Origin of the sequence: Psychrobacter sp. 1Y1 (assembly GCF_051847395.2) — a bacterium.
GTDB lineage: Bacteria > Pseudomonadota > Gammaproteobacteria > Pseudomonadales > Moraxellaceae > Psychrobacter.
The window spans coordinates 1,730,144-1,787,814 of the sequence record NZ_JBPYDF020000001.1; the positions used below are offsets into that span (position 1 = coordinate 1,730,144).

Consider the following 57,671-nt stretch of genomic DNA (forward strand, 5'->3'; position numbering starts at 1 on the left):
GAAGACTATTTGAAATACCACTTTATATAATAAAGACAAAAAAAGCAGACATCCTAGAATATCTGCTTTTTTTATTTCTATATTATGCTTCAAACAATTATTAAGGGTAATCCCCCCAATAAATAAGAACACTTAGAAATAGAGATTAACTGCTAAAATACACCAGCAGGAGAATCCTATGAAAAAGACACGCTTTACTGATAATCAAATCGTTAATATCCTTAAACAAGCAGAACAAGGCGTACCTATCGCTGATTTATGCCGTGAGTATAATGTCGGCCAAAGCACGTTCTATAACTGGCGCTCTAAATATGGTGGCATGGATGCTGCGCTTATCACTCGTCTCAAAGAGCTTGAAGTTGAGAATGCTCGCTTAAAAAAGATGTATGCCGATGAATGTCTCAAATCCGACATATTACAGGATGCCATGTCAAAAAAGTGGTAGCGCCACTCAGGCGCAAAGAGATGGCTTGTCACTACATTAAAGAGCATGGCATCAGTATCCGCAGAGCTTGCTTGATCTTTAACATTAGCGTCACCTGTTATTATCACAAGTCGGTAGCAACGGATGAGAATAAGCAGATAGCGGACTTGCTCATAGATCTGACCGAGCAGAACAAGAACTGGGGCTTTGGATTGTGTTTTTTAAGCCTGCGTAACGTGCTGGGACTGCCATACAATCATAAACGGGTGTATCGCATCTACTGTGAGCTTGAGTTGAACCTTAGAATCAAACCTCGCCGCCGCATGAAGCGCGCCAAACCTGTGCCACTTGCTGTACCTGATAAGATAAACCAAAGCTGGAGCATGGACTTCATGCATGATGCTTTAACTGATGGACGAGGGTTTAGACTGTTTAACGTCATTGATGATTATAACCGTGAAGCCTTAACCGTTGAGATTGACTTCTCATTACCCGCTCAAAGAGTCATACGCAGTTTAAATCAGCTGATTGAATGTCGAGGTAAACCGGTCCAGGTAAGATGTGATAATGGACCTGAGTACATCAGCAACGCGCTCAAAGACTGGGCTTTAGATCAAGGTATTACGATAAGCTATATTGAGCCTGGCAATCCACAGCAGAATGCTTATGTTGAGCGCTATAATAGAACAATGCGTTATGATTGGTTAAATCAGGAATTATTTACAGATTTAGACCAAGTCCGTCAGCAAGCTGAGGCTTGGTTATATCACTACAACCACGAGCGCCCGAATATGGGCAATGGCGGTTTTACGCCAATGCAGAAACTAAACCACGCAGCTTAATTCTATTTGATAAGTGTCTTATGGTTGGGATGATTACCTAAAGGCCAGAAGCTATGGAGTCTATGTCGAAAAATGGAAGCTGTTTTTCAGCTTCATCTTCTACAGCAGTTGGGTTTCGAAGAGTCGGATATTCAAAGGTTACTGAGTAATAACTACAAGCTAAAACAGAAGTTTGATGAAATTTAATAAGTCATTAACTACGCGCCTTCGGCGCCAAATGCAGAAAAACTGTGCCTATCATTGAGGTGTGACTGATATCAACTACTAGCACTAAGCTGATCGTCAATACTTAAGCTATATTAATTTTTTACTTCTCTTTTGATAGTGCTTGTTAACGGCTCTATTCATAACGGCAACGCTCCATTGGTTTTAACCAATGGAGCCAGTATTACCTATACGGTTATTCTAGTGGAAATGATTGATCGTGTGAGCTTGAGTGCAGATATTGTTGAGAATATTTTAGGCGACTGACAGTAAGGAGCTATGCCGACATGTCTGATATAGCGAAAGTAGTTTTTATTGACCTTGCCCAAGATCCTCTAAGATAGCGCACTCTGCATTATCGTCGCCCGCGCAATGATCAAAAGAATTCTGTAGCGAGTTGACCATCTCTTGCAATTGGGCAATTTTTTGGTTTAGCGTTTCGATATGCTCTTGTGTCAGTTGCTTAACATCTGCACTCTGACGGTTGGCATTTTTGCGCAAATACAGTAACTCTTTCATTTGCTTAGATGAGAATCCTAAGTCACGAGAATGTCTTAAAAAGCATAAGTCGTCTATATCGTCTTTAGAATACAAGCGATAACCTGAATTTGAGCGATTTACGGTTTCTAGCAAGCCAATCTGCTCATAGTAACGAATCATTTTGGTAGAGATACCTGATTGCTTTGATGCTTGACCAATATTCATATTTTTCCTCCTAACCTAGAAAGGGCTTAAGCATTAATGTTTAAACCCTATATGGATATCCTTTACGATTCTATATTCACTCTGTAATGACAGTTGCTTTGAAATACTTTAGGCGTAACGCATTACCCAATACGAAAACAGAAGACAGTGCCATTGCGCCTGCCGCAAAAATGGGTGAGAGCAGGATACCAAAGGCGGGATACAAGACACCTGCGGCGATCGGGATTAAAGCAACATTGTAAATAAATGCCCAAGCCAGATTTTGTCTGATATTACTGATGGTGGCTTTACTCAAGGCAATCGCGGTAGGCACGCCTTGCAGACTACCTGACATTAGCACCACTTCAGCCGCCTCAATCGCCACATCTGTGCCTGTACCTATGGCCAATCCAACATCGGATTGAGCCAATGCAGGGGCATCATTGATACCATCGCCAACAAATGCCACTCGGCCATATTGTTCTTGCAACTGACGTACTGCATCCACTTTGCCTTCGGGTAATACTTCTGCCACTACCTGATCGATATTTAATTTTGCGGCAATCGCTTGGGCGGTATGGCGATTATCGCCTGTAATCATGGCTACTTTTAAGCCCAACTGATGTAGTGCGGCGATGGCGGCATGAGTCGTCTCTTTGATAGGATCTGCAACGGCAATGATAGCGGCCAACTGCTGGTCAATCGATACATAGAGTGGGGTTTTACCTTCTTGCCCCAAACGTAGCGCATCTTGTTCAAAAGGCGCAACATCAAGCCCTAATTGCTGCATATAACGATCTGCGCCAATGTCAATCACTTGGCCCGCCACGTTTGCTTGAATACCCAAACCTGTCATCGCCTCAAAGTCAGTGATAGGTAGCAGTTGAATATTCTGTTGTTCTGCTGCTTGTACAATGGCTAAGGCAATGGGATGCTCAGACTTTGCTTCAACCGATGCCACCACACGTAAGACTTGTTCTTTCTCAAACCCTTGTTGGACTTGGAAATCTGTTAAGGTAGGTTTGCCTTCAGTCAATGTGCCTGTTTTATCAACGGCAACCACGCTCACATCCTGAAGCATTTGTAGCGCTTCGCCTTTACGGAATAGCACACCCAATTCTGCACCACGACCCGTACCGACCATAATAGAGGTGGGAGTGGCCAATCCCATTGCACAAGGGCAGGCTACAATGAGCACGGCAACTGCATTGATTAAACCAAAGGTTAAAGCAGGGTCAGGGCCAAAAATCAACCAAACTATAAAGGTTAATGCTGATAAAAACATCACCGCTGGTACAAACCACATGGTGACTTTATCCACCAATGCTTGAATCGGTAATTTAGAGCCTTGGGCTTGTTCTACCATACGAATGATTTGCGCTAATACAGAATCTTCACCAATGGCCGTTGCTCGAATATTCACGGTACCGTTTTGATTGATAGTACCGCCGACCACTTGATCGCCGGCTTGTTTTTTCATAGGGACAGGTTCACCAGTGATCATAGATTCATCAATATAACTGTGACCGTCAACGACTTCGCCATCGATAGGCACACGCTCGCCTGGACGAATCTCAACGATCATTTGTGCGGTGACGTCCTCTACAGGGACTTCAATGACTTTATTATCTTGGTGTATACGGGCCGTCTTTGCCTGCATGCCTACTAAATGCTGAATGGCCCCAGAAGTACGACCTTTAGCCTTTGCTTCAAAATAACGACCTAGTAATATCAAGCTCACAATCATAGCAGCGGCTTCGTAATAGACGTGCACCGTGCCTTCAGGTAACGCTTGCGGGATAAAAGTCGCTATCAGAGAAAAGCCATACGCTGCGATAGTACCAATCGCCACTAGCGAATTCATATCTGGCGCAAAACGTAATAAGGCTGGCACGCCTTTTTGATAAAAGCGTCGGCCTGGAAAGAGTAGTACCAATGTGGTCAAAACAAACTGTATCAGCCAACTTTGCTGAGTGCCGAGGTTATTCACTACCCACATATGAAAGGCGGGAATCATATGCGAACCCATTGCTAAAATGAATACGGGCAGTGACAACAGCGCAGAAAATCCCAAATCTCGTTTAAGCTGATTTTGCTCCGTGGCTTTCTTATCTTGTCGATCACTTTGGTCTTGTTCTACCAGTTTGGCCTCGTAGCCCACTTTTTTAACGGCCTCAATCAATTCACTCGTTTTTATTTGAGCGTCGGCTTTAATCCAAGCGCGTTCAGTCGCAAGGTTTACTGTGGCTTGTTGCACGCCAGCGACTTTGGCTAAGGATTTTTCTACTCGTCCAACGCAAGAGGCACAGCTCATGCCTTCTATGGATAGCTCGATAGGCTTGGTTTCAGTCACTTTATAGCCTGCACGCTCTACCGCTTTGTTTAACTGGGCAACATCTACAGGCTGCGATGAATAAACAGTCGCCTTTTCAGTTGCAAGATTTACCTCGGCGTTTTCAACATGTTCAATATTTTTTAACTGCTTTTCGATACGTCCGACACACGAGGCGCAACTCATGCCTTCAATGCTCAGTACTTCATGATAAGTAGGGGCTTTAGTATTTTTTGTTTTCATAACAACCTCTGTCGTTTTTAACTATATTTTTAATCTTATTTTCAAATCTATAGCGACAGCATATAGGTTGACATCATGGTAAGGTCAAGCAGATTTCTTTGAATACTTTTAAGCTCATTTATAATAGCGTCTTATATTTGGCGTTGAATACAAAATAGCTCAATTATGGTTTATTGTTGAAGGTGTGGCGGCATTAATTCTAAAATAGGGCAGGATAAATGACTAAGAATAAGATAAACTGCCCAGCGAGCGCTGATAGGGTTCGATAACTCTCGATCAATTCACTGTATTTGGCTGCTAGCGAATAAAACACCAATAATAAACACGGCTAGCAATGACAGAGTACACCGTCAACAGCAGGTGATCTCAGCACCGTTAACACAAAATATTTATACAAGACCATTGATATTAAGGCACATCACTATGGAAGAAGTACCAAATACGATAGAACAAAGACCCGTATTCATGCCCAAAGTCAATAGTGACAATTTGGTAAAAACGGATATGGTTATGTTTGAGCGACATGTGGGATTTGCGACCAGACAAAAGAAAAAATCCATCAATGACTTACAGCAAGTCATTCGTAAAAAGTATGGATTTAAGCAAGTATTAGAGCTGTCCAGCAAATCTGGTAATAAGCTGAGTTTTCCGCTAAGTCCGTTTAGCTTAAAGATTACTGATGAGCATGATGGCAATCCATATAGTGTCGAAAATGCTTTTCAAGCCAGTATGGTTTTTGAAGATGGTGGTCCTTATACAGATTTGTTAACAGTAGCGCCAAGACAAGCCAGAAAGGATGAGCGATTGATGACCTCGGGCGAGCTCATTGGCTATAATTACTTTGGTATGGAGTGGGGCGTAGAGCCGTTAACGACGTTTTATGACTGGCTGTACGTGAATGCTCTCAAGCAAAACCCTCAGCTGCATGAGGAAGTGATTCAATATCAGGGATTTACTGATATTACCTTTAATCCTAAAAAATCTATCCATAGTGCAGCGTATGCGTTAGCGTTATTTGTGGCACTGCATAAAAGAGAATTGCTCGATAATGTTGAAGACCCAATGGCATTCTATGACTTATGCAATAATGTTAAAATCAGCAATACTGAGCACCTGTTAGAAGAAGGTTGGATCTGATTATTAAATCAGCGCTTGCTTAAGTTTGCTTGAACCGAAAGCTACGATACATGATGTATCGTAGTTTTTTTATGTCTCTATGTTTAGAGCTATATATTCTCATCCCAGTACGGCGGCGTGCCATAGTAGTTGTTCATAAAATCGATAAAGCATCTGACTTTGTGAGGTAGTAGTTTTCTATGGGCATAGACCGCATACAAGCCTAAAGGGCTAGGTTCATATTCTGGCAACACTACCACCAACTTGCCAGTACTTAACGCTTCGCTAGCAATGAAAGTCGGCTGTAATATCAATCCTCCGCCTGCAATAGCTGCTTCAACGAGTACATCACCATTATTACTATGAAAAACGCTACGTTCTTTGAATTGTTTGATCTTTAGGTATTTGTAGATTTGACCCTTAGTTTCGACATTCATATAGCTATAATGCAAATAGCGATGCGATTCTAAATCCTCAAGTTGCTTAGGTGTGCCATGAGCTTTGAGGTACTTAGGCGAGGCGCATAACACCACGCGAATCGGAGCAATCTGCTTGGCGATAAGCGACGAGCTTTGGAGCTGTCCGATACGCAGGGCAATATCAAACCCTTCTTCAACGATATCTACTTTTCGATCACTCAGCTGCAAATCAACGGTAACTGATGGATAGCGCTCCTGAAAATCAGTGATGAGTTTTGCCATATGCTTTAGGGCAAAGGAGACGGGCGCACTGATTCGCAGGACGCCTTTGGGATGCTGCTGTAAGCCGCCTAACTGCGATGCCATCTCATCAATACTCAATAAAATCTGCTGCGTATGCGTAAAGTATTGACTGCCAGCTTCAGTCAGGCTGACTTTGCGTGTAGTACGGTTGAGCAGGCGAGTATGTAGTTCCTCCTCTAGCTTTGCCACATACTTGCTTACTAGCTGCGGCGAGAGCTGCATCGTAATTGCCGCTTTACTAAAACTGCCTTCTGTTACTACCGCGACAAAAGCGCGCATGGCATCGATTCTATCCATATCTGTCCTTATAATTCTCTCAATATCAAATCCATTATAAACAGTATGTTGATAATTATTCAATATAACTGAGCTTACTCTTTTATAGCGTTGATAGTAAAGTGTGCCTATATCATTTTCGACACTATTTATTCTAATCATACGTTATGGAGTGAGCATCAATGAAATCATCACTATTAAATACTATTTTGACATCAAAAGCTGGAGCAGCGGCCTTAGTTCTTCGTGTACCCGTTGGCTTAATTTTAGCAGCCCATGGCGCCCAAAAATTATTTGGTTGGTTCGGTGGTAACGGACTGGCAGGTACGGCTCAATGGTTAAGCAGTATGGGTATGGAGCCTGGCTACCTGATGGCAATACTCGCAGGCGGTGCTGAGTTCTTCGGTGGTCTGGCTATGGTATTAGGTTTGCTAACCAGACCGGCCGCTTTAGCCGCAGCTTTTACCATGTTGGTGGCTATTTTTTCTGTCCATATCAGTAATGGGCTGTTCGCTGATAATGGTGGTTATGAATACGCGCTAACATTGATGGTGGCTTCGCTTGCTCTAGCTATTCAAGGTGGCGGCTCCCTCAGTATGGATAAGGTATTGTCAGAAAAATTAGGATAGGTTTTATAGTTGTAAATAGCTTTATTCAATTTTCGTGAATAAAGCTGTTTGAAAATAGCCATTTAAGACAAGCAACAAGGAGAAAGCCATGACAACACTTTTATCTAATGAGTCAGTTAGCCAGCCTGTATTGTTTATACCGCATGGTGCAGGGCCGTGCTTTTTCATGGATTGGCAACCAGCGGATACGTGGTATGAGATGGCAACGTTTTTAAAGAGCATTTCTGCTCGTTTGCCTGAGCGACCAAAGGCTATCTTAATCATTAGTGCGCATTGGCAGACAGCTGAATTTAGTATCACCGCTAGTAAGCAACCTGACCTCATTTATGATTATTATGGCTTTCCTGAACATACTTACAGTTTGACTTATCCAGCCTCAGGCGCACCAGCATTGGCGGAGAAAGTCAGTAGTCTACTGACAGAGGCAGAGGTAGGTAATCAACAAGATGCGGAGCGCGGGTTTGATCATGGCGTATTTATACCGCTTAAGCTAATGTTCCCTGAGGCAGATATTCCAGTGGTGCAGCTATCTTTGCGTCATGATTTAGACCCGAAGGCGCATTTAGCTGCTGGTCAAGCACTGGCATCACTGCGTACAGAGGGTGTGCTAATCGTCGGTAGCGGCATGAGCTTTCATAATATGCGTGGTTATGGTGATACTAGTTTTACTGAACCATCAGAGCGTTTTGATGAATGGCTAACGAATACTGTAGAATCAGCAGATTCGAATAAACGACTCACGGCCTTGGCTAATTGGAAAAATGCGCCTCATGCGCTTGACTCACATCCGTTAGGGGCAGAAGAGCATTTGTTACCGCTTATGATAGCGGTGGGTGCAGCAGGACGTGACAAAGGGCACAAGATTTACTCCCAGCAAGTGCTAAAAACGCAGTTGTCTGCCTTTCAGTTTGGGTAAGTATTTTGAAAAGCATAGATCACGGTGTTTCAGCGTAATTGTCAAAAATAAAACAACCTTTGAATCTCAGAATCAAAGGTTGTTTTATGTTAATAGAGCAGTTATTAACAATATATCAAATAAGAGATGTTATCTCTTATTTGATATATTTTGCCACTACATTATTTCCGTCAAGCTCAAATTTAAAAATGTTCGATGTCGTTTCAAGGTTGGCTATAGCTAAGTCAATTATTATATATTTCGTAATTGCTCGATTAACCAACGATGTATGCCACTGTCAGCAGTACGTGGATGCCATGCTGCTATGACCTTAAAAGTAGGCGGCAATGCTTCAACCTTAAGCTCTTTGACCTTACTGCTCGGCAATAATCGCGAAGGATAAAACGCAATCATGTCAGTCGTGTGCAAAATATCTGGTACAGCCGAAAAGCTAGGAACCGACATCACAATATTTCGTTTTAGACCTTTTTCTGCAAACCATTGATCATGAGAGCCGCGTAAATTAGCACGCGAAGGTGACACGACGAGCTGCGCGTGTGCAGCCACTTGCGCCAGCGTTAATGGCTCTGTGGCAAAGGTATTTTCACAACCCTTCACGCATAAATGTTGTTCTTCAAATAAAGTCACATACGATAAGTTATCAGGGATAAATTCAGGGAAGGTAATCAACAAATCAAGCTCGCCTGCTGCAATCAGCTGATTGATATTGTCTGAGGCAAAATCACGTACGATTAACTTCAAATCTGGTGCGTCGCGTCGCGTAATATTAAACAATTTCGGCAATAATGCCTGCGTCGCATAGTCAGTCGCACTAATCGTAAATATGCCTTTGTATGTGTGCGGCATAAAAATCTCTGGCTCTAACAAATCTTCCAACTGCTTTAATATATGGTCAATAGGTTGCTGCATCGATAGCGCTTTTGGTGTTGCTACCATGCTATTGCCTTGACGAATAAACAAACGATCATCAAACACCTCACGTAACTTGCGTAACTGCTCACTAATGGCTTGTTGGGTCAGCCCCATTTTGCGTGCGACTTGCGATAAGTTTTTTAGATCAAGCAGTGCTTGTAATACTCTAAGCTGCTTAATATCGAGCCGATTCATTCCATTCATAATGAGTACCATTAATAGTTGTATCTTAAACAATAATTGGTTGTTTCTAATTGTACCCTCAAAACGCTATGCTGACCAACATTGCTTAAGTAGCCACTAAATGAGCTATTAAGCATTAAAACAGGCTCAATACATTCAATAATAAGCCATCAGCTGCTTTAAAAGAGATACTTATGACACAAACTATTCCAGATACAAAGACATTATTTTCCTCTGTAGCACTTGGGCCTTATACGCTCAACAACCGTATCGTAATGCCGCCATTGACACGCTCTCGTAGCACGCAACCTGACAATATCCCTAATGACTTAATGGCCAGCTATTATGCACAGCGTGCGTCAGCAGGCTTTATGGTGACGGAAGGTACGCAGATTGAGCCAAGAGGTCAAGGTTATGCTTGGACGCCAGGTATCCATTCATCAGCCCAAGTTGAAGGTTGGAAAAAAGTCACGCAAGCAGTACATGACAAAGGCGGTATTATTTTTGCTCAGCTTTGGCATGTAGGCCGTGTGTCGCACACCAGCTTGCAGCCTAATGGTGCTCAGCCGGTAGGGCCGTCTGATATTACCGCTGATAACGTCAAAGTATTTATTGAAACAGGTCCAGGTGCAGGTGCATTGGCTGATCCAAGTGAGCCACGCGCTCTCAGTACCGATGAAGTTGGTGAGTTGGTAACGATGTATGCGGCCGCTGCGCGCAATGCATTGGAAGCGGGTTTTGATGGGGTAGAGTTGCATTGTGCTAACGGTTATTTGGTCAATCAGTTTATCTCTGAGCACACCAATCACCGTGATGATCAATATGGTGGGTCGTTGACCAATCGTTTGCGCTTCTTAAAAGAAATCGTCGCTGCTGTCAGTGATGTGGTGGGTGCTGATCGTTTAGGCGTACGCTTTGCGCCATTATTTGCGAGTACGGATGAGACGCGCGTGTATTTAGGCTTGGTAGAGTCAGATCCCCATCATACCTATGTCGAAGCAGTCAAATTGCTTGAGCAAGCGGGTATTGCTTATTTGTCCATTGCAGAAGCTGATTGGGATAATGCGCCTGATTTACCAGACACTTTTTATCAAGCAGTCAGAGAAGAGTTTTCAGGCCGTATTATTTATGCTGGCAAGTACACGGTACAAAAAGCTGTGAACATTTTAGAAAAAGGCTACGGTGATTTATTCGCGTTTGGTCGTCCTTTTATCGCCAATCCTGATCTGCCAGAGCGTATTGCCAATAACTGGCCATTGAATGAAGTAGATCCTACCACGATGTATGGTGGTACTGATGTGGGCTACAGTGATTATCCTTACTATCAAGAATAGCAAAGTATATAAACAGTGACTGAGATAAGGCCATTAATACTAATGGCCTTATTTTCATTTATAAATTTGTGACTTGCTGGATATTCACAGACAGTCAATCTTTAAGCGACAATTATTGTTTTTGTCGCTTAAAGGTTTTTCTTTTATCGTTTTATCAATAGGTAGTAGGCAATGAATCAGAATTCCAAAGACAGACTTATACGCATATTGATAGGATATGTCGGACTTTATCCAACGCTCCTAATCGTATTGACGTTATTGAAGCCTGTGACCCAAGGATTAAGCCTGCCAGTGGTGGTATTAATTGAAACCATCATACTCGTTCCATTGACACAGCTAGTTTCCTTCCCACTAGCAGGCTGGGTCATTGAGCGTCTGAGCAGAAAAAAGTAATCGCTTTTCGCAGCGTTCACTGGTACACCATTCTCTTATTCAAGCTCATCAATCAACTGTTTCATTTCATCAATTTCACGTTTTTGAGCTTTTATAATATCATCAGCAAGCTGTTGCACACGCGGATCTTCAATATCAGCGCGACTACTGGTGAGAATGGCAATCGAGTGATGCGGTATCATCGCCTGCATCCAATCGACTTGATCGACCGTTGCTTGAGATCTAACGCCCCAGATACCAACTACAAACATCAATACACTTAGACCATAGATCATCAAATTGACCTTGGTCTTCTTATACATATTGGTCATAAATGCCAACATGACGACTGCCATACCGGCACCCATGTATAGCGCCATATAAGCTCGGGTTTCACTAAAGTAAATGTGATCCCACTGGTAGGTATTGAAGTACATCATGATATACATGATGACAGTCGATGTCAGAATCATTAAGGTAAATTTTACATAAGGGTTCATATTTTTTTGCTTAGCAGCTTCCATGATATGACCTCCATTGTTTTGTTAAATTAAAATGGGTAGACAGTTAAAACCAGAATTTAACCCCCGCAGTCAAACTACTGCTATCAACTGATTCATTTTCTTGACGTCGTTGGCCACGAGCCTTGCCAAGCGCTGTCTCATAACTAACACCTACATAAGGAGCTAGCTGGCGACTGAATGTCTCGTAAGTCAGCCTGACCTCAGTTTCCATCTCATTAAAGCCTTTGGTAATACCATTATCATGGTCATCTTTACTAAAGGCAGTCAGTCCAACCTCCGGTATGACTACCCAATGCTGATCCAAACGCCATTCGTACTCTGCGCCCAGATCAAGACGAAGTTGACCATCGGTATATAAGTAGGCTCTCGCATCCGTTTCTATAAAATAAGGCGCGGTACCGACAATACCTGCCATTACGGCAGCGTTGTCGTTTTCAGTATCGTAAGCGACACCAGCTTCACCATTCCAAAAAATACTTAGTGGTTTCCAATAGGCAAGGGAGCTTAAGCTATCGATTTCTTTATCATCTTTAGTCTGAGCACTACCTTCCGTGCGTAGTCTTATACGATTGCTATCAGTACCATACCAACCCGTCGCCTCAAAGTTGATTTGGTCTTCATCAAACTGATAGCCCAAGTCGTCTACTGACACTCCCCATAATGGCATGCTGCCCATCATCATTGGCTTACCATACTGTCCGTAGGGAACCCCATTTGAATAGTCTGGACTGCGAGCATCAGCTGGTGGCTGCCCACCTTGCATGCCAGGCATATCGCCCGACATATCCATGCCGCTATGATCCATACCAGACATATCGCCCGACATATCCATGCCACTATGATCCATATTGGACATATCACCTGACATGTCCATGCCACTATGATCCATATTGGACATATCACCTGACATATCCATGCCACTATGATCCATATTCGACATCTCAGCAGCTGTTGCAAAAGAGGATGTGAGCAAGACTAGCGATGACAAACCAATGAATGACAGATTTTTCTTAGATATTTTCATAATAAGCCTCATATTCGAAGGTTTGTTAAACGACGGCAACTTCTCTGAACATGCCGGCTTCCATGTGATAAAGCAGATGGCAATGCCACGCCCATCGTCCAACTTCTCCCGTCACATCAAAGCTAATCTTTTGCGCTGGCTGCACCACAATCGTATGTTTACGTACCTGAAAGTCTCCAGATGGCGTGCGCAAGTCACTCCACATACCATGCAGGTGCATCGGATGGTTCATCATGGTGTCATTGACTAAGGTAATACGTACGCGTTCGTTCGGCTTAATATTGACAGGCGTTGCATCCTTAAACATGACACCATCTAAGGCCCAAATATAGCGCTCCATGTTACCCGTTAAATGTAGCTCGATCTCTCGGGTAGGATTACGCTGCTCCGCAAATATAGCCTCATCCACGGAACGTAATTGGTCATAAGTCAAAACCTTTCTATCAATATCACGCAGGTTAATACCGGGATCATCGAGGTTCATACGTGGACTGTCGACACGCATATCAGATTTAAAGTCATACTCGGTCTTAGCATGCTTTGCTTTGTAGCCTTTATCACCCATCGCACCCATCATATCGGCCATGGTTAGCCATTCGATCTTGTCCATAGCCGGTATGGCAGCTCGCGCGCCTTTTTTAGTTGCAAGCGTGGTCGCGACATAGCCTGAACGATCGATGTTTTGGGCAAATATCGTATGTGCGTCTTGAGTAGGCGTGACGATGACATCATAGGTCTCAGCCACGCCAATGCGGAAATCATCAATCGCAACGGGTGCGACGTCAATACCATCTGTTGCCACCACCGTCATTTTGAGACCCGGTATACGCACATCAAATATCGTCTGTGCTGAAGCATTGATAAAGCGTAGTTTGACGGGCTGTCCCGCTTTCACTAGCTGTGTCCAATTGGCGGCTGTGGTCTTACCATTCATTAGATAGGTAAAGGTCTTTTCGCCAGATAAATCAGTAAAATCCGTCGGCATCATGCGCATCTGATTCCACATTTTGCGCTTATCATAAACGGCTGCTAAATCTGTTGCGGCAATATCAGACAATAGTTTTTTGAAGTCTGGCAGATGATAATTATCAAAGTCAGCGCGCTGTTTGAGCAGCTTCAGTAGATTGTGCGGATCGCGATGCGTCCAATCACTCAGCACAATAACGTGGTCTTCCTCGATTGGATGACGCTCACGGCCTTTTGGCTCAATCACAATGGCACCCAGCATACCGGTTTGTTCTTGGAATCCACTGTGTGAGTGATACCAATAGGTGCCTGATTGTTTAAGTTTGAATTTATAGGTAAAGGTGCTGTTCGCAGGAATACCGTCAAAGCTAATACCCGGTACCCCATCCATTTCAAATGGGACGAGCAGACCATGCCAATGGATAGAGGTTGATTCATCCATCTGATTATGGACACGGATGATGACTGTATCGCCTTCACGCATCTTTAGCGTTGGTGCTGGCAATGAGTCATTGATGAGGGTTGCCATACTCGACTTGCCATTGACAGTGACAGGCTTCTTGCTGACATACAGGTCAAACTCATTACCGGTTAGGATAGGTACGATATGGTCAGATTTATCACTGTTGACGGCTACATTCTGCTGGCCTTTACCGAGCGCACTATTGGCAATAGACGGTAGGATGGACAGCATGGATGCCCCTAACAAGGTAGAAGATCCTGTCAAAAAACGCCTGCGGTTAAGCATAGTTTTGTTCATAATGATTCACCTGATTTATATCCATAAAGTGAGAGTTGAGTCTATATGTTTATCAGCCAAGCCTATGTCTTTGGCCGCTTATTAACAGAGCTGAATAAGCTATTTAAACGACAACCAAGCTAGATTTGCTGCTGCGGTGTGTCAATAATTGCATAAATAGCTGTTGAGCCATCTTTGTTAAGCTGCATCACTTTATACGGCATAAATTTATCTTGGTATTCCATGCCAGGGCTACCGACTGGCATGCTCGGTACAGCAAGTCCGATCGCATCACTTGGTGGGTTTTTTAGGAACTGCGCCATATACTTAGCAGGGACATGACCTTCAAATACGTAGCCATCAGTAGTGACGGTGGTATGGCAAGAGCGCATTTGCTGCGGTACGCTGTATCGCTCTTTAAACAAGGACACGTCTTCGACATTCTGTGCAGTTGCGTTTAAACCATGACCTTCGGCATAACCGACCCATTCTTTGCAACAGCCACAATTGGCATCTTTATAGACGGTGGCTGAGATATTTCTTAGGATAGTTGATTGGTTATCTGAATGAGCGCTGACGGGTGTCGTTTCAGCTGTTGGTTGCTCTGTGTGCGTAGTTTGCACGTTTTGCGTAGCAATAGTTGGCTCATTTACTGGTGTTGGGTCAGCAGCAGCGGAATTAGGTTGACTACAAGCGGCAATCGTTAACGATAACGGCAATACCACGATCGCCGAGAGCACACGGCCAGATATCAGATTATGTTCATTAATAAATCTATTAGTATAGCGTCTCATAAAACTACTCCCGAGCGTCTGTGTGACGATTAAATATTATAAAAATTAGAGCCACATCACTGGACAAAATAGTGCTAGCAAAGCTTAAAACTCAAATCGCAAAAAGCAGCACTATTGAGCACTGCATTTTGTACAAAAAATCAATGTTGCATTTCGGATCCATCACCTGACATATCCATCTCACCATCAAATGACATATCCAACATACTATCGTCTAACCGAGTCGTTAGCATGGTGTACTGGTTTTCATTTAGGTTAGGTAGCGATCTAATAAAAGCGACCATCGCCCATATCCTGTCATCATCGTGAGTAGCGCCCCAAGCGGGCATGCCAGATGCCATAATGCCATGTTTAATCGCCCAAAAGCTTTGTCTGGCACCGGCTTCGTTTTGATAGCGCTTAACGATATCCGCCTCGGTAAAATTAGGAGGCTTTGGGTACATACCGCTATTTAAATCTGTGCTGTTGACGCCAGGAGATAAATGACAGCCTGCACACATATCTTTGTAATCTGCACCGCCCGAGCTGATCATTTCCGCCTTTTTTAAATTGGGAACCAAAATATTCTTACTGGCATGTTCAATTGAGCGTGTGCGGGCAGTTTCTAAAAAATCGTAAACCAGCGGACTATGAGCTCGATCAGCACCGATATTTATCATGCCACTAGTCACCGTAATAAAAATACCCGTAATAGCGACAAAGACAGTAAAAAGTATTCCTAACAAGAACTTCATAGGTTTGTCCTAAAAATCCATTTTCTTTAATATCCCATTACTGCTTGATCAGCTTCTCTGACAATATAGTCAAGTCTATATAAATCCGCTATAGCGTCATCCTCGCTAAGCATACTAATGTATAACTTGCACTCGGTTTCCTTGTATCGAAATTATATTGAACTGACTATAGTATTGAACTTATAAATTGATATTTACGAATCGCTATCGCTGCTCACACAGTGCTTTTGGTACATCGCTTTCATTTTGCTCATGTTAGTCATCATGGCTTTCATAGCAGGATCATTCATATCCATTTTGCTATGATCCATTTTTTGCATCATCTGCATATGCTTTTGCATTTTCTCACAGTTCATTTGGTCTTTTTCAGCATGCATTTTTGGGTCGTGCGCCAAAGCAGAGGTTGAAACAACTAACGCTATAGCAGTTGCTACGATTGATTTAGACAGTGGCATTGATTTGAATAGTGACATGGTAAATCCTTATTTAAATTGGTATGTAGTCGAAAAGACTTTAAGATATTAAGTTACTTTAAAGCATACTTTAGTGATTCTGACAGAGAGATGACGGTAAGATTACAATTCTGTCATCTTAATATTTATGGTTTTTAATGTTGTCAGTAATCCTTTAGTATGACATCAGAGCTGATATCACTTATCGCTACCATATTTGTTGATGAAGTATTTTTCAGACTGTAGATGTTGATCTTTGTGTTCAATCTCACAAGCCACTCTCGCATCGATATAGCTTTTCATTTGTGAATTTGAGAGCTGAGCATCGTTATGATCCAAGTTTTTTGCAAACTCAGTCACAGCGTCGCAGTTGTTGATGATTGAAGTGCTTAGATCAGTCGTATGCGCATTGGCAGTGGTAGTACCGATAAGTATAGATACCGACAGCAGTGTTAATTTTTTTAATGAACCGTGAATTTTCATATAAAACCTCTTTTGTAAGTTGTTTACATTGATTACCGATAAAAATAATTCATCGTAGCTAAGTATTGAAACGAGCAGCTATTTATCGTTTATGTAGGTTGGCAAAATAAAAATGACAGTCTGATTACGAGCACATGACATCTTTGTCAGCTACCAGTCAATGTTGTCACCTGTGCTGGTTAGAACGTTAAACAATCATGACCGTATTGAGGAATTACAATGAAAGTACTGCTGGTAGAAGATGAATTGAAGCTTGGCGAGTATATAAAAAAGGGCTTAACCGAAGCTGGGTTTATCGTGGATCATCAGCTAACAGGACTAGATGGCTACCATGCATTGATGACGGAAGAATTTAGCGTGATATTGATGGATGTGATGCTGCCTGATGTTAGTGGCTTTGAGCTGGTGCGTAATTACCGAGCGGCAGGCAAGCATACGCCTGTGCTATTTCTAACCGCAAAAGATGACTTAAGTGACAAGATAAAAGGGATTGAGATTGGTGGCGATGATTATTTGACCAAACCTTTTGCCTTTGCAGAATTGATCGTCAGGATGAAAAGCTTATTACGACGTGCCAATCAAGCCGACTATCAAAGTACGATTATGCAAATAGCGGATCTCAAGATGGACATTGGCAAGCGCACGGTGCATAGAGGAGATACGCCTATTAAGCTCACGGCAAAAGAGTTTTCCTTACTACAGTTTTTATTAGAGCGCCGCGGTGAAGTGCTTCCACGCTCAATCATCGCTTCCCAAGTATGGGATATGAACTTTGAAAATGATACCAATGTGATTGATGTGGCGATAAGGCGTCTTCGTATAAAAATAGACGATGATCATGACGCAAAGCTGATTCATACGGTGCGCGGGATGGGCTATCGGTTAGAGGCTGTCGATACAGCGCTTGATAGCAAACCATCTCACGAAGCTGGCAATGTCTAATATGAAATATAGGTTTGATAATCGGCGCTTGCCACTATTATGGCGTACTGTGCTATTGCTCACAATATTTGTTGTTATATCACAGGTTATCATTTATATATGGATACAGCGTTCTGTTAAAGGCCATTTCGAGCAAATGGACGCTGAAATTATGACTCATGCGGCTTTTAATCTACGTAAACGAGTGATAGAACCTAGTAGCCCTATAACTTCCCAAACCCTACCAAGCTCTCAAAATCTATTGAATAATCAACAGTCGCTAAGAGCGGCACCTGACGTAATGCCTGATGGAGATACTTCTACCGCAGTGATATCAGATGAAGTTGATCATCAGCATTCTTCTTGGCTAGATTACGATCTAAAAACCATTATCGCTAATAAAGAAGGGCAGATACTGTCTAGTACCCCCAATAACTTTGCTCAAGAGCTAGGAGAGGGGTTTAATCTGTCATCACTGAAACAAGATAATGATAAGCAACAGTTTGTGATGAATATCAATAGCCGATACTATCGAGCAATGGTCATTGAAGACGACAAAATGCTCGCGCTTATCGCATTGCCTATAGATGTGCATCATCAGTATTTATTACAGTTCAATCGTCAGCTTAGTATGATTTTGTTCGCGATTACCTTGTTGCTCGTATCAGTAGCGGCATTGGGCGTGTACTGGGGTTTTGCACCTTTGGCGACCATCGTCCAAAAAATGAAAACAATGAATCCTGACAGATTGGATGACAGAGTCACGGTCAGTGATATGCCGTTAGAGCTGCGACCACTAGCAGAATCTTACAACTCAATGATGGCCAAGCTTGAAAGTAATTTTGAGTCTTTGTCTCGGTTTTCAGACAATATCGCCCATGAGCTGCGCACTCCAATAGCGACACTCAGCACGCAAACGCAAGTCATGTTAAAGAAACCAAGAGCGGGCGATGAATACATTGAGCAGCTACACCATCAACATGACACGTTAGAGCAGCTGTCGGCCATGATAAATAATATGTTGCTGCTGGCAAAAACCCAAAAAGGATTGAGTGACTCGCAAATCAGTCATGTGGATACGGACAATTTAATCACCAAGCTCATTGATTACTACGAAATGATTGCAGAAGACAGAGGTATCGCTATTGAGACCAAAGGTGAGTTTAGCGCTGTCTTAGGGGATAAAAGTTTATTACAAAGGCTCTTTGCTAACCTGATATCAAATGCGATTTATTATGCTGCTCAAGATAGCGTTATAACCATTAGTGCAGATAGAGTAAACTCAGATGAGATGGTGGGTACAACAATAAGCAGTCTTCAACAATCAAAACAAGCTATTTTACGAATGACCATCACTAACCAATTAGATGAGCCATTGACACAAAGTGAGGCAGATAAGTTGTTTGAGCGCTTCTATCGACATCATAAAACAATAGATCGCCACACAGGAACAGGTTTGGGTCTATCTATCGTACAGTCTATCGTTGGGGCGCATAACGGTAACGTCAGTATTACTATAAAAGACGATGATTACTTTCAAGTAAGTGTCGAGTTATTAGCAGAGGTTTAATCTTTTAGTAGTCAACGCTAAATATTCAACCTGAACAGATAGATTTGATAGGTTATTGCCTTGAAAACGAGCTGATAATGACCAAGTAAATGTATGTCTAGTGCCCAATATAAAGCTAGAGATTATTACAAGGCAATAGGTAGAACAGTAAGTCGATAACGAACATAATACTTAAAACACAATCATAAAAATCAATTAGGGAATGACTATGCATATCACAGCTAATTTTGATGCAGGCAACATTGACATTATTAATGCAGACAACAAAAAAGACATTCAATTAGCGATTCGTCCAGATGTTGGCGGCGAGTTTTTTCAGTGGTTTAACTTTCGTTTGTCAGGTCAAATAGGGGAGCAGTATGTTCTCAATATTCTGAATGCAGGAGAGGCGTCTTATCTAGAAGGGTGGGAGAACTACCAAGCGGTGGCTTCTTATGATCGTCAGCATTGGTTCCGTCTGCCAACCTCTTACAAAGATGGCAAATTGACCATCGTGGCAGAGTTAGAATGCGAAACCATTCAAATTGCTTATTTTGCGCCTTATAGCTATGAGCGTCATCAAGATTTATTGGCCGCTGTGCAAGTGCATCCGCTAGTGACGTTAGAGCATCTAGGCGAAACGCTTGATAAACGTGACTTGACCCTAGTTAAAATAGGTGACGGTGCTGCTCACAAGCGCAATATATGGATTACTGCTCGTCAGCATCCAGGTGAGACGATGGCTGAATGGCTCATTGAGGGTTTGTTGTATAGCTTGTTAGATAGCGATAATGCGACTGGCAAACAGTTATTGGACAAGGCAAACTTTTATATTGTCCCTAACATGAACCCTGATGGCAGTGTACGTGGACACTTGCGTACTAACGCTGTCGGAACCAATTTAAACCGTGAATGGCAAAGTCCAAGCTTAGACAAAAGCCCTGAAGTGTTTCATGTGATTAATAAAATGGAAGCGACGGGCGTGGATCTATTTTACGATGTGCATGGCGATGAAGCATTGCCGTACGTATTCCTTGCTGGGTCACAAGGGACGCCAAGCTACAGTGACCGTCTTGCTGGACTACGTGATAGATTTTCAGAGGTATTAAAGTTAGCCAGTGCTGATTTTCAGTCTGAGATTGGCTATGAGATTGATGCACCAGGTGCTGCCAATATGACCGTTGCCACCAATTGGGTAGCAGAGCGTTTTGATTGTCTTGCTAATACGTTAGAGATGCCATTCAAAGACAATGATAATCTACCCGATGAGGAGATGGGTTGGTCACCCGAGCGTTCTATCAAATTAGGCGAAGCATCACTGATAGCAATGTTAGCTGTCGTGAATGATTTACGATAACTATATAAAAAATCTGCAGAAAATAAAAAGCTGCTAATGATGGCCAAGTGTTTTAGTGGTCATCGTTAGCAGCTTTTTTTCATTTTCACATTTGCCAATAACAGGCCTGATAAGATCAACATCATGGCCAGCATTTTCCACCAAGTCACTACTTCTCCTGTGAGTAGTACTGAAGTCACCATACCGAATACGGGCACCAATAGCGCAAACGGCATAACCTTGGACGCGGTATTTTGACTGAGTAAGTGTGCCCACAGGCCAAAGCCAATTAAGGTTGAGATATAGACGATAAACCCAAGTGAGAGCCAAGACTTGAGCGATGCTTCAGTAAACGTCTCCAGCTGCCATGCATCAGTCTCAAATGTAAGAGAAGATATCGTTAACATCACGCAAGCAATGAGACCGCCCCAGACGACCAGCGCTAGCGCAGACAGAGCAGAGGCTTTATTTTTTCCAGTGCTAGATGTAGCAACAGATACCCTTGTTCCTTGCTGCGTCTCTTGTAGGGTAGCTTTTTCTGAGGCCTGTTTTGATGCTTGCTTGGAGGCTTGCTTGGATGCAATGTTACCAAAGCTCCAACCGATGGCCGCAATCAAAATACAGATGAACCCTGCCAAAGGCATATCACCGCCAAGGTTTAGCGCAATCACGCTGAGTCCTAGCACACCGACCAACATACCGACGATTTGCATACGGCTGACTGCTTCACCCAATATAAAGTACGCTAGCAATACCGTAATAAAAATCTGAATTTGTAGCAGTAGTGCCGTCAGCCCCGGGGATGAACCCAGATGCATTGCTGTAAATACAAAGGCGTACTGCATGACAAATGTACCGATGGCATAAATAAACAGGGTACGGTTGAATTTAGGCGGCTTTAGAAATAAAACCAGAGGCACAGCAGTAAAGAAAAAACGCAGAGCAGTAAGCATCAATGGCGGAAAGCTCTCAAGACCCCACGCAATAAAAGTAAAATTCACGCCCCAGATAAAAGTAACCAGTACAGCCAATGCAGTATATATAGGGGACATATGAGCTATCCTAGAGAAATAGTATCCGTTGTCGGGAGTGGTTAGATTTAATTGTGTTCGGCTTATGTTTGGTTGATATTTAGGCTTAGAATTATAGTCGAAAGGTCACTATATAATAGGACGGTACTAGCACTATAGTCGATTCAATTTAAAAGTAGTACAAGGCAACCGAGTATAGATGTACATTTGATACTTCAAGCGAGGTTAACGCTGTAATACTTTTATAGTGGAATGACTATATAAGTCTCTGATTGGTTAGTCTAACGATTGAGCCAATACCTCGAAAACTTTTGAATGACTCATCTGCGCCACATTGAACCGCATAAAGTTCTCAGCATTGTCTGATTGGCTAAAAACGTTGCCCGGCGCCAATACCACACCTTTGGATAAACAGCGATTGGCCAATTCGGTCGCATTATTATTCTCAGGTAATCGGCACCATAGGAACATACCTGCTTGTGGGAGCAGCCACGGTACGATGCCTAATTTAGCCAATCGTGGTAGCGTATGAGTACGTGCGCTTGCCAGCCGAGTATGGATATCATTCATATGCTTACGGTAGCCGCTATCAGTCAACGCTGAGAACACAACCGCCGCTGCTAACTGACTGCCACCAAAGCCAGTCGCTATCTTTAAATCTACCAAGCTCTCGACCCATTCTGTAGGCGCTGCGATATAACCACAGCGTAGGGATGCGGATAACGTTTTAGAAAAACTGCCGATATAGAATACTCGTGACAACCCATCCAAAGCCGCCAATCTCGCTGCAGGCTTGACTTCAAAATCTGCAAAAATATCGTCTTCTATAATGTACAAGCCAGCCGCCTGAGCCAATTGTAATACACGGTATGCCGTAGCAGGTGATAACGTTGCGCCCGTAGGATTGTGAATGGCAGCATTGGTGATGTATAGGCGCGGCCTATGCTCATCTAAAATCGCTGCAAAGGCATCTACATTTGGCCCATTTGGCGTATAAGGGACACCAACCACTTTGACTCGATGGGCAAGCAGCTGTGCTCGAAAGTTAAAATAACAAGGATCATCGACGACAACTGTATCACCTGGTGTCAGTAAAAATCGAAAAATCAAATCTATCGCCTGAGTGCCTGAATCCGTCAATATGACCTGTGACGGTTCTGCATTGATACTCAATCCTGCCATACGCCGCGTGAGTAGTTGACGCAATGCTAACAGTCCTAGCGGCGTTGCATACTCACTGATAATAGACGCATCAGCCTTGGCCACATTTCGCAGACCACGGCGCATACCTGCCTCAAACAGCCAGTCCGCTGGCAACCAGCCGCAGCCTGGCTTTAGTGCACCATCGGGTGGCTCCAGCGACTGCCGCGATACCCACAATGGATCTACCACTCGATCAATTTTTGGTGCTATATCTGTCAATGATAGCGGCGCTGTCGTCTCTGCCACATAGAACCCTGCACCAGGCCGAGAGTAAATAAAGCCCTCAGTTTGCAGGCGCTCATAGGCTTCAACCACGGTAGATGGCGAGAACCCATAATCTTTGGCAGCAGCACGGACAGATGGTAGCCGCGACTCTGGCATGTAGATAACGGTCGCTATTTTCTCTTTTACGTCAGCCATGACAACTTCGATACGTGTTAGCTTCTTATTCATATTTTTTACAATTTTTGGTAAGGCGAATTTTGTGAAGGTTTTATCTTAAGGTTATAGCTAGGACAATATATGGGTAGGATATCCCAACTGTATGGGTTTTATAGTCCAAACAGTTCTGTCTAATTGTACTGGATTGTATATAGATAACCTGCTGTGCTTTTGTTTTAATCATTGAACGTAAACGATGTGGAGGTAGGTGTGATTCTATTGTGAATCACACTAACCTCAGTCAATTCAGCGATTATTATTCAACAAGCAGCGATATATGACCACTAAAAAATATAATAAATATCTGGCCTTTGCCTTATGCGTGATAACGACAAGTGTCAATATCCAAGGCCCACTTTATGCCGTCTATGCACACAATGATGGCTATGGTGTACTAGCAACTACGATAGCGTTTTCCTTTTATGTATTAGGCGTCATACCTGTATTATTAGCTTTCGGTGGGTTGTCGGATCGGATCGGACGACGTAAGGTGATTTTAATCTCTTTGGCACTATCGGTAGCAGCAACGGCTCTTATGTTGTTTTATCCGTACACGCGAGCGCTAGCAGTAGCGCGATTCGTACTGGGTGTGGGAACTGCTCTGATGGCTGCTACGGCGACTGCCTATATGATTGAGCTGCTCGGCTCAACAGATACGATGCGTGCGACAGCGTGGGTAACGGCCAGTACAACGATAGGTTTTGGTCTTGGCCCTGTATTGACGACAGTTTCTTTGATGTTTTATGAAACCGATCAGCCAGCCAGTTTTTTCTTACTGCTAGCGAGTGGGCTGTTCGCTATGTTTTTGTTATATCAATTACCAGAGACAGCACCTAAACGCACTAATTTGCCCACCTCTATGCTACGGCTACCTTATTTTAACCGTGAGGTCATTTGGTATGGCAGCGGTATTTTGATTTGTTGGGCGACGACAGGATTGGTATTATCAGTTATTCCCTCAGTGCTGGCCACGCATGGACTGGCTAAGTATGCAGGGGTATCCTCTATGTTAGCCATCAGTTGTGGATTGATCGTTCAGCCAATCGCCCGAAAACTTGACCCTCAAGTTTCAAGCAAGCTTGGTCTTCTGATCTTACTACCAGCTTATGCTTTATTGGCTTGGGGGACGTTGAATGCCAATCTTCCAGTGATTCTTTTGGCTGCATTTTTGGCCAGTACGAGTTGCTATGGCTTTGTCTACTTGGGCGGTATGCTAGGAGTCGCAAAATCTGCTGGAAATGAGCAGGCACGTGCAAGTGCAGGCTATTTTCTGATGGCATATATAGGGCTTAGTGTACCCGTCATCTTTACTGGTTTGATTGTGGATAGGTATGGTGCTGCTACTGCGTTCTACGCCTTTGGTGTGTTTTCATTAGTTGGTGTGATTGTCTTATTTGCTAGCCAGCCTATATTGAGAACTGGACGTCATTCGAACGCCAATCTGCATAGCCTGTCTTAAAATAAGATTGATAATGCAGTTTTCTATTCATTATCTTTTCATTTTTTTCATGATTAGATTACTTGTCCTTTTTGTTATATGAATTTTTTTAGTTTATTTATTATATCTGAAAGGCATGAGTGGTTCTTTGATGTCATTCATATAGCTCATGTATCTGAATATCTACTACTGCCCAATCCATTCTTTCAAAATCTAGATTATCTTTATGTCTAGTACTATCGGTAGGTAGAGGAATTGCTTCGCCATCTTCTATTAATCCTTTTAGATGGAGCATAATCGCTTCTTTAGCATTATTAAAGATATCTGCACGTTCATCGCTGGCTGAATAGCAACCCACTATGTCTGGGATAAATATGCCATAAGCTGTTGTTTCATTACTTGGCGCAATTGCTATGGGATACTGCATTTAACATTCCTCATGAAGTTTGAACCTAAGTATAACTGCAAATTGTTTAGATAATGCTCTACATAACCCCTTAAATATAACTCACTTTCAAAATTATATTGAAAGTGTTTTAGGTGATGACTACTGTTTGAAGCACAACACTTTCATTACAATGGACGCTATCACGACGGATAAAATAGAACAGGTATCCAAAACTGAAACAATAATTCAAACAATAAGGGCGGTTTATGACTCTGAATACCACTAAAACGATTTTAATCACTGGCAGCACAGATGGCATTGGCAAATTGGCAGCGCTAAAACTGGCAGAAGCTGGACACCAAGTGTACTTGCATGGCCGCGATGCTGACAAGCTTGCTAGCGTCATTGCAGAAGTTCGAGCAGTCGCGACAGGCGCAGCAGTAGATAATATTGATGGGTTTGTGGCTGATTTTTCTGATCTAACGGATGTGCTAAAGATGGCAGCAGACGTCAATGAAAAACTGACCAAGCTTGATGTGCTCATAAATAATGCAGGGATTTATACCACGGCATCAGCAATGACGAAAGACGGTTTGGATGTACGTTTCGTAGTCAATTACCTAGCGCCTTATGAGCTGACCAATGCTTTGTTGCCTTTGCTCAAGCAGTCTGATAAAGCGCGTATTGTGAACTTAAGCTCAGCTGCGCAAGCGTCAATATCTTATCAAGCACTTGCAGGTCAAACCCGTCTCGATGATAAAGATGCTTATGCCCAAAGTAAGCTGGCACTCACGATGTGGAGTATGGCATTAGCTGACACCGTCGCTAGCAACGATATCAATGTCATTGCCGTCAATCCAGGCTCGCTACTGAACACAAAAATGGCCAACGAAGCGTATGGTCAGCATTGGTCATCCGCAGACAAAGGCGCAAACATCCTAACCGAGTTGGCCATCTCGGATGAGTTCGCTAACGATACTGGTAAATACTTTGATAACGATATAAAAGATGGCGCACATGGCGATGCAAGAGGGGCGTTTGGTCGACCACATGCTGATGCTTTAAACCAAGCAGCCATTGCAGAGCTTGAGCAGCAGACTCAGACAGTATTGCAGTCAATTTTTGCATAAGATGCATAAAATTTGCATTTAGCAGCATCAATAAATTTCGAAAAATTAAACCATTACTAGGGCGTGTCTTCATTTCAAAAATGGTGATAAAAATGAGATAAATTGCCGTCAAGCGAGGAAAATAGTGCAGATAATATCGGGATATTAACCAGCGATTTGACGATGTTTGGCAAAATTTAGCTATTTTTAGCCCATTTAGATAACTATCGAGTGAATTGAAGACACGCCCTAACTACATTTTCAAATTTTATTATTAAAAAATTTTTCATTAAAAACAGGACACAATATTATGCAAACTATTAAAGCTATTGGTTATCAAAACAATCTACCTATCGATAACGAACAATCGCTACAAGACATCACCCTTGATAAACCAGTTGCTTCAGGCCGCGATATTCTCGTAGAAGTAAAAGCCATATCAGTCAATCCAGTAGATTACAAAATCCGTGAAGGGCGTCCTGCTGCAGAGGGTGAGTATGCTGTTATGGGTTGGGATGCTGCTGGTACTGTGACGGCTGTCGGTGAAGACGTCAGTTTATTCTCAGTAGGCGACAACGTCTACTATGCTGGAGATTTGACCCGTTCAGGCAGCAATGCTGAATATCAGTTGGTCGACGAGCGTATCGTTGGGCACATGCCAGCCTCTTTGTCTTTCGCTGAGGCAGCGGCATTACCACTGACGACGATTACGGCTTGGGAGATGTTATTTGACCGTTTACAAGTGCCTGTCTCTGGTAGCGCAGCGAATGACAGTGGTAGTAGTGAGAATGCTAATAACGTCTCAGTATTGGTCATTGGCGCAGCGGGCGGCGTTGGATCTATCTTAACTCAGTTATTAAAAACAAGAACATCTGCCACGATTATCGGTACGGCTTCGAGAGATAAGAGCGTGCAGTGGCTCAAAGATTTGGGTGCTGATCATGTTATCAATCACCGCAACCCATTGTCTGATGAACTACAAAAAACAGGTATTGCTGAAGTAGACTACGTGGTGAGTCTCAATAACACTGAGGATCATTATGAAGAAATCATTAAATGCTTAAAGCCGCAGGGTAAGCTTGGACTGATTGATGATCCAAAATCACTAGATGCCAATCCTCTTAAAACCAAAAGCTTAAGCCTGCATTGGGAGTTTATGTTTGCACGCTCAATGTTCAATACGCCAGACATGATTGAACAGCATTATTTATTAAATGCGGTGGCAAAATTGATTGATGCAGGCGAGATCAAAACCACGGTCGCTTACAATCTTGGGGCTATCACCGCTGAACATCTACGTAGTGCGCACCAAATGCTAGAAAAACAGCAAGCGCATGGCAAGATTGTATTAGAAGGCTGGTCTGCATAACGCCATTTAGATTAATAGGTCCAATGTGACGCTTTTAGCAGACACGTTAGACCTATTTAAATCAATGATAATAATAAACATAGGATAAATAGATGAGCACGCAAGCAAACAAACCACTTACCATCATCGCCACTATCAAAGCCAAACCTGAGCACGTTGAACAAGTCAAAACTGAGCTACTTAAACTGACAGCAGCATCACAAGATGATCAAGGTTGTATCCAATATGACTTGCATCAAGAAAATGCAAATAGTAACGGTTTCGTTGTTTATGAGATTTGGGAAAACAACGAGTGTCTTCAGCAACATGTACAAAGCCCGCATTTCCAAAATTATGTACAAGTAACAGATGGGATGGTCGATGAGTTTGTCGTCACTGAAATGACAGTTATCTCATAGGTTTGATCTATATTCTGCTGCTGACGATAAAATAAATGGTTGAAAGTCATGACTGATAAGATTGACTTTTATACTTCAAAACAGCGTTTATTGATTTAGATATGAATGGCTTTGAATAAAATATTCAAAACCATTCATACGCTATTTATTTGCTATTGATCGATGATTATTCTTGAGCAACGTTCAAAACGATTTTACCGACATGTTTCTTTTCTAAGAAAACCGCTTGAGCAGTATGTATCTCTTTTAATGGAAAAGTACACGCCACGATTGGATTTATTTTACGTTGTTCGATACAGTTAACGAGGGTTCGGAATACTTTAGGCTGAAGCACAGTACAACCGTAAAAGGTTAAGTCTTTTAAATAAAGTGTTCTGATATCTAGCTCTAATGGCTTATAAACCGCTACTAAGTTAAATACTTACTTCATCATTACCGATCCATTTGGGACCTATTTCAACCTCAATATCACGTGCGGTAACGGCTTCAGCGCACTCGGAGCATACTGTCACCGGATGCATAATGTGACCACATGCCTTGTGTCTATGCAACAGCGGTGCCCCGCGTTCATCAGCCATGTGTTTATCACCCCAACTGACCAATGCCAGTACGACAGAGTGCAAATCTAATCCACACTCTGTCAGTCTATATTCCTCACGTAGCGGCCGCTGCTGATAGGCGACTTTTTTTAAAATATCGTATTCAACCAATTTACGAAGACGGTTAGATAGGACATGGCGTGTAATGCCCAAGCGTTGCTCAAATACGTCGAATCGTCTGACTCCCAAAAAACAATCGCGTAAAATCATGAGCGTCCAACGATCACCAATGACTGCTAAAGTGCGAGCCACCGAGCAAGACTGTTGGTCCAGTTCATCCCAGCGCATAGGTTATCTCCTTTATCTTTAAGCTATAGGTTAGCTTGACAGGGTATAAAAATAAAGCTATATTTTTGTTAGTTCTAAAAAGGAACCTATAAGGAAATAGACATGAACAGAGCACCCGTAGCAGTTGTAATCGGCGCAGGCGATGCCACTGGCAGCGCTGTTGCCAAACGTTTTGCGCGAGAAGGTTTTACTTTGTGCGTGACCAGAAGGACTGTTGAGAAGCTAGAGACATTAGTCAGTGATATCGAAGCGGCTGGGGGAGTAGTCAAGCCATTTGGTTGTGATGCGCGTGTAGAACAAGAAATGGTTGAGCTGTTTGCCCATATTGAAAAAGACATTGGGCCGATTGAAGTAGTAGTGTTTAACATCGGGGCAAACGTTCATTTCTCAATCTTAGATACGACAGAGAGGGTCTATCGAAAAGTGTGGGAGATGGGTGCCTTGGCTGGGTTTTTGACAGGTAGAGAAGCAGCAAAAGTCATGATTCCACGTGAGAGGGGGACAATTATTTTTACAGGTGCAACAGCGTCTTTACGCGGTAGTAAAGGTTTTTCGGCTTTTGCGAGCGCTAAGTTTGCTCTGCGGGCATTGGCACAAAGCATGGCGCGCGAGTTGGGGCCTAAAGGCATCCATGTCGCACACCCTATTATTGACGGTGCCATTGATACTGACTTTATTCGTGACAACTTTCCCGAGCGCTATGAGCTAAAAGACCAAGACGGTATTTTAAATCCAGAACATATCGCTGAGCAGTATTGGCAGTTGCATTGTCAGCCAAGAGATAGCTGGACACATGAGCTGGATTTACGCCCATGGATGGAGACTTTTTAATCTTATCTGGTTAATAACCGTCAAAATTTTTAATGGATTTTTAACATATTGCAAGGAATGCCAAGATGAATAAACAAGTAGAGTTTTTCTTTGATGTGGGCAGCCCGGCCAGTTATTTGGCATGGACACAGTTAGCGAGTATTGCGCAGCGTCACAATGCCGAGATCGTTTGGCGACCTATATTACTTGGCGCAGTGTTCCAAGCCGTTGGTAACACCTCACCAGCTGCCGTACCTGCTAAAGGCGCTTATATGCTCAAAGACCTTAAGCGTTTTTCAGCCATCTATGACGTGCCTTTTCGCTTCAATCCGTTTCTCCCAGTCAATACGATGCAGCTTATGCGCGGTGTTACCGCCTATTTGGGGACACCTAAATTTGAGAGTTATTTGTCCGCTATCTTCAATGCGCTATGGGCTGAAAAGTTAAATATGGAATCACCAGAAGTCGTGGCTGAAGTTTTGTCGAAAGTAGGCATTGAGGCGACTGATTTTATGGCGCGTATTAGTGAGCCTGAGGTCAAGGCGCGTTTAAAATCTAGTACCGAAGAAGCAGTAGCACGAGGCGTATTTGGGGCACCAAGTTTCTTTGTAAATGGTGAGATGTTTTTTGGTCAAGACCGGTTGAGCTTTGTTGAAGATGCTTTGAGAGACTGAGAATAGTAAGTCATAGGATATATAGATTGCACTGTACTAGCTCAACGATAGTCCATTGGCTTTCAATCCACCAGACATCAGCCGCGATAAGTAACCGTGATTTTTCTTCACTGTGGTTTCTCCAGAAAATAACCTTACCACTCAGTTTAATGATTAAGCTCTATGGTTACATTAAGACAAGTCTATATATTGATAGTTTTGCTTAGACTGCTCTAGTTCCTCTAAATCTATATCTACTGTTACTATATCTGGCGACGAACCAAGTTTTTTGATAATTCGTCCTGTAGGAGAGACCACTAGACTCTCTCCTACAAACTGACCGCCATGACCGACGCCCACACCGTTGCAAGTAATCACAAAACATTGGTTTTCAATGGCACGCGCTTGAGTCAATACATAGTGGGTATTTGCATAGGGAGACATATTGCCGTTTGGCATAAATATGATCTGTGCGCCTTTTTTTGCCAGTGCTCTTGAGCCTTCTGGAAACTCTAGCTCAAAACAAATCTGAGCACCACAAACCATATCATTAATGCTAACCACTGATAAGTCTTCTCCGCTTGTAAATACCCCAACATCATCAAGCCAAAGTTTTGACTTTCGGTGTTTATGAATGATTTTGCCGTTTTTTATAAAAGAACATGCGTTATAGAAAAGTTGATCCTGTTTGTCAATATGTCCAATAATGATGGTTGAATCTGTATTTTTGCTTGCTTTCAATATGCTGTGAAAGTGCTCTGTTGATTGATGATACAACGCTTCAATATTGTCTAGCGTCGGAAAGCCAGTCAAAGCAAGTTCTGGAAAAATCATAAAGCCATCGCAGGCTTGATTGTCATGGATTGATTTTAATATCGCAGCAACATTTACTGATACTTGATAATCGGTAATATCCATTTGATTGAGGATTATTTGCATAGGTCTTGCTCTTTACCGTAGGGGGTTGATACTTTCACAGTGCTTATTGGTCGCAATTATAGGTAATATTCGTTAATGACGGTCTTTAGAAACACTTATTTAAAATGCTATTTAAAACACTTTTAAAGACATTGTGACTCTAACCAACGACTCAATTTAATGATGTCTGGTTGATTTGACTTTAAGTCATTATAAAAGAAATAGAAACTGTCGCCAGTGAGTAATTCATGCATTGGGATTTTGACAAGATTTTGCTGATGTGTTTGTTCTAGCATCATATAGTTGTCGGTAAGCGTAATACCTAAGTTATAACGTGCAGCCTGTGCGGCAAGCAGTACATGGCTAAATTGATTAATCTTTACCTCGCTTGGCAGCTCAAACCCGCCTGCTTTACACCATTTTAGCCAATCATTAGCCGTACCTTCACTTTTGTCAGAATATTTTACGGACAGTATAGGGTGTTGCCATAACGCCTCAGGCAATGGCTGATCCTTTATTTCCGCCCAAAGTTTTTGGCCACAGACAGGAAATAGCTTCTCAGCGAATAAAAGCTTGCTGACTACATTGCGTTTCGGTGGATTGACGGTAATAAAGCAATCCGAACACTGCTCATTATAGTCGTCTTGGTCTGTCACCATATTTAAGGTCAGCTCAATCTCTGGGTGCTGTTCGCGGAAGTTTTCTAACCGAGGAATCAACCAATTGACAGCCACTGAACTATACAGTGCTAGGCGAATATGCCCAGGCTGGTCATTTCGAATGGCCTGACTGGTATTGGACAGAGCCGTCAGCGATTGATTTACTTCTGTGAAATAACGCTCGCCTATATCTGTTAAAGAAAGGGTTCGGCCCTGCCTATAAAACAACGCTTCACCAAGATATTCTTCAAGCGTTCGAACCTGATGACTCACGGCACTTTGCGTCACGTTGAGGCTTTCTGCTGCCTTAGAAAAACTATTAAGCCTTGCTACAGATTCAAAGCATTGTATGGCACGTAATGGGGGGAGTTTCATTATGAGTTCAACTAATACTAAACGTTTTTATATCATTATACGTCATGAGTATACGCGAATATACTATTTATCTGACCATTAGATTAAATGGCTTAATTTAAAATTTTATGTATTTTGAGATAGGTATAAGCATGATAATGCCGAAGATGAGTGTTGGATTTGCAATGTTACTATTGGTTGCAGGAAACATGATTGCAGTCCTTTCGGATGCGCTGATAAAAGAGTTGCCAGATGGCGCAGCGGTCTATCAGTTTGTGCTATTGCGTCAGCTAACAGCTGTCTTGATGCTGCTACCGTTTTGTTTATTCAACCAAAAAGCCAAGCTACTTAGTCACGTAAAATGGCATTTTGTACGTGGGCATATTTGGTTGTTTGGCGCGGTATTTATGGTGTTGTCTATCCAAGCGCTACCGCTAGCCACGGTCAATGCGATTTTTTATACTGCGCCTTTACTGATGTTGCCGTTAGGGTTTTTGTTTTATAAAGACAGACTTACAGCACCAAGCATCATTGTGGCAATACTAGGCTTCATAGGTATTCTTGTCGTGGTAAAACCAACGCAAATTAATATGGGTGCTATATTTGCGTTGATCGTGGCCTTAACGATGGCGACGAACAACCTACTAGTGCGAAAATTACCTTCGAATCACACAGTTGCTCAGACCTTGTTTTTGACCAATTTAGTCGGAATACCGTTGGGGCTTAGTTTGGCTATTTGGGAAAATGCCCCTTTGAGTTGGTACGCGCTATGGATAGCAGCAGGCTCAAATCTGTTTATTTTGATTTATGCGGGTATCTGCGTGCTGGTTTACCGAGCGGTAGAAGCACATAAAATATCTAGTGCAGAATATACCGGTCTGTTAGGAGCAGTGGTTATCGGCATCGTATGGTTTGATGAAATACCGGATATCAGTCTTTTGATAGGTTCGGCTCTTATTGTCTTACCTTTAATTTGGCTCGCCACGCTTGAGTCTATTAAATATAAAAGAACAGCCTTATAGCGTTTTGAAACATAGAGAACAGATAAGGAAAGCGTCATAATATTAGCATGACTTTATGTCATGAATTCGTGTGTTGGTGGTGTATCAAAAAGTATGCTGATTAAAATTCGAACAATTTTTGAAGCCTTTAAAGCCCTATAGAATCAGGGAACTTAGCATAGATTTCTTATTGACTTTTATCGCTAGCATACTTTTTGATACACCACCAAAATTCGCGGGTCATTTGAATACTATTGTGTTTGTGTTGGTACAAATAAGCAGACAGTCCCGTCAGTAACACAAAGACAGGCGCACATAAATGGGCAATCATTCGGCTGAAAAATAGTGGTTCATCCGTTCCTGGTATCAGCATTGGATCAGGAACTTGATGGTGTAAGTAAAAGGTCTCTCGAACATGATCCACCATCATGATGAGCATCACAAGCCCTCGAAGTGCGTCGATCGCTTGCAACCGTTGAAAAGGTGTCGCCATACAATAGCCTTTGTATAGTCAAAACGAAACATTATAACATATCAATTATTAGCTACTACTGATTTAAGTACGCATTTTCGCAGAGGTGCTCACTGATTTGGATGTTTATGCTTGTCTTAACTTTTTATGCTGTGTCTGACCTAACGATAGCGTACCGCTGTTAAAACGGCGCGAAATTATCAGGCTGACTGTGCGTATCAGTCCAACGTTGATTGGCATCAATATGACTATTAAGCCCAACTCCTCGTGGTACTTGCATATTATCGCCATATAGCCAAAGCACCATATTGGTACGTTTGCCACTGGTGATTGGATGTGCGGCATGAGGCACCGAGCCTCTATGAATAATCGCTATGCCAGGTTTAAAAATGGCACGTTTGGTTTGCCCTAAATGGCGATCGACAAAGTCAACTTCTGATCCAGTAAAGTCTTCGCCTGGCAGATTTAGGTTAATATTCATAGTCACTGCTGAAGCATCAGTATGAAGTTGTAGCGATGTGTCGCCTGTCGGCTGGTATTGAATTGAGAACCCAAAGGTCTGAGTGTCATAGCCATAAACATTGGCAAATAACAACCGAGCGATAGGGCGCATATATTGATTCATGACTCTATGATAAAACGCCTGAAAATTAGGGGTGGCCAAATAGCCTGACGAGCGCGCATCTAGCATAGCCCCATTACTGTTCAATGCGATACCGTAAGGAGGACGTATAGGAATGTTAGCGTCTGCGATTGCTTGCAGATAACGGCGCAGCGTTGATAGTTGTGCTGGGTCAAAGAGTTGCCCTTGGTATACGTCAGGTAGTATCTCTTGCCATAAGTTTTTAACAGCCGTCTCCGTAGAAGGAGTGCGCCATGCTTGCGTCACTGCATCACGTAGAGTTGGATCAAATAATGAGTCATCAAGTACAGGCAAGTCATGCTCAGTGGTTTCCCATTCTGCCCACGCTTGCTCTAGTAACTGGCTGTTTTGATGCCAGAAATGCTCTACCGATGCTGCACGTCTCAGCATATCTGATTTTGACGGTAGTGGTAAGTTGCGTGCCTGCTGTAGTGCGCTCTGTTGAGTATCTCCATCATGGTCGCTATAGTGTTGAGTGTCCTGTGTGCTCGTAGGCCGTATTATAGTATCCATCGTGTATCTCCAAATGTGTGAGTAAACGTTATAGGTGCATGCTACTATAATTAATGATTTTGATAATCAGTAGGTTTAGAGAAACAGTTTCAATAATTTTTATATAATGATGAGGCTAGCAGCAGCAAGCGATGGTGGTTGCTAAGTTAGACGCTAATTGAACGAAGGCATGACGATGAAAAATTTGCAGGATTTACGTATTTTTATTGAGACCGCTCGCTTAGGCAGCCTATCTGCCTGTGCTCGGCACTTAGATCTGTCGCCTGCAGTTGTGAGTGCAGCGGTCAAGCGATTAGAAGCGGAAATTGAGACGGTATTATTTGTTCGCTCTACTCGTAGGCTGCGTTTGACTAGCAAGGGTGAACAATACTTAAAGCATTGCCGAGATGCGGTGGCTATTTTGGACAATGCTTATGCAGGACTGCATGACAATGATGCTGAGCTGACGGGTACCATTCGGCTGTCGGCATCATCAGATTTGGGACGAAACCTAATTTTGCCTTGGTTGGACGATTTTATAGACATTCACCCAAAAGTGACGGTGCAGCTACATATGTCAGACAGCTATGTGGACTTGTACGGTCAGCAGATTGATTTGGCACTACGTTACGGCGCACCCAAAGATTCATCACTGGTCGCATTACCTATTGTATTGAATAATCGCCCTATACTGTGTGCGTCAAAGGAGTACTTGAGCAAAATGGATAAGGATATCGGTATCCCAAAAATGCCGGAAGATTTGTCGCAGCATAACTGCTTACGTTTGGGTCATGATGAAAAGTATTTGAGCGAGTGGACCTTTGAGAAAGCGGGAAAGACTAAACGTGTGGCAGTGGATGGGAATCGTAGAAGTAAAGACGGTGACGTTGTGCACCGCTGGGCAGTGGTTGGTAAAGGCATCGCATTAAAATCTCAGTTAGATATAGCCGCTGATTTAAAGGCAGGGAGACTTGTCGAGGTAGAGTTGGACGGCTGGCAAGTGGCCAACTATCCACTATATTTGATTTGCCCAGAACGGCGCTTAATCGATCCATTGTTTAATGCGGTCAAAGAATACTTGATTGAACGGGTAGAGCAGGTATTAAGGTAAAACGAAAACTGATGGTTACCCTGTTTGATTAGTTTTATATGATTCATATTCCATTTCTTTGCATGAAATATGTTTAATCAGACAATAAAAACAGCAATCCCTATACGGTGATTGCTTGATGACTCTTTTAACTATTGCCATATCTTATCAAGCACTGTAAACCAGTTTTTTGACGTCACCTTTTCAATAAGTTGGTTTGAGAAGTGACGTTGTTGCATTCGCTCAATCAACATAGAGATTTGACTGATATCAAATAACTCATCAGGTAGTAGACAACCATCAAAATCAGAGCCAAAACCAACATGATCTTCGCCTAGATGGTCGATCAAATAATCAAGATGGTTGACAATCACATCAAGCGAGGTTTGCGTATTACGTTGCCCATCTGCACGAAGAAACGCCACATCAAAATTCACCCCAACCATACCATCGCTTTGTTTAATAGCAGCTAGCTGTTTATCGGTCAAGTTCCGTGCTTGCTGACAGAGAGCATGCGAATTGGAGTGTGTTGCAACAATAGGCTGGCAGGCAATCTCTAGCGTATCCCAAAAAGCGTGTTCATTCATATGCGAAACATCGATCAGCATCTGCTTGTCATGACAGGCCAAAACAAGCGCTTTGCCTTGAGCGGTAAGACCAGATCCCGTATCTGGAGAGTGCGGAAAGGACGCATTTAAGCCATCACCGAAGAGACTCTTTCTATTCCATAGTGGGCCAATGCTTCTGAGGCCTGCCTCATAAAACATATCAAGCAGGTCAGGCTGTATGGCTAAAAACTCAGCACCTTCCAAATGCAATACAATGGCCAGTTGCTTATTCTGTTGACAGGCTTGGATTTGTTTTAATGAGGTGCAAATCTGAATCTGACCGTCAGATCTTGCCTGTAGTTGCTGGGCTAGTTTCAATTGTGCGCAGCAGATATCGACGATTTGTTGCGGTGTAAAATCTGAATTTGATGGGTTGGCTAGTTTATCAGGATGGTTGTTTTTCACATAAGCGTAAGGTGGTAAGAAAATGGAAAATAATCCGCCTATCCAATTCGCATCTTTGCAACGTTGTAAGTCTAAATGTCCCGGTAACGTGCCATAAATAAAATCATGTACCGGATCGGCAGCTGAACTTAGCCAAAGGCGAGTCAACAGATCATTATGTCCATCAAATATGACAGGCTTAGTATTAGCATTCATATTTCACCTGTCACCATACGAGTAGGAATCAGTTTGTCTTTATTCAGCTGCTTGTTACTCAGTGTTTTAGAATTTTTTGGATTACGAAAGCGCAACTCTTCAAAAGGTACAGGCGTCTCGCTGTTGATACGCGCCTCCTCAATCAGGTAGTGATAAGGCGATTTACCACAGACAGGATCGGCGTTTTTGGCGTCCCCAGTCAGCATAAACGCTTGGCAACGGCAGCCGCCATAATCGCGCTCTTTGTCTGGGCAGCTTTGACAGATGTCGGGCATCCAGTCATCACCGCGAAACTGATTGAAGCTCGCAGATTCATACCAAATATCTGACAGTGGTGTATGTCGTACATTAGGAAACTGTATTGGCATTTGTCTGGCAGCATGGCAAGGTAGGGCGGTGCCATCAGGTGCAACGGTCAAGAAGATTTTACCCCAGCCATCCATACAGGGCTTTGGACGTTCTTCATAATAATCAGGCACCACAAAAATAAGTTTGCATTTGATACTACGTTCTTCAATCTGCTTGCGGTATTCATTGGTAATGCGTTCAGCTCGGACCACTTGCGCTTTGGTTGGTAGCAAACCCTCTATATTCTCAAATGCCCAACCGTAAAACTGACAAATAGCCAGCTCGACCGTGTCGGCTTCCAGCTCTAAGCAGAGGTCAATAATCTGGTCAATCTGATCGATGTTTTGCCGATGAATGACAAAATTGAGCACCATCGGATAGTCGTATTGCTTAACCAGACGTGACATCTCATACTTTTGTTCAAAGGCATGTTTCGAGCCTGCCAAGGCATTGTTGACCGTTGGATCACTGGCTTGAAAGCTAATTTGAATATGCTGAAGACCTGCTTCTTTTAAACGCGCAATTCTAACCTCAGTAAGCCCCATACCCGACGTGATCAAGTTAGTATAAAAACCTTGATTGTGCGCATAAGCGACCAGTTCTTCTAGGTCTTGACGAACCAGTGGTTCACCGCCAGAAAAACCAAGCTGCACCGCGCCCATTTGCCGCGCCTGATCAAACACATCAAACCATTCCTCTGTCGTTAGCTCCTCTTTATACTGAGCGTAATCGATAGGGTTTGAGCAATAAGGGCATTGTAAGGGGCAGCGATAGGTCAGCTCAGCAAGCAGCCATAGCGGTAGCCCGACTGGCGCAGTCATACTAAATCAATCCAATGTTCACGCTGGGCGACCAGCATATATTCAATGATGTCTTGTTCGATTTCGGGAATATCACCAAACATAGCCTGTACCTTTTGGATAATATCAGCAATGGACGCTTGACCATCAATATGTTGCCCAATGATGCTGGCACTGTCATTGAGCTTAATCATGCCTTCAGGGTAGAGTAAGACATAGGCGTTTTGCGCTGGCTCAAACTGAAAGCGATAGCCATGACGCCATGCCGGTACGATGGATTGATCCAGCTCAGGTAAACTAGCAGGTATACTCATTTGAACAATCCTTTATGCCAGACATTGTCAGTGGTAACGCTTTGGTAAGGGGCTTGGTTATGCACATAGGCCAAGCTCAAGGCATCCAAGATTGTCCATAAGATATCGAGCTTAAACTGTAGGATCTCAAGCATACGCTCTTGTTGCTCGGCTGTTTTGAATGAGTCGAGTGTGATGGTCAGACCATGCTCAACATCGCGGCGAGCTTGGCTGAGGCGCGAGCGGAAATAGGTATAGCCTTGCTCCTTTATCCAAGGGTAGTGCTTGGGCCAAGACTCTAAACGCGACTGATGAATCTGCGGAGCAAACAGCTCGGTCAGTGAGCTACTCGCCGCTTCTCGCCATGATGTCCGACGCGCAAAGTTCACATAAGCATCCACGGCAAAACGCACACCCGGTAGCACCAGCTCTTCAGAAATCACTTGCTCACGAGTCAAACCAACTGCCTCTGCCAGACCCAACCATGCTTCACGACCGCCGCCATCAGGATATACGCCATCTTGATCAATCATACGCTGAATCCATTCTTGACGTACGCGCTGATCAGGACAGTTTGCCATAATAGCTGCATCTTTCAATGGGATATTGATCTGATAATAAAAACGGTTAGCGACCCATGCTTGGATCTGCTGCTGGGTCGCTTTGCCTTCATGCATCATGATATGAAAGGGATGGTAAATATGATAATACTGACCTTTTGCCATAATCGCTTGTTCAAACGCTTCTGGGCTTAGCGCTGTGTTTTCTTCTTGCATTGTTCTCACCTTACGATTGCTATCTTTGCCTTACCTTTTGTCTTAAAGCTCAATCTGCATACCATCAAATGCTACTTCAACACCATGTTGTTTTAATGTCGCGGCCTGTTCGGATTGTTCATTCAATATCGGGTTGGTGTTATTGATATGGATCAGCACCTTACGAGCGTCATCGAGCTGATCTAGATAATGCAGCGAGCCGTCTTCACCACTAATATGTAAATGCCCCATGTCTTGGCCAGTTTTTGTACCGACACCGCGTTCTTGCATTTCATTGTCAGTCCATAGCGTACCGTCAATCATCACGCAATCAGAAACTTTCATGATCTGCATGACTTGATCATCAATCTTACCTAGACCTGGTGCATAAAAGAGTTGTTTTTGTGTTTTTAAGTCTTTTACAATCAGGGCAACATTATCGCCATCATGCGGATCATTACGATGCGGAGAGTAGGGCGGTGCAGAGCTTCTAATCACCAAGGGCGTCAATTCTAAATTGTCAAATCCTTCAATCTTAAACGTCTTTTCTGGACCAATTTGATTGTATTGCAAACCGCCATTCCAGTGCTTCAACATGTTAAAGAGAGGAAATCCTGTTGTTAGATCTTGATAGACCATGTCAGTACACCAAACAGGAATTGGACAACCTTCACGCAGGGTCAATAGCCCCGTCGTATGGTCAAGCTGACTGTCCATCAAGACCACATTGGTGATGCCTGTATCTCTCAATTGACGTGCTGGCTGTGCTGCCTTGAACTCAAATAATTGTTGGCGGATATCAGGTGACGCGTTGAATAAGATCCAATCCACACCATTTTCTGATATGGCTATCGAAGATTGGGTGCGGGTTTTTGCCTGAATCGTGCCTTGACGGACACCGTGGCAATTATCGCAGTTACAGTTCCACTGCGGGAAACCACCACCAGCAGCTGAGCCTAAAACGTGAATATACATAAATCAATATTTCCAAAAAAATAAAAGCCCTAATCATCTAGGGCTTTTAATGGATTGAGTGCTAATGAGTTTTAGCGTGCTTCGAAATACATAGTCACTTCGAAACCGATACGAATGTCTTGAAAAGCTGGTTTGGTCCACTGCATGGGATTACTCCGGAACTATCTTACTATTTAAGAAGTAAGATTAATAAAGTGAATGAGTGATAAAGGGTAATATAAGCTGCCCCCCGCTGTCAATTTCTTAGATGTTAGTAAAGCGTTAACGAGCATCGATTAAGCAGTCTTTTATAGCATAAATGAAAGCTGTTTTTTCGTGCGAAAAAGACAACATATTGGGCATAAGATTAAAAATACCTTTGAATAGATTGAGCATAAATTATCACTATAAAAAATCTGCTTGCAGTGAGTTAAGCGTATTTCGAGAACTTATGAGTTATACACGTATATTGCAAAAACCGAATTTATCTATAAAGTAATAGATTAACTTGATAGATATTGGAGCCTGAAGATGATTGCTGAATTACAAGGCAGTGAGTTAACCAAAGCAATCTTGGAAAATGTCAGCAACCATAGATAATGGTTACTACGAATTATTGGTTCCTATTGTAGCCTTTAATAACGACCAGTTCATTTGTGATAAAGGTGATCTATGGGAGTACGCTGTCTCAGTAAAGAGAGTGGCACTTACTCATGATGATGTAGGGCTATAACTCATTATCAATATAATGACTGTTACGTTCTACATACAGATTAGTTTTACAGCCTATGCACGAAAATCTACCATCTGTCTACAACTTCTTGTTCTAGTTGACATTACATCTGTACTATCTATTTATAAGCTCATCTGTCTAATCATCAATATTTTGCAACGATAGATATAACAGGTTCGAAGATGCTCAAGTAATTGTTGTTATGAAGCCACTTGTTTAGCTTACTAATCATTGTCATTGAATAGGAGTAACAACATGGATACAGTAACTGTTGGAAGCGAATTAACTCGTTCAATGCTTGAGGAAGGTTATCAAAGTATATGGTGTGCTGTGAGTGACGAGAGTGATGAGAACGCTATAGAAGATCAGGTAGGTAATGACTTCACATCTCGCATTGTGGCTTTTGAAGATGGCCAGTTCTATTGTACGGGCGGTATGCCTTGGAAGTATGCAGTGCCAATTGAGATCGTTGCATTGACGCGATATGACTTTTCTTTTTAGTGAACAAACATAACGTAGATAGGTTTGGATAGTCATCGCCGAAAGTAAACCCTAATATCAAGATATTTAGTTAGATAAAATGCGCGACTGACAAGGCCATTCAAGCGATGCAATATACAGCTTGAATGGCCTTTTGTGTTTTAGAGCCAGTTTGAAAGCGGTTTTTTATTTCAAAAAATCAGGCTGCATAAAGGCTGGGTTTGGATAAGTGTAGAAACCTTCACCAGTCGCGAATCCTAGTTTGTTTTGATCGATTAATTGCTCTTTTAAATATTGAGCAGCCTTAAACCTTACAGGGTTTTGAGTTTTTTCAGCAGATAGCTTCGTGATGTTGTAGGCAGTATTGATACCGATAGTATCCAATATGGCAAAGGGACCTGACGGTGCGCCAGTTACTATCATCCACGTTTTATCTATCGTATGTGGATCGGCGACCTCTTTTGCAACCAATTGCAAAGCTGCATCTATAAAAGGCGCCAACAAACTGTTCATAATATAGCCGGGTTGCTCCTTATCCAGCGGCATTGCCACCATACCGATGGCAGTAGCAAAAGCAACAACCTCATCAAATACGTTAGGATCTGTCCCAGGGTGTCCCATGATTTCGGCGACATTATGCATCCAAATTTTATTGGCAAAGTGTAGCGCTAAAAACTGCGCAGGTCGTCCCGTTGACTCTGCAAACTGACTAGGAAGTAAGGTAGAGGTATTGGTCGCAAAGATGGTTTTCTCTGGCGCTAGTTTGGCAAGTTTTTCATAAAATTCGATTTTAGTTTCAGGAATCTCGGGTATGGCCTCAATCATTAGATCAGCATCTTTGACTGCTTCTGCTAAGTCTGAGGTGTAGCTGAGATTATCAAAAGCTTTATCCAACTGCTCTTGAGTTGCCCTCAAATCCTTTCTAAAAGCCTTGCACATCAATTGAAATTTTGACTTTGCTTTTTCTAAAACCTCATCATTGATGTCATAGACACTGACATTAAAACCATGAAATGCGGCCTGAAAAGCAATTTGGTAGCCTAGGATGCCGCTTCCCGCGACAGTTACATTTTTATACGTCATTGTATTTATTTCCTAATAGTAGTGGATATAAGTTGCTAGATAAATGTCTAGAACTTATAGATCTATTATTAGATAGTTTTACCTTACTATTCAACCTTCATTTTTATAAAAACATTTAAGAGAACTCAGAAATATTGCTATGCAGGCATAAGATAATTGCACACCACTTGACTTGTTATATTTATAGGTAATTCAAAAACTTAATGACTATATTATTAACTTTACACCTAATGGTTTTATGATAATTTAAGGCTAATTTCATATCATAACGACATTTTTAATGACTGTTGATGTCAAAATATTGTCGACGAGGTTGTAAAGGAGGACATAAGCAGAGATGTAGGAGTACTCAACAGACCCTAGTATGTTCTAAAAATATCAGTAGACGCGACAACCTGTTCCCTAAACCACTGATGCTTAGGGTCTTTTTGATATTTTTTGTGCCACAGCATCCGCATGGTAATCGGTGTGGGTTGATAAGGTAATGCCACGCTGTCTAAATGCTCAAATCCCAACGTATTCAATTTACTGGGGACAATGGCCATTAACTCTGACCCCTTAACGAACGTTGCCATCGTCGCAAAGCTATTAGTGCGTATGACGGTATTGGCATCTATCGCTTGGATAATACGTTTATCCGTTTGGCTAGCAGACGCGCCTTTGGTAAAGCTTAGCCCCACGTAGCGAGCGTTATCAAAATCTTGCTCGGTTACTGGCGGTGAGCGGTACGCAGGATCGTAATAACACCGTGCCACATCGTCAAATAAGCGTACGCTCATAATGTCATTGTGATCAGGGGCAAAAGGAGAAAATGCTACATCAACATTATGTTGCTGGAGTTGCTCAATATTAGGCTTGCGAGAAGGCAGTATGTTTAAGCGAAACGAGGCCACTTGTGCGCTAATTTTTGCATTACCTATGTTAAGAACACACCCACCTGATAATTATTTGCCAAAATTGTGTAATCAAAATGAGCTAAATTTGGCTCAAACTCTTGGGTCTGCGTTAACTCATCTAGCCGAACTAATAACGGCTTAATTTCTTGATATAAATATTCACTTTTTTGGGTCGGCATCACGCTTCTACCCGAACGCACAAACAACTCATCGTCAAATATTAGCCTGAGTTTTTGCAAACTATGGCTAATGGTCGATTGTGTCAGATCCAGTTGTTCGGCAGTTTTAGTCACTGTACCGACTTCGTGCAAGGTTGTGAATACCGACAAGTGCTGTCCGCTTAACGCTAAGTAATCGAAATCTTTCATAATAAGTATGAACAAACCTCTGTTTTTATTCATGAGTTGGTAGCATATGATGGTTGTCATCGGGTTGCAAGAATTTAATATTCCAAAAACCCCAAGTTTTAAATACTGCTTTATCAAACATTAGGTCTTTAATAAAGCAGTCACTAACCATTGGCTTTGAACACCTTCTTAATTAGGGAACACTTATGACATCTTTAACCAACGCAAAAGCATTATCTACCTTTGCTGTTTTGGGCTTATTTGCACTACCTACAGTCGCAATGGCAGATATAACAGAAGGGCTGTATGGCACGGCATAACTGGGCTATAGCATTGTGGACACTGATTCAAAAGCCTATGGTAATAATATTGCAACCGATAACGATTTCCCAAGTTCATTTGAAGCTGATAATAGTATGGTCGGCGGTATAGGATTAGGTTATCAGTTTAACCAGAACCTACGTATAGAAGGTCGATTGGCAAAACGTAGCTTTGATATTGATGACTCACGTTACGGTACAGGCGCTCGTGATGGCGAGCAATACATTTTAGATGGTGAGTTTGAAAGCTTAACGATGACTCTTGAAGGGTTTTACGATTTCCCTATTAGTGCCTCATTTACCCCTTACGCTAAGGCAGGTATTGGCCTCTCAAAAAATGACTATTCTGCTCGATTAGGCGGAACTGGCGTAGCAGGGTTTGACGCATTTGATGGCAAAGCATATGGCTATTATGACAACTACGCTGATGGCGACTCTAGCGAACTTACATGGAATATCGGAGCAGGTGCAAGCTATGCATTGACCTCAAGCACCCATTTATATGGAGAGTATCAATATATCGATTTTGGTGGCGACGTACAAACAGGGCAAGACGGCTTTAGCGATGGCTTTGAGATCAACGACGCTTCTGCTCATGAATTTAACTTAGGCTTACGCTATCGGTTTTAAGGTTTTTTAATTTATCTTAGTCTCGATGTTTCATCTGTATCTAAATACTTAAAACAAATTTTAAATCATCAATCTATCCAAAAGGCATCACTATGAAGATTTCAAAAGCTAAAGTGATTGAGATTGCCTCTTTCAAACTTAAACCAAGTATCTCTTACGATGACTTTGCCGTTCTTGATCATAGCGTTGAGGTCAATCATGTGGCAAAACAAAAAGGCTTTGTATCTCGTGAGTCAGCAATGGGTGAAAACGGCGAATGGGTGGTTGTGGTGCATTGGGAAACGTTAGCGGATGCGGATGTTTCCATGACAAGTTTTACTAAAACACCTATGGCAGCTGAATTTATGGGCAGTATAGATTTAAAGACGATGGCAATGAATCGCTATACTTTAGTAGATTAGTTTGAAATAAAAAGCAATTTCAATCAGTTGCAAACCAGTAGGCCGATTAGGGTTAATAGATAAACCTTAATCGGTTTTTATTCTAGTTAAGCGAATCAAAGAGGTGCACTATGAAAATCGCAGTTACAGCCGCCAATGGAAAACTAGGGTCTGCCATTATTGAGAATCTCCTACAGGCGCACGCCGCAAAAGACATAGTAGCGCTGGCACGCACTCCTGCCAAAGCTGAGTTTTTGATTAAGCAGTATGGCATCGAGGTCAGAGCAGGTGATTATGATGATGTACAACAGCTTGAGAATTCATTACAAGGTATAGATAGCGTTTTACTGGTGTCTAGTATGGATGAGCCTGCTAAGCGTATTGGTCAGCATCGCAATGTCATTGAGTCTGTGAAAAAAAATGGTGTGACAAAAATCGTGTATACCAGTATTCAGGGTTCTAGTACTCAAACTGCGTTTGCGCCGATTGTGAAGAGTAATCAGCAAACAGAACAAGATATCAAAGATAGTGGCCTCAATTGGGTGATAGGCCGCAATGGTATCTATATCGAGCCTGATGTGGATTATCTCGATAGCTATAAGGTGCAAGGTAAGATTGCCAACTGTGCAGGTGAGGGCAAGTGTGGCTATACCACTCATGAGGAATTGGCGGTCGCTTATAGCCAAATGCTAATCAATGCTAAGCACGATGCCAATATTTACCATTTAAATAGTGAACCCATTACCCAGCAGCAGCTCACTCAGTACTTGAATGACAGGTTTGGTACAACGCTTAGTTATCGCTATATGACCGTGGAGGCGTTCAAACAAGACCGTATTGATGAACTAGGCGAGTTTATCGGTACAGTAATCGCTGGTATTTACGAGCAAATAGCAATAGGTGCTATGCACAACCAAAGCGATTTTGCCAAGGTAGTGGGGCGCGAACATATGAGCTGGACTGAGTATTTTAACAATCAATAAGACCGCGCATACTCAAGCTAGATATTATTTGAACGCTCTTTGATGTAATGCAAAATGTAAGGAAGACTGCTATGCCTATGATTACGCCTACAAATAAATCCGTTACCAAATTCGAAGGTTTACATTTGTATCACGCGCCATTTTCCAACTGTGCCATGCGCGTAAGGATTGCATTAGCAGAGAAGCAGCTAGAGTGGACAAGCCATCTTATTGACCTATCTAAAGGTGAACAGCGTAGCAAAGAATATCTAGGAATCAACCCTAATGGTGTGGTACCAACCTTGGTAGATGAGGGTGTGGTTATTATTGATTCGACCGATATCATTGATTATTTAGACACCATCTATGAACCAAACTCGTTGCGTCCTGATACTGAAGCCGAAATGCAGGCCATGTATGATTGGATGCATATGGCAAAAGATAATCATCTGTCTATAAAAACTTATATGTATTATAAATTAAGTGCCACGGGTCTTAGCGAAGAAGAACTAATAGAATACCGAAAAAACCAAACTTACGACAAAGCACTGTTAGCGTTTCATGAGCATCGTAGCACACATGGTTTTAGTCAAGAGGATATTGATAAGGCAACCGCAGTTCTTGACGACTGTTTTGCAAAAATGGACGTACGTCTCAAAGATCATGATTGGCTAGTTGGCGACGCCTTTTCATTGGCGGATATTACTTGGATTCCGCAACTGGTTGTTTTAGGTAGAGTAGGCTATCCTTTTGCGCAGTATGCACATTTTGAGCGTTGGAAAAATGCAATTGTGGCACGCCCTAGTTTTAAACAAGCAGTGACTGATTGGCTGCAGTAAAAATGAGTGACGACAGCGGTAAGACTATAATAAAATGCAATTATGACAGTAAGATCTAATCTCAATAACATCGTCTAATAAAACTAAAATTCGTATACTTGCATAGATCTTACTTCTTTATAAAAGAGTATTTCAAACCAAAAAAACCACCCTAACTTGAATAGTGAGGGTGGTTTTTTTATTTGTGCATCGATATAGATTTGTGAGGTCTGTATCGCTATAGAAGAGAAATGAATTATTTTCAAACAATCTGAAGCCGCAATAGCTAAAAGACGGGTGGGAGCTAAGGTATTAAAAAATAAGCTATTAATTTTTGATTTCACCATAATTAGCCTAGTAAAACGTGATGAATGGTTGAAAACAAGTTATGAGCAGCTAACTGAGCTTTGTTAGTTTGTTATACTATAGAAAGTATAGAACTAAAGTTCCTTAATTACAGATTTATAAGAATAAATGGAATTAATAAGCTTTTGATTAACATGTGCTTTCGCTGCCAATAAAGTATCAACAACCAAATAATACAAGAAGTCAGGATAAAACTATGGATAAGTTATTTAATAAAACTATGATTGCTATCATTTTGCCAATAGCTTTATTTGGCTTATCTTCTTGTGCTGTGACTGGTATTGATAATAGTGGTGACAGTCGCCGTATCGATGGTGTGATGTGGAACAAACAAGTAGACGCTAACACTGACAGTCTATTAGCAAAAAAAGCACCTACCGATCAAACGAGACTGGTATTTGTTAGAAGTAATGACAGTTACTCTGAGCAAACTAGTGCCAATATCGCTATAAACAATAGATTTCAGGTGAGCTTGCAACAAGGCAACTATACGGTAGTGAATTCTTGTATAGGTACTAATCAGCTAAGTGCTCATGCAACAGGATTTAAGAACAATGATTTACTTGCAAACAAAAAAGACTTTGAGCTTGCTGGTGGTCAGACTTACTTTTTTTATGTCGATATGGCAGAAACAGGGCAAAGCAACCTGAAACAGGTTACTGCTGAAAGTGCTATGCAATTGCTAAAAAACAAACGTTATCAGTCTCATCAAATTAGCCGCGTAATTCCTAATTGTCCCACGCCTGTTGTACTCAAACCGCAAGCGATACCAATGGTAATTCCTGTCAATATCCCAGCGCCTGTCTTAGCAGAAAAAGTAACGATTGATCTTGAAGTGTTATTTGAGACAGACAAAGCCATAGTGCGACAAGACTATTATTCAAAAATAGTTGAGTTAGCAGAGTTTTTGACTCAGTACCCCAATACGGTTGCCACCATTGAGGGACACACTGATAGTCGTGGTAGCGATGACTATAATCAGGACTTGTCACAGCGCCGAGTCAATGCAGTGCAAGAAGTATTGATTGAAAACTTTAATATTCCAGCAGAACGTGTAAATGCCATTGGTTATGGAGAACTGCAACCAAGAGCCAGTAACGATAGTGCCGAAGGTCGACAACTCAACCGCCGTGTCATAGCGATAGTTGAAGAACGCTTGACTACTAAGTAAGCCCTAAAAAATGAGTACTAGCTTAGATCTAAGCGGTTGTCGCTAGTGACTATTATGAATACATAAATCTCTTAAAAGAATTTTTTGATTTAGAAAAATAAAAGGTAAATCGACTATGAATACTATCGTTGTCAAAACCAATAATGCCACTCAAACTGTCAGCCAAGTACAAATCATCACCAAGGACGGAGTACCAACTGTTATTGCTGCTGAGGGACAAGTGAACTATGAGTTTCATGATACTTCCATTGGTTATGCGCCTAATCATATTATTACTAAGCGTATTAAAAATGATTTACATGTGTCGTTTGAAAAAGAAGGACAAGAGAGCGACCTTATTATTGAAGGTTTTTATGATGATCCAGATAGTGCTTTAGTTGGTATTGCTGAAGATGGTGAGTACTACTACTACATACCAGATACAGGTGAGACGTATGACTACGTCACGCAATTAGAAGTGGGCGACGTTGAAGGGCAAGCTTTGGGTGGACAGGATTATATAGCCGCTGCTATTCCTTGGTGGATACCTGCTGCAGCTACATTAGGCCTAGCGGGTATAGCTGCGGCGTTAAGTGGAAGAGGGGATGACAATGTCATAGCACCTGTGAATGATGCCCCTGTGGCAACCGATGGCGCTATCAGCACCCCAGAAGGTACAGCTATCGCTGTACCGCTGATTGCCAGTGACATCGATGGCGTGGTTGAGGGCATCACTCTCACCACCTTGCCAGATGCTGCCCAAGGCGTCCTAAGTTACACCAATGCGGCAGGGGACAGTGTACCTGTCGTCGCGGGTACCCCGCTGAGTGCTGCTGAAGCGGCCACCGTGCGCTTTACCCCAACAGAGAACTTCAATGGTACGGTGGACGATATCGAATTCTTCGCCACCGATGATGATGGCCTAGACTCAGCACCTGCCACCGTGACGGTCAAGGTCACTGACGTGAATACCCCGCCAACGGCTACCGATCAGAGTCTGACGACCGATGAAGACACGGCAGTGCCGGTAGTGCTAATCGGCGATGATATTGATGGTGTGGTTGCCAGTGTCACCGTATTGCAAGTACCGCCTGCCAATCAAGGGGTACTGAGCTATGAAGATAATGGCCAAATGGTTGAACTCACGCCAGGTACTGTATTAACCGCTGACCAAATCACCAGCGTTATGTTCACTCCTGCGCCGAACTTCAACGGACGAGTCAGCAACATCCAATTCAGCACCACCGACGATGATGGTGCCATATCAGCGCCAGCCACCGTTGAGATCACGGTCAATGATGTGAATGATGCCCCTGTGGCAACCGATGGCGCTATCAGCACCCCAGAAGGTACAGCTATCGCCGTCCCGCTGATTGCCAGTGACATCGATGGCGTGGTTGAGCGCATCACCCTCACCACTTTGCCAGATGCTGCCCAAGGCGTCCTAAGTTACACCAATGCGGCAGGGGACAGTGTGCCTGTCGTCGCGGGTACCTCGCTGAGCGCTGCTGAAGCGGCCACCGTCCTCTTTACCCCAACTGAGAACTTCAATGGTGCGGTGGAGGCCATTGACTTTATCGCCACAGACGATGATGGTCTAGACTCGGCGCCTGCCACGGTGACGTTAACGGTTACTGACGTGAATACCCCGCCAACGGCTACCGATCAGAGTCTGACGACCGATGAAGACACGGCAGTGCCGGTAGTGCTAATCGGCGATGATATTGATGGTGTGGTTGCCAGTGTCACCGTATTGCAAGTACCGCCTGCCAATCAAGGGGTACTGAGCTATGAAGATAATGGCCAAATGGTTGAACTCACGCCAGGTACTGTATTAACCGCTGACCAAATCACCAGCGTTATGTTCACTCCTGCGCCGAACTTCAACGGACGAGTCAGCAACATCCAATTCAGCACCACCGACGATGATGGTGCCATATCAGCGCCTGCCACCGTTGAGATCACGGTCAATGATGTGAATGATGCCCCTGTGGCAACCGATGGCGCTATCAGCACCCCAGAAGGTACAGCTATCGCTGTACCGCTGATTGCCAGTGACATCGATGGCGTGGTTGAGGGCATCACCCTCACCACCTTGCCAGATGCTGCCCAAGGCGTCCTAAGTTACACCAATGCGGCAGGGGACAGTGTGCCTGTCGTCGCGGGTACCCCGCTGAGTGCTGCTGAAGCGGCCACCGTCCTCTTTACCCCAACTGAGAACTTCAATGGTGCGGTGGAGGCCATTGACTTTATCGCCACAGACGATGATGGTCTAGACTCGGCGCCTGCCACGGTGACGTTAACGGTTACTGACGTGAATACCCCGCCAACGGCTACCGATCAGAGTCTGACGACCGATGAAGACACGGCAGTGCCGGTAGTGCTAATCGGCGATGATATTGATGGTGTGGTTGCCAGTGTCACCGTATTGCAAGTACCGCCTGCCAATCAAGGGGTACTGAGCTATGAAGATAATGGCCAAATGGTTGAACTCACGCCAGGTACTGTATTAACCGCTGACCAAATCACCAGCGTTATGTTCACTCCTGCGCCGAACTTCAACGGACGAGTCAGCAACATCCAATTCAGCACCACCGACTATGATGGTGCCATATCAGCGCCAGCCACCGTTGAGATCACGGTCAATGATGTGAATGATGCCCCTGTGGCAACCGATGGCGCTATCAGCACCCCAGAAGGTACAGCTATCGCCGTCCCGCTGATTGCCAGTGACATCGATGGCGTGGTTGAGCGCATCACCCTCACCACTTTGCCAGATGCTGCCCAAGGCGTCCTAAGTTACACCAATGCGGCAGGGGACAGTGTGCCTGTCGTCGCGGGTACCTCGCTGAGCGCTGCTGAAGCGGCCACCGTCCTCTTTACCCCAACAGAGAACTTCAATGGTACGGTGGACGATATCGAATTCTTCGCCACCGATGATGATGGCCTAGACTCAGCGCCTGCCACCGTGACGGTCAAGGTCACTGACGTGAACACCCCGCCAACGGCTGACGATCAAAGTCTGACGACCGATGAAGACACCGCGGTGTCTGTGCCGCTCATAGGCGCTGACATCGATGGCACGGTTGTGAGTGTCACCGTATTGCAAGTACCGCCTGCCAATCAAGGGGTACTGAGCTATACCCGTGCAGGTGGACAAGTGGTTGAGATTACCCCAAATACCACCCTAAGCGCAGCGGAAGCTGAAACGGTCACCTTTACCCCAGCACCTAATTTCAATGGTGCGGTTAGTGACATCCAATTCAGCACCACCGACGATGATGGTGCCATATCAGCGCCTGCCACCGTTGAGATCACGGTCAATGATGTGAATGATGCCCCTGTGGCAACCGATGGCGCTATCAGCACCCCAGAAGGTACAGCTATCGCTGTACCGCTGATTGCCAGTGACATCGATGGCGTGGTTGAGGGCATCACCCTCACCACCTTGCCAGATGCTGCCCAAGGCGTCCTAAGTTACACCAATGCGGCAGGGGACAGTGTGCCTGTCGTCGCGGGTACCCCGCTGAGTGCTGCTGAAGCGGCCACCGTCCTCTTTACCCCAACTGAGAACTTCAATGGTGCGGTGGAGGCCATTGACTTTATCGCCACAGACGATGATGGTCTAGACTCGGCGCCTGCCACGGTGACGTTAACGGTTACTGACGTGAATACCCCGCCAACGGCTACCGATCAGAGTCTGACGACCGATGAAGACACGGCAGTGCCGGTAGTGCTAATCGGCGATGATATTGATGGTGTGGTTGCCAGTGTCACCGTATTGCAAGTACCGCCTGCCAATCAAGGGGTACTGAGCTATGAAGATAATGGCCAAATGGTTGAACTCACGCCAGGTACTGTATTAACCGCTGACCAAATCACCAGCGTTATGTTCACTCCTGCGCCGAACTTCAACGGACGAGTCAGCAACATCCAATTCAGCACCACCGACGATGATGGTGCCATATCAGCGCCAGCCACCGTTGAGATCACGGTCAATGATGTGAATGATGCCCCTGTGGCAACCGATGGCGCTATCAGCACCCCAGAAGGTACAGCTATCGCCGTCCCGCTGATTGCCAGTGACATCGATGGCGTGGTTGAGCGCATCACCCTCACCACTTTGCCAGATGCTGCCCAAGGCGTCCTAAGTTACACCAATGCGGCAGGGGACAGTGTGCCTGTCGTCGCGGGTACCTCGCTGAGCGCTGCTGAAGCGGCCACCGTCCTCTTTACCCCAACTGAGAACTTCAATGGTGCGGTGGAGGCCATTGACTTTATCGCCACAGACGATGATGGTCTAGACTCGGCGCCTGCCACGGTGACGTTAACGGTTACTGACGTGAATACCCCGCCAACGGCTACCGATCAGAGTCTGACGACCGATGAAGACACGGCAGTGCCGGTAGTGCTAATCGGCGATGATATTGATGGTGTGGTTGCCAGTGTCACCGTATTGCAAGTACCGCCTGCCAATCAAGGGGTACTGAGCTATGAAGATAATGGCCAAATGGTTGAACTCACGCCAGGTACTGTATTAACCGCTGACCAAATCACCAGCGTTATGTTCACTCCTGCGCCGAACTTCAACGGACGAGTCAGCAACATCCAATTCAGCACCACCGACGATGATGGTGCCATATCAGCGCCAGCCACCGTTGAGATCACGGTCAATGATGTGAATGATGCCCCTGTGGCAACCGATGGCGCTATCAGCACCCCAGAAGGTACAGCTATCGCCGTCCCGCTGATTGCCAGTGACATCGATGGCGTGGTTGAGCGCATCACCCTCACCACTTTGCCAGATGCTGCCCAAGGCGTCCTAAGTTACACCAATGCGGCAGGGGACAGTGTGCCTGTCGTCGCGGGTACCTCGCTGAGCGCTGCTGAAGCGGCCACCGTCCTCTTTACCCCAACAGAGAACTTCAATGGTACGGTGGACGATATCGAATTCTTCGCCACCGATGATGATGGCCTAGACTCAGCGCCTGCCACCGTGACGGTCAAGGTCACTGACGTGAACACCCCGCCAACGGCTGACGATCAAAGTCTGACGACCGATGAAGACACCGCGGTGTCTGTGCCGCTCATAGGCGCTGACATCGATGGCACGGTTGTGAGTGTCACCGTATTGCAAGTACCGCCTGCCAATCAAGGGGTACTGAGCTATACCCGTGCAGGTGGACAAGTGGTTGAGATTACCCCAAATACCACCCTAAGCGCAGCGGAAGCTGAAACGGTCACCTTTACCCCAGCACCTAATTTCAATGGTGCGGTTAGTGACATCCAATTCAGCACCACCGACGATGATGGTGCCATATCAGCGCCTGCCACCGTTGAGATCACGGTCAATGATGTGAATGATGCCCCTGTGGCAACCGATGGCGCTATCAGCACCCCAGAAGGTACAGCTATCGCTGTACCGCTGATTGCCAGTGACATCGATGGCGTGGTTGAGGGCATCACCCTCACCACCTTGCCAGATGCTGCCCAAGGCGTCCTAAGTTACACCAATGCGGCAGGGGACAGTGTGCCTGTCGTCGCGGGTACCCCGCTGAGTGCTGCTGAAGCGGCCACCGTGCGCTTTACCCCAACAGAGAACTTCAATGGTACGGTGGACGATATCGAATTCTTCGCCACCGATGATGATGGCCTAGACTCAGCGCCTGCCACCGTGACGGTCAAGGTCACTGACGTGAATACCCCGCCAACGGCTGACGATCAAAGTCTGACGACCGATGAAGACACCGCGGTGTCTGTGCCGCTCATAGGCGCTGACATCGATGGCACGGTTGTGAGTGTCACCGTATTGCAAGTACCGCCTGCCAATCAAGGGGTACTGAGCTATACCCGTGCAGGTGGACAAGTGGTTGAGATTACCCCAAATACCACCCTAAGCGCAGCGGAAGCTGAAACGGTCACCTTTACCCCAGCACCTAATTTCAATGGTGCGGTTAGTGACATCCAATTCAGCACCACCGACGACGATGGTGCCATATCAGCGCCAGCCACCGTTGAGATCACGGTCAATGATGTGAATGATGCCCCTGTGGCAACCGATGGCGCTATCAGCACCCCAGAAGGTACAGCTATCGCTGTACCGCTGATTGCCAGTGACATCGATGGCGTGGTTGAGGGCATCACCCTCACCACCTTGCCAGATGCTGCCCAAGGCGTCCTAAGTTACACCAATGCGGCAGGGGACAGTGTGCCTGTCGTCGCGGGTACCTCGCTGAGCGCTGCTGAAGCGGCCACCGTCCTCTTTACCCCAACTGAGAACTTCAATGGTGCGGTGGAGGCCATTGACTTTATCGCCACAGACGATGATGGTCTAGACTCGGCGCCTGCCACGGTGACGTTAACGGTTACTGACGTGAATACCCCGCCAACGGCTACCGATCAGAGTCTGACGACCGATGAAGACACGGCAGTGCCGGTAGTGCTAATCGGCGATGATATTGATGGTGTGGTTGCCAGTGTCACCGTATTGCAAGTACCGCCTGCCAATCAAGGGGTACTGAGCTATGAAGATAATGGCCAAATGGTTGAACTCACGCCAGGTACTGTATTAACCGCTGACCAAATCACCAGCGTTATGTTCACTCCTGCGCCGAACTTCAACGGACGAGTCAGCAACATCCAATTCAGCACCACCGACGATGATGGTGCCATATCAGCGCCTGCCACCGTTGAGATCACGGTCAATGATGTGAATGATGCCCCTGTGGCAACCGATGGCGCTATCAGCACCCCAGAAGGTACAGCTATCGCTGTACCGCTGATTGCCAGTGACATCGATGGCGTGGTTGAGGGCATCACCCTCACCACCTTGCCAGATGCTGCCCAAGGCGTCCTAAGTTACACCAATGCGGCAGGGGACAGTGTGCCTGTCGTCGCGGGTACCCCGCTGAGTGCTGCTGAAGCGGCCACCGTCCTCTTTACCCCAACTGAGAACTTCAATGGTGCGGTGGAGGCCATTGACTTTATCGCCACAGACGATGATGGTCTAGACTCGGCGCCTGCCACGGTGACGTTAACGGTTACTGACGTGAATACCCCGCCAACGGCTACCGATCAGAGTCTGACGACCGATGAAGACACGGCAGTGCCGGTAGTGCTAATCGGCGATGATATTGATGGTGTGGTTGCCAGTGTCACCGTATTGCAAGTACCGCCTGCCAATCAAGGGGTACTGAGCTATGAAGATAATGGCCAAATGGTTGAACTCACGCCAGGTACTGTATTAACCGCTGACCAAATCACCAGCGTTATGTTCACTCCTGCGCCGAACTTCAACGGACGAGTCAGCAACATCCAATTCAGCACCACCGACGATGATGGTGCCATATCAGCGCCAGCCACCGTTGAGATCACGGTCAATGATGTGAATGATGCCCCTGTGGCAACCGATGGCGCTATCAGCACCCCAGAAGGTACAGCTATCGCCGTACCGCTGATTGCCAGTGACATCGATGGTGTGGTTGAGCGCATCACCCTCACCACTTTGCCAGATGCTGCCCAAGGCGTCCTAAGTTACACCAATGCGGCAGGGGACAGTGTGCCTGTCGTCGCGGGTACCTCGCTGAGCGCTGCTGAAGCGGCCACCGTCCTCTTTACCCCAACTGAGAACTTCAATGGTGCGGTGGAGGCCATTGACTTTATCGCCACAGACGATGATGGTCTAGACTCGGCGCCTGCCACGGTGACGTTAACGGTTACTGACGTGAATACCCCGCCAACGGCTACCGATCAGAGTCTGACGACCGATGAAGACACGGCAGTGCCGGTAGTGCTAATCGGCGATGATATTGATGGTGTGGTTGCCAGTGTCACCGTATTGCAAGTACCGCCTGCCAATCAAGGGGTACTGAGCTATGAAGATAATGGCCAAATGGTTGAACTCACGCCAGGTACTGTATTAACCGCTGACCAAATCACCAGCGTTATGTTCACTCCTGCGCCGAACTTCAACGGACGAGTCAGCAACATCCAATTCAGCACCACCGACGACGATGGTGCCATATCAGCGCCAGCCACCGTTGAGATCACGGTCAATGATGTGAATGATGCCCCTGTGGCAACCGATGGCGCTATCAGCACCCCAGAAGGTACAGCTATCGCTGTACCGCTGATTGCCAGTGACATCGATGGCGTGGTTGAGGGCATCACCCTCACCACCTTGCCAGATGCTGCCCAAGGCGTCCTAAGTTACACCAATGCGGCAGGGGACAGTGTGCCTGTCGTCGCGGGTACCTCGCTGAGCGCTGCTGAAGCGGCCACCGTCCTCTTTACCCCAACTGAGAACTTCAATGGTGCGGTGGAGGCCATTGACTTTATCGCCACAGACGATGATGGTCTAGACTCGGCGCCTGCCACGGTGACGTTAACGGTTACTGACGTGAATACCCCGCCAACGGCTACCGATCAGAGTCTGACGACCGATGAAGACACGGCAGTGCCGGTAGTGCTAATCGGCGATGATATTGATGGTGTGGTTGCCAGTGTCACCGTATTGCAAGTACCGCCTGCCAATCAAGGGGTACTGAGCTATGAAGATAATGGCCAAATGGTTGAACTCACGCCAGGTACTGTATTAACCGCTGACCAAATCACCAGCGTTATGTTCACTCCTGCGCCGAACTTCAACGGACGAGTCAGCAACATCCAATTCAGCACCACCGACGATGATGGTGCCATATCAGCGCCTGCCACCGTTGAGATCACGGTCAATGATGTGAATGATGCCCCTGTGGCAACCGATGGCGCTATCAGCACCCCAGAAGGTACAGCTATCGCTGTACCGCTGATTGCCAGTGACATCGATGGCGTGGTTGAGCGCATCACTCTCACCACCTTGCCAGATGCTGCCCAAGGCGTCCTAAGTTACACCAATGCGGCAGGGGACAGTGTACCTGTCGTCGCGGGTACCCCGCTGAGTGCTGCTGAAGCGGCCACCGTGCGCTTTACCCCAACAGAGAACTTCAATGGTACGGTGGAGGCCATTGACTTTATCGCCACAGACGATGATGGTCTAGACTCGGCGCCTGCCACGGTGACGTTAACGGTTACTGACGTGAATAC

Annotated in this window: 54 protein-coding genes and 1 pseudogene (2 of these 55 running past the window's edge); 26 read left to right on the forward strand and 29 right to left on the reverse strand. The window is 44.3% G+C overall.

Translation table 11 applies throughout. The annotated features are described in order from the left end of the window. A protein-coding gene (locus ACS8FA_RS21195) for a hypothetical protein (protein ID WP_439265196.1) crosses the window boundary here: on the forward strand, positions 1-2 show a 2-nt sliver of it. Its footprint begins 1,120 nt before the window's first position; just 2 of its 1,122 coding nucleotides fall inside the window; its start codon lies off the left edge, out of view; its stop codon straddles the left edge of the window (only 2 of its three bases are visible, at positions 1-2). 176 nt (positions 3-178) lie between these two features. Continuing rightward, positions 179-1,266, forward strand: a protein-coding gene (locus ACS8FA_RS21200; RefSeq protein WP_426138840.1) for an IS3 family transposase whose coding sequence is annotated in 2 segments (ribosomal slippage) — positions 179-431 and positions 431-1,266 — 1,089 coding nt in all. Because the reading frame shifts where the segments join, the coding sequence is not laid out codon by codon here. Between the two features lie 516 nt (positions 1,267-1,782). Here ACS8FA_RS21200 and cueR read toward each other — a convergent pair. Together cueR and ACS8FA_RS21210 are read right to left on the reverse strand one after the other, a co-directional pair. Continuing rightward, positions 1,783-2,175: a Cu(I)-responsive transcriptional regulator gene (gene cueR, locus ACS8FA_RS21205; RefSeq protein WP_352309142.1), complete on the reverse strand. Its 393-nt coding sequence runs from the start codon at positions 2,173-2,175 to the stop codon at positions 1,783-1,785. 76 nt (positions 2,176-2,251) lie between these two features. Then, complete coding sequence (locus ACS8FA_RS21210; protein ID WP_439265198.1) at positions 2,252-4,729, reverse strand: heavy metal translocating P-type ATPase; 2,478 nt, start codon at positions 4,727-4,729, stop codon at positions 2,252-2,254. Positions 4,730-5,152: 423 nt separating this feature from the next. Between ACS8FA_RS21210 and ACS8FA_RS21215 the strand changes: the two genes are divergently transcribed. After that, a complete protein-coding gene (locus ACS8FA_RS21215) occupies positions 5,153-5,866 on the forward strand; it encodes a DarT1-associated NADAR antitoxin family protein (RefSeq protein ID WP_439265200.1) in 714 nt (237 codons plus the stop codon). An 89-nt stretch (positions 5,867-5,955) separates the two neighbouring features. Here the strand turns inward: ACS8FA_RS21215 and ACS8FA_RS21220 are convergent, their stop codons facing one another. Beyond that, a complete protein-coding gene (locus tag ACS8FA_RS21220; RefSeq protein ID WP_439265202.1) occupies positions 5,956-6,864 on the reverse strand; it encodes a LysR family transcriptional regulator in 909 nt (302 codons plus the stop codon). A 161-nt stretch (positions 6,865-7,025) separates the two neighbouring features. On the opposite strand from ACS8FA_RS21220, the gene ACS8FA_RS21225 reads away from it, so the two are divergent. Both ACS8FA_RS21225 and ACS8FA_RS21230 read left to right on the forward strand, forming a co-directional pair. Next, entirely contained in the window at positions 7,026-7,472 is a 447-nt protein-coding gene (locus ACS8FA_RS21225) for a DoxX family protein (protein ID WP_160023207.1), read from the forward strand. Positions 7,473-7,560: 88 nt separating this feature from the next. Next, positions 7,561-8,388, forward strand: coding sequence for a DODA-type extradiol aromatic ring-opening family dioxygenase (locus ACS8FA_RS21230; RefSeq protein ID WP_439265204.1), 828 nt, complete (start codon positions 7,561-7,563; stop codon positions 8,386-8,388). A 231-nt stretch (positions 8,389-8,619) separates the two neighbouring features. On the opposite strand, the gene ACS8FA_RS21235 is transcribed toward ACS8FA_RS21230, so the two are convergent. Then, the gene (locus tag ACS8FA_RS21235) at positions 8,620-9,504 is read right to left on the reverse strand and encodes a LysR family transcriptional regulator (protein ID WP_439265206.1); all 885 of its coding nucleotides are present in this window, start codon (positions 9,502-9,504) and stop codon (positions 8,620-8,622) included. Positions 9,505-9,689: 185 nt separating this feature from the next. On the opposite strand from ACS8FA_RS21235, the gene ACS8FA_RS21240 reads away from it, so the two are divergent. Both ACS8FA_RS21240 and ACS8FA_RS21245 read left to right on the forward strand, forming a co-directional pair. Next, a complete protein-coding gene (locus ACS8FA_RS21240) occupies positions 9,690-10,817 on the forward strand; it encodes an alkene reductase (RefSeq protein ID WP_240990722.1) in 1,128 nt (375 codons plus the stop codon). A 171-nt stretch (positions 10,818-10,988) separates the two neighbouring features. Further along, a complete protein-coding gene (locus tag ACS8FA_RS21245) occupies positions 10,989-11,210 on the forward strand; it encodes a putative antibiotic biosynthesis monooxygenase (protein WP_057760053.1) in 222 nt (73 codons plus the stop codon). 35 nt (positions 11,211-11,245) lie between these two features. Here ACS8FA_RS21245 and ACS8FA_RS21250 read toward each other — a convergent pair whose 3' ends face one another. From ACS8FA_RS21250 to ACS8FA_RS21280, 7 genes are all read right to left on the reverse strand, one after another. Continuing rightward, positions 11,246-11,713 (reverse strand): DUF305 domain-containing protein, encoded by a 468-nt coding sequence (locus tag ACS8FA_RS21250; RefSeq protein WP_439265208.1) that lies wholly within the window; start codon positions 11,711-11,713, stop codon positions 11,246-11,248. A 43-nt stretch (positions 11,714-11,756) separates the two neighbouring features. Beyond that, the gene (locus ACS8FA_RS21255) at positions 11,757-12,737 is read right to left on the reverse strand and encodes a copper resistance protein B (RefSeq protein WP_439265210.1); all 981 of its coding nucleotides are present in this window, start codon (positions 12,735-12,737) and stop codon (positions 11,757-11,759) included. Between the two features lie 25 nt (positions 12,738-12,762). Beyond that, entirely contained in the window at positions 12,763-14,463 is a 1,701-nt protein-coding gene (locus ACS8FA_RS21260) for a copper resistance system multicopper oxidase (protein ID WP_439265212.1), read from the reverse strand. A gap of 119 nt (positions 14,464-14,582) precedes the next feature. Further along, positions 14,583-15,236 carry a DUF411 domain-containing protein gene (locus ACS8FA_RS21265; RefSeq protein ID WP_439265214.1) on the reverse strand — a complete coding sequence of 218 codons (654 nt, stop codon included), beginning with the start codon at positions 15,234-15,236 and terminating at the stop codon, positions 14,583-14,585. A gap of 140 nt (positions 15,237-15,376) precedes the next feature. Beyond that, entirely contained in the window at positions 15,377-15,970 is a 594-nt protein-coding gene (locus ACS8FA_RS21270) for a c-type cytochrome (RefSeq protein ID WP_439265216.1), read from the reverse strand. Between the two features lie 194 nt (positions 15,971-16,164). Then, on the reverse strand, positions 16,165-16,443 hold the full coding sequence (locus ACS8FA_RS21275; protein ID WP_439265218.1) for a hypothetical protein: 279 nt from the start codon (positions 16,441-16,443) through the stop codon (positions 16,165-16,167). A gap of 177 nt (positions 16,444-16,620) precedes the next feature. Next, positions 16,621-16,905, reverse strand: a complete 285-nt coding sequence (locus ACS8FA_RS21280) for a hypothetical protein (RefSeq protein ID WP_397477999.1) — start codon at positions 16,903-16,905, stop codon at positions 16,621-16,623. Between the two features lie 219 nt (positions 16,906-17,124). On the opposite strand from ACS8FA_RS21280, the gene ACS8FA_RS21285 reads away from it, so the two are divergent. From ACS8FA_RS21285 to ACS8FA_RS21295, 3 genes are all read left to right on the forward strand, one after another. Then, a complete protein-coding gene (locus ACS8FA_RS21285) occupies positions 17,125-17,847 on the forward strand; it encodes a heavy metal response regulator transcription factor (RefSeq protein ID WP_439265220.1) in 723 nt (240 codons plus the stop codon). A gap of 1 nt (position 17,848) precedes the next feature. Beyond that, positions 17,849-19,396 carry an ATP-binding protein gene (locus ACS8FA_RS21290; RefSeq protein ID WP_439265222.1) on the forward strand — a complete coding sequence of 516 codons (1,548 nt, stop codon included), beginning with the start codon at positions 17,849-17,851 and terminating at the stop codon, positions 19,394-19,396. Between the two features lie 208 nt (positions 19,397-19,604). Next, entirely contained in the window at positions 19,605-20,732 is a 1,128-nt protein-coding gene (locus ACS8FA_RS21295; protein ID WP_439265224.1) for a M14 family metallopeptidase, read from the forward strand. A 65-nt stretch (positions 20,733-20,797) separates the two neighbouring features. On the opposite strand, the gene ACS8FA_RS21300 is transcribed toward ACS8FA_RS21295, so the two are convergent. After that, positions 20,798-21,763: an EamA family transporter gene (locus ACS8FA_RS21300; RefSeq protein ID WP_439265226.1), complete on the reverse strand. Its 966-nt coding sequence runs from the start codon at positions 21,761-21,763 to the stop codon at positions 20,798-20,800. Positions 21,764-22,018: 255 nt separating this feature from the next. After that, complete coding sequence (locus ACS8FA_RS21305) at positions 22,019-23,398, reverse strand: aminotransferase-like domain-containing protein (RefSeq protein ID WP_439265228.1); 1,380 nt, start codon at positions 23,396-23,398, stop codon at positions 22,019-22,021. Between the two features lie 265 nt (positions 23,399-23,663). Between ACS8FA_RS21305 and ACS8FA_RS21310 the strand changes: the two genes are divergently transcribed. Next, entirely contained in the window at positions 23,664-24,845 is a 1,182-nt protein-coding gene (locus tag ACS8FA_RS21310; RefSeq protein ID WP_439265230.1) for an MFS transporter, read from the forward strand. A gap of 133 nt (positions 24,846-24,978) precedes the next feature. On the opposite strand, the gene ACS8FA_RS21315 is transcribed toward ACS8FA_RS21310, so the two are convergent. Continuing rightward, positions 24,979-25,251 (reverse strand): type II toxin-antitoxin system HicB family antitoxin, encoded by a 273-nt coding sequence (locus tag ACS8FA_RS21315; RefSeq protein ID WP_439265232.1) that lies wholly within the window; start codon positions 25,249-25,251, stop codon positions 24,979-24,981. 227 nt (positions 25,252-25,478) lie between these two features. On the opposite strand from ACS8FA_RS21315, the gene ACS8FA_RS21320 reads away from it, so the two are divergent. The 3 genes from ACS8FA_RS21320 to ACS8FA_RS21330 all read left to right on the forward strand — a co-directional run bounded on the left by ACS8FA_RS21320 (position 25,479) and on the right by ACS8FA_RS21330 (position 28,088). Beyond that, positions 25,479-26,342: an SDR family NAD(P)-dependent oxidoreductase gene (locus ACS8FA_RS21320; protein ID WP_439265234.1), complete on the forward strand. Its 864-nt coding sequence runs from the start codon at positions 25,479-25,481 to the stop codon at positions 26,340-26,342. A gap of 298 nt (positions 26,343-26,640) precedes the next feature. Further along, the gene (locus ACS8FA_RS21325) at positions 26,641-27,690 is read left to right on the forward strand and encodes a zinc-binding alcohol dehydrogenase family protein (protein WP_439265275.1); all 1,050 of its coding nucleotides are present in this window, start codon (positions 26,641-26,643) and stop codon (positions 27,688-27,690) included. 92 nt (positions 27,691-27,782) lie between these two features. Next, positions 27,783-28,088 carry a putative quinol monooxygenase gene (locus ACS8FA_RS21330; protein WP_238070068.1) on the forward strand — a complete coding sequence of 102 codons (306 nt, stop codon included), beginning with the start codon at positions 27,783-27,785 and terminating at the stop codon, positions 28,086-28,088. 166 nt (positions 28,089-28,254) lie between these two features. Here ACS8FA_RS21330 and ACS8FA_RS21335 read toward each other — a convergent pair whose 3' ends face one another. Both ACS8FA_RS21335 and ACS8FA_RS21340 read right to left on the reverse strand, forming a co-directional pair. Further along, a complete protein-coding gene (locus tag ACS8FA_RS21335; protein WP_201606654.1) occupies positions 28,255-28,422 on the reverse strand; it encodes a zinc-binding dehydrogenase in 168 nt (55 codons plus the stop codon). A 79-nt stretch (positions 28,423-28,501) separates the two neighbouring features. Next, the gene (locus tag ACS8FA_RS21340; protein WP_191115303.1) at positions 28,502-28,975 is read right to left on the reverse strand and encodes a winged helix-turn-helix transcriptional regulator; all 474 of its coding nucleotides are present in this window, start codon (positions 28,973-28,975) and stop codon (positions 28,502-28,504) included. A gap of 102 nt (positions 28,976-29,077) precedes the next feature. On the opposite strand from ACS8FA_RS21340, the gene ACS8FA_RS21345 reads away from it, so the two are divergent. Together ACS8FA_RS21345 and ACS8FA_RS21350 are read left to right on the forward strand one after the other, a co-directional pair. Continuing rightward, positions 29,078-29,806, forward strand: coding sequence for an SDR family oxidoreductase (locus ACS8FA_RS21345; protein ID WP_201569070.1), 729 nt, complete (start codon positions 29,078-29,080; stop codon positions 29,804-29,806). A gap of 65 nt (positions 29,807-29,871) precedes the next feature. Further along, positions 29,872-30,459 (forward strand): 2-hydroxychromene-2-carboxylate isomerase, encoded by a 588-nt coding sequence (locus ACS8FA_RS21350; protein ID WP_439265238.1) that lies wholly within the window; start codon positions 29,872-29,874, stop codon positions 30,457-30,459. A gap of 171 nt (positions 30,460-30,630) precedes the next feature. Here ACS8FA_RS21350 and ACS8FA_RS21355 read toward each other — a convergent pair whose 3' ends face one another. Both ACS8FA_RS21355 and ACS8FA_RS21360 read right to left on the reverse strand, forming a co-directional pair. Continuing rightward, positions 30,631-31,377, reverse strand: coding sequence for a carbon-nitrogen hydrolase family protein (locus tag ACS8FA_RS21355; RefSeq protein ID WP_439265240.1), 747 nt, complete (start codon positions 31,375-31,377; stop codon positions 30,631-30,633). Between the two features lie 122 nt (positions 31,378-31,499). Further along, complete coding sequence (locus ACS8FA_RS21360; RefSeq protein WP_439265242.1) at positions 31,500-32,390, reverse strand: LysR family transcriptional regulator; 891 nt, start codon at positions 32,388-32,390, stop codon at positions 31,500-31,502. Between the two features lie 131 nt (positions 32,391-32,521). Between ACS8FA_RS21360 and ACS8FA_RS21365 the strand changes: the two genes are divergently transcribed. After that, on the forward strand, positions 32,522-33,391 hold the full coding sequence (locus ACS8FA_RS21365; protein WP_439265244.1) for a DMT family transporter: 870 nt from the start codon (positions 32,522-32,524) through the stop codon (positions 33,389-33,391). Between the two features lie 208 nt (positions 33,392-33,599). On the opposite strand, the pseudogene ACS8FA_RS21370 reads toward ACS8FA_RS21365, so the two are convergent. Beyond that, positions 33,600-33,863, reverse strand: a pseudogene (locus ACS8FA_RS21370) (heparan-alpha-glucosaminide N-acetyltransferase domain-containing protein); the annotation flags it as partial. Between the two features lie 160 nt (positions 33,864-34,023). Further along, on the reverse strand, positions 34,024-34,998 hold the full coding sequence (locus tag ACS8FA_RS21375) for a hypothetical protein (RefSeq protein ID WP_439265246.1): 975 nt from the start codon (positions 34,996-34,998) through the stop codon (positions 34,024-34,026). A 175-nt stretch (positions 34,999-35,173) separates the two neighbouring features. Between ACS8FA_RS21375 and ACS8FA_RS21380 the strand changes: the two genes are divergently transcribed. Beyond that, on the forward strand, positions 35,174-36,088 hold the full coding sequence (locus tag ACS8FA_RS21380) for a LysR family transcriptional regulator (RefSeq protein WP_439265248.1): 915 nt from the start codon (positions 35,174-35,176) through the stop codon (positions 36,086-36,088). Positions 36,089-36,219: 131 nt separating this feature from the next. Here the strand turns inward: ACS8FA_RS21380 and ACS8FA_RS21385 are convergent, their stop codons facing one another. The 6 genes from ACS8FA_RS21385 to pqqA form a co-directional block, all read right to left on the reverse strand. After that, positions 36,220-37,275: a dipeptidase gene (locus ACS8FA_RS21385; RefSeq protein ID WP_439265250.1), complete on the reverse strand. Its 1,056-nt coding sequence runs from the start codon at positions 37,273-37,275 to the stop codon at positions 36,220-36,222. Next, positions 37,272-38,444 carry a pyrroloquinoline quinone biosynthesis protein PqqE gene (gene pqqE / locus ACS8FA_RS21390; RefSeq protein ID WP_439265252.1) on the reverse strand — a complete coding sequence of 391 codons (1,173 nt, stop codon included), beginning with the start codon at positions 38,442-38,444 and terminating at the stop codon, positions 37,272-37,274. The genes ACS8FA_RS21385 and pqqE overlap by 4 nt, the downstream gene beginning before the upstream one ends. Continuing rightward, positions 38,441-38,737 carry a pyrroloquinoline quinone biosynthesis peptide chaperone PqqD gene (pqqD, locus tag ACS8FA_RS21395; protein WP_114699971.1) on the reverse strand — a complete coding sequence of 99 codons (297 nt, stop codon included), beginning with the start codon at positions 38,735-38,737 and terminating at the stop codon, positions 38,441-38,443. The genes pqqE and pqqD overlap by 4 nt, the downstream gene beginning before the upstream one ends. Then, entirely contained in the window at positions 38,734-39,492 is a 759-nt protein-coding gene (pqqC, locus tag ACS8FA_RS21400) for a pyrroloquinoline-quinone synthase PqqC (RefSeq protein WP_102078380.1), read from the reverse strand. The genes pqqD and pqqC overlap by 4 nt, the downstream gene beginning before the upstream one ends. Positions 39,493-39,534: 42 nt before the next feature. Continuing rightward, a complete protein-coding gene (pqqB, locus tag ACS8FA_RS21405) occupies positions 39,535-40,446 on the reverse strand; it encodes a pyrroloquinoline quinone biosynthesis protein PqqB (RefSeq protein ID WP_439265255.1) in 912 nt (303 codons plus the stop codon). 71 nt (positions 40,447-40,517) lie between these two features. After that, entirely contained in the window at positions 40,518-40,592 is a 75-nt protein-coding gene (gene pqqA / locus ACS8FA_RS21410; RefSeq protein ID WP_082894360.1) for a pyrroloquinoline quinone precursor peptide PqqA, read from the reverse strand. A gap of 413 nt (positions 40,593-41,005) precedes the next feature. On the opposite strand from pqqA, the gene ACS8FA_RS21415 reads away from it, so the two are divergent. Next, positions 41,006-41,158, forward strand: a complete 153-nt coding sequence (locus ACS8FA_RS21415) for a hypothetical protein (RefSeq protein ID WP_439265257.1) — start codon at positions 41,006-41,008, stop codon at positions 41,156-41,158. Positions 41,159-41,413: 255 nt separating this feature from the next. Next, positions 41,414-41,659 carry a hypothetical protein gene (locus tag ACS8FA_RS21420; protein WP_102078377.1) on the forward strand — a complete coding sequence of 82 codons (246 nt, stop codon included), beginning with the start codon at positions 41,414-41,416 and terminating at the stop codon, positions 41,657-41,659. 165 nt (positions 41,660-41,824) lie between these two features. Here the strand turns inward: ACS8FA_RS21420 and ACS8FA_RS21425 are convergent, their stop codons facing one another. From ACS8FA_RS21425 to ACS8FA_RS21435, 3 genes are all read right to left on the reverse strand, one after another. Further along, positions 41,825-42,721 (reverse strand): 3-hydroxyacyl-CoA dehydrogenase, encoded by an 897-nt coding sequence (locus ACS8FA_RS21425; protein WP_439265259.1) that lies wholly within the window; start codon positions 42,719-42,721, stop codon positions 41,825-41,827. A gap of 359 nt (positions 42,722-43,080) precedes the next feature. Next, positions 43,081-43,614, reverse strand: coding sequence for a LysR substrate-binding domain-containing protein (locus ACS8FA_RS21430; protein ID WP_439265261.1), 534 nt, complete (start codon positions 43,612-43,614; stop codon positions 43,081-43,083). Positions 43,615-43,637: 23 nt separating this feature from the next. After that, a complete protein-coding gene (locus ACS8FA_RS21435) occupies positions 43,638-44,018 on the reverse strand; it encodes a LysR family transcriptional regulator (protein ID WP_439265263.1) in 381 nt (126 codons plus the stop codon). Positions 44,019-44,299: 281 nt separating this feature from the next. Between ACS8FA_RS21435 and ACS8FA_RS21440 the strand changes: the two genes are divergently transcribed. The 6 genes from ACS8FA_RS21440 to ACS8FA_RS21465 form a co-directional block, all read left to right on the forward strand. Then, entirely contained in the window at positions 44,300-44,914 is a 615-nt protein-coding gene (locus ACS8FA_RS21440) for an outer membrane protein (RefSeq protein ID WP_439265265.1), read from the forward strand. A gap of 92 nt (positions 44,915-45,006) precedes the next feature. Further along, on the forward strand, positions 45,007-45,315 hold the full coding sequence (locus tag ACS8FA_RS21445; protein ID WP_439265267.1) for an antibiotic biosynthesis monooxygenase family protein: 309 nt from the start codon (positions 45,007-45,009) through the stop codon (positions 45,313-45,315). A 110-nt stretch (positions 45,316-45,425) separates the two neighbouring features. Then, positions 45,426-46,277 (forward strand): NAD(P)H-binding protein, encoded by an 852-nt coding sequence (locus tag ACS8FA_RS21450; protein WP_439265269.1) that lies wholly within the window; start codon positions 45,426-45,428, stop codon positions 46,275-46,277. A gap of 71 nt (positions 46,278-46,348) precedes the next feature. Further along, positions 46,349-47,095, forward strand: a complete 747-nt coding sequence (locus ACS8FA_RS21455; RefSeq protein WP_420230609.1) for a glutathione S-transferase family protein — start codon at positions 46,349-46,351, stop codon at positions 47,093-47,095. 541 nt (positions 47,096-47,636) lie between these two features. Beyond that, entirely contained in the window at positions 47,637-48,611 is a 975-nt protein-coding gene (locus ACS8FA_RS21460) for an OmpA family protein (protein ID WP_439265271.1), read from the forward strand. Between the two features lie 115 nt (positions 48,612-48,726). Beyond that, positions 48,727-57,671 carry the beginning of a tandem-95 repeat protein gene (locus tag ACS8FA_RS21465; protein WP_522901993.1) on the forward strand. The gene runs 10,306 nt beyond the window's last position, so only the first 8,945 of its 19,251 coding nucleotides appear in the window; the start codon lies at positions 48,727-48,729; its stop codon lies beyond the right edge, outside the window.

Bases quoted from the DNA above. Each gene is read 5' to 3' on its own strand.
- ACS8FA_RS21355 (WP_439265240.1), bottom strand. From the start codon at position 31,377: ATGCAAATAATCCTCAATCAAATGGATATTACCGATTATCAAGTATCA.
- ACS8FA_RS21365 (WP_439265244.1), top strand. From the start codon at position 32,522: ATGATAATGCCGAAGATGAGTGTTGGATTTGCAATGTTACTATTGGTT.
- ACS8FA_RS21310 (WP_439265230.1), top strand. From the start codon at position 23,664: ATGACCACTAAAAAATATAATAAATATCTGGCCTTTGCCTTATGCGTG.
- ACS8FA_RS21265 (WP_439265214.1), bottom strand. From the start codon at position 15,236: ATGAGACGCTATACTAATAGATTTATTAATGAACATAATCTGATATCT.
- ACS8FA_RS21300 (WP_439265226.1), bottom strand. From the start codon at position 21,763: ATGTCCCCTATATATACTGCATTGGCTGTACTGGTTACTTTTATCTGG.
- pqqD (WP_114699971.1), bottom strand. From the start codon at position 38,737: ATGAGTATACCTGCTAGTTTACCTGAGCTGGATCAATCCATCGTACCG.
- ACS8FA_RS21350 (WP_439265238.1), top strand. From the start codon at position 29,872: ATGAATAAACAAGTAGAGTTTTTCTTTGATGTGGGCAGCCCGGCCAGT.
- ACS8FA_RS21255 (WP_439265210.1), bottom strand. From the start codon at position 12,737: ATGAAAATATCTAAGAAAAATCTGTCATTCATTGGTTTGTCATCGCTA.
- pqqB (WP_439265255.1), bottom strand. From the start codon at position 40,446: ATGTATATTCACGTTTTAGGCTCAGCTGCTGGTGGTGGTTTCCCGCAG.
- ACS8FA_RS21295 (WP_439265224.1), top strand. From the start codon at position 19,605: ATGCATATCACAGCTAATTTTGATGCAGGCAACATTGACATTATTAAT.
- cueR (WP_352309142.1), bottom strand. From the start codon at position 2,175: ATGAATATTGGTCAAGCATCAAAGCAATCAGGTATCTCTACCAAAATG.
- ACS8FA_RS21220 (WP_439265202.1), bottom strand. From the start codon at position 6,864: ATGGATAGAATCGATGCCATGCGCGCTTTTGTCGCGGTAGTAACAGAA.
- ACS8FA_RS21260 (WP_439265212.1), bottom strand. From the start codon at position 14,463: ATGAACAAAACTATGCTTAACCGCAGGCGTTTTTTGACAGGATCTTCT.
- ACS8FA_RS21280 (WP_397477999.1), bottom strand. From the start codon at position 16,905: ATGAAAATTCACGGTTCATTAAAAAAATTAACACTGCTGTCGGTATCT.
- ACS8FA_RS21230 (WP_439265204.1), top strand. From the start codon at position 7,561: ATGACAACACTTTTATCTAATGAGTCAGTTAGCCAGCCTGTATTGTTT.
- ACS8FA_RS21385 (WP_439265250.1), bottom strand. From the start codon at position 37,275: ATGAATGCTAATACTAAGCCTGTCATATTTGATGGACATAATGATCTG.
- ACS8FA_RS21340 (WP_191115303.1), bottom strand. From the start codon at position 28,975: ATGCGCTGGGATGAACTGGACCAACAGTCTTGCTCGGTGGCTCGCACT.
- ACS8FA_RS21210 (WP_439265198.1), bottom strand. From the start codon at position 4,729: ATGAAAACAAAAAATACTAAAGCCCCTACTTATCATGAAGTACTGAGC.
- ACS8FA_RS21245 (WP_057760053.1), top strand. From the start codon at position 10,989: ATGAATCAGAATTCCAAAGACAGACTTATACGCATATTGATAGGATAT.
- ACS8FA_RS21435 (WP_439265263.1), bottom strand. From the start codon at position 44,018: ATGAATAAAAACAGAGGTTTGTTCATACTTATTATGAAAGATTTCGAT.
- ACS8FA_RS21290 (WP_439265222.1), top strand. From the start codon at position 17,849: ATGAAATATAGGTTTGATAATCGGCGCTTGCCACTATTATGGCGTACT.
- ACS8FA_RS21360 (WP_439265242.1), bottom strand. From the start codon at position 32,390: ATGAAACTCCCCCCATTACGTGCCATACAATGCTTTGAATCTGTAGCA.
- ACS8FA_RS21235 (WP_439265206.1), bottom strand. From the start codon at position 9,504: ATGAATGGAATGAATCGGCTCGATATTAAGCAGCTTAGAGTATTACAA.
- ACS8FA_RS21345 (WP_201569070.1), top strand. From the start codon at position 29,078: ATGAACAGAGCACCCGTAGCAGTTGTAATCGGCGCAGGCGATGCCACT.
- ACS8FA_RS21420 (WP_102078377.1), top strand. From the start codon at position 41,414: ATGGATACAGTAACTGTTGGAAGCGAATTAACTCGTTCAATGCTTGAG.
- ACS8FA_RS21375 (WP_439265246.1), bottom strand. From the start codon at position 34,998: ATGGATACTATAATACGGCCTACGAGCACACAGGACACTCAACACTAT.
- ACS8FA_RS21450 (WP_439265269.1), top strand. From the start codon at position 45,426: ATGAAAATCGCAGTTACAGCCGCCAATGGAAAACTAGGGTCTGCCATT.
- ACS8FA_RS21275 (WP_439265218.1), bottom strand. From the start codon at position 16,443: ATGTCACTATTCAAATCAATGCCACTGTCTAAATCAATCGTAGCAACT.
- pqqE (WP_439265252.1), bottom strand. From the start codon at position 38,444: ATGACTGCGCCAGTCGGGCTACCGCTATGGCTGCTTGCTGAGCTGACC.
- ACS8FA_RS21445 (WP_439265267.1), top strand. From the start codon at position 45,007: ATGAAGATTTCAAAAGCTAAAGTGATTGAGATTGCCTCTTTCAAACTT.
- ACS8FA_RS21425 (WP_439265259.1), bottom strand. From the start codon at position 42,721: ATGACGTATAAAAATGTAACTGTCGCGGGAAGCGGCATCCTAGGCTAC.
- ACS8FA_RS21415 (WP_439265257.1), top strand. From the start codon at position 41,006: ATGTCAGCAACCATAGATAATGGTTACTACGAATTATTGGTTCCTATT.
- ACS8FA_RS21250 (WP_439265208.1), bottom strand. From the start codon at position 11,713: ATGGAAGCTGCTAAGCAAAAAAATATGAACCCTTATGTAAAATTTACC.
- ACS8FA_RS21225 (WP_160023207.1), top strand. From the start codon at position 7,026: ATGAAATCATCACTATTAAATACTATTTTGACATCAAAAGCTGGAGCA.
- ACS8FA_RS21460 (WP_439265271.1), top strand. From the start codon at position 47,637: ATGGATAAGTTATTTAATAAAACTATGATTGCTATCATTTTGCCAATA.
- ACS8FA_RS21285 (WP_439265220.1), top strand. From the start codon at position 17,125: ATGAAAGTACTGCTGGTAGAAGATGAATTGAAGCTTGGCGAGTATATA.
- ACS8FA_RS21305 (WP_439265228.1), bottom strand. From the start codon at position 23,398: ATGAATAAGAAGCTAACACGTATCGAAGTTGTCATGGCTGACGTAAAA.
- ACS8FA_RS21380 (WP_439265248.1), top strand. From the start codon at position 35,174: ATGAAAAATTTGCAGGATTTACGTATTTTTATTGAGACCGCTCGCTTA.
- ACS8FA_RS21315 (WP_439265232.1), bottom strand. From the start codon at position 25,251: ATGCAGTATCCCATAGCAATTGCGCCAAGTAATGAAACAACAGCTTAT.
- ACS8FA_RS21270 (WP_439265216.1), bottom strand. From the start codon at position 15,970: ATGAAGTTCTTGTTAGGAATACTTTTTACTGTCTTTGTCGCTATTACG.
- ACS8FA_RS21330 (WP_238070068.1), top strand. From the start codon at position 27,783: ATGAGCACGCAAGCAAACAAACCACTTACCATCATCGCCACTATCAAA.
- ACS8FA_RS21215 (WP_439265200.1), top strand. From the start codon at position 5,153: ATGGAAGAAGTACCAAATACGATAGAACAAAGACCCGTATTCATGCCC.
- ACS8FA_RS21455 (WP_420230609.1), top strand. From the start codon at position 46,349: ATGCCTATGATTACGCCTACAAATAAATCCGTTACCAAATTCGAAGGT.
- pqqC (WP_102078380.1), bottom strand. From the start codon at position 39,492: ATGCAAGAAGAAAACACAGCGCTAAGCCCAGAAGCGTTTGAACAAGCG.
- ACS8FA_RS21320 (WP_439265234.1), top strand. From the start codon at position 25,479: ATGACTCTGAATACCACTAAAACGATTTTAATCACTGGCAGCACAGAT.